This is a genomic window from Myroides sp. LJL119, assembly GCF_054871605.1.
In genome coordinates this window covers 173015-230685 of the sequence record NZ_JBTXLO010000001.1, presented here as the reverse complement: position 1 = coordinate 230685, position 57671 = coordinate 173015, and the positions used below count along the sequence as shown (strand labels likewise).

At 32.0% G+C, this 57671-nt stretch carries 46 protein-coding genes and 2 tRNA genes (2 of these 48 running past the window's edge); 29 read left to right on the top strand and 19 right to left on the bottom strand.

The genetic code is table 11. The annotated features are described in order from the left end of the window. Positions 1-1255, bottom strand: partial view of a benzoylformate decarboxylase gene (gene mdlC / locus ACYSNV_RS01000; protein WP_461760699.1) — the 5' portion only. It extends 350 nt beyond the left edge of the window; only the first 1255 of its 1605 coding nucleotides appear in the window; its start codon is at positions 1253-1255; the stop codon falls past the left edge of the window. A gap of 837 nt (positions 1256-2092) precedes the next feature. Between mdlC and ACYSNV_RS00995 the strand changes: the two genes are divergently transcribed. From ACYSNV_RS00995 to ACYSNV_RS00970, 6 genes are all read left to right on the top strand, one after another. Continuing rightward, positions 2093-3325 (top strand): tyrosine-type recombinase/integrase, encoded by a 1233-nt coding sequence (locus ACYSNV_RS00995; RefSeq protein WP_461760698.1) that lies wholly within the window; start codon positions 2093-2095, stop codon positions 3323-3325. Beyond that, the gene (locus ACYSNV_RS00990) at positions 3310-4581 is read left to right on the top strand and encodes a hypothetical protein (protein ID WP_461760697.1); all 1272 of its coding nucleotides are present in this window, start codon (positions 3310-3312) and stop codon (positions 4579-4581) included. Before ACYSNV_RS00995 ends, ACYSNV_RS00990 begins: the two co-directional genes overlap by 16 nt. A gap of 67 nt (positions 4582-4648) precedes the next feature. Further along, positions 4649-4912, top strand: a complete 264-nt coding sequence (locus tag ACYSNV_RS00985; RefSeq protein ID WP_058699238.1) for a MerR family transcriptional regulator — start codon at positions 4649-4651, stop codon at positions 4910-4912. A gap of 99 nt (positions 4913-5011) precedes the next feature. Beyond that, on the top strand, positions 5012-6250 hold the full coding sequence (locus tag ACYSNV_RS00980) for a primase-helicase family protein (protein ID WP_058699239.1): 1239 nt from the start codon (positions 5012-5014) through the stop codon (positions 6248-6250). Between the two features lie 202 nt (positions 6251-6452). Next, positions 6453-7298, top strand: a complete 846-nt coding sequence (locus ACYSNV_RS00975) for a toprim domain-containing protein (RefSeq protein WP_461760696.1) — start codon at positions 6453-6455, stop codon at positions 7296-7298. A gap of 215 nt (positions 7299-7513) precedes the next feature. Continuing rightward, positions 7514-8131, top strand: a complete 618-nt coding sequence (locus tag ACYSNV_RS00970) for a hypothetical protein (protein WP_461760695.1) — start codon at positions 7514-7516, stop codon at positions 8129-8131. Positions 8132-8139: 8 nt separating this feature from the next. On the opposite strand, the gene ACYSNV_RS00965 is transcribed toward ACYSNV_RS00970, so the two are convergent. Next, entirely contained in the window at positions 8140-8604 is a 465-nt protein-coding gene (locus tag ACYSNV_RS00965) for a hypothetical protein (protein WP_461760694.1), read from the bottom strand. Between the two features lie 422 nt (positions 8605-9026). Here ACYSNV_RS00965 and ACYSNV_RS00960 point away from each other — a divergent pair, with 422 nt between their 5' ends. Genes ACYSNV_RS00960 through ACYSNV_RS00945 form a run of 4 tightly spaced genes read left to right on the top strand, consistent with a single transcriptional unit; the run spans position 9027 to position 16530 of the window. Next, complete coding sequence (locus ACYSNV_RS00960; protein ID WP_461760693.1) at positions 9027-12188, top strand: type ISP restriction/modification enzyme; 3162 nt, start codon at positions 9027-9029, stop codon at positions 12186-12188. Further along, entirely contained in the window at positions 12188-13489 is a 1302-nt protein-coding gene (locus ACYSNV_RS00955; RefSeq protein ID WP_461760692.1) for an ABC-three component system protein, read from the top strand. The genes ACYSNV_RS00960 and ACYSNV_RS00955 overlap by 1 nt, the downstream gene beginning before the upstream one ends. Beyond that, entirely contained in the window at positions 13473-14243 is a 771-nt protein-coding gene (locus ACYSNV_RS00950; RefSeq protein WP_461760691.1) for an ABC-three component system middle component 1, read from the top strand. The genes ACYSNV_RS00955 and ACYSNV_RS00950 overlap by 17 nt, the downstream gene beginning before the upstream one ends. After that, complete coding sequence (locus tag ACYSNV_RS00945; RefSeq protein ID WP_461760690.1) at positions 14218-16530, top strand: AAA family ATPase; 2313 nt, start codon at positions 14218-14220, stop codon at positions 16528-16530. The genes ACYSNV_RS00950 and ACYSNV_RS00945 overlap by 26 nt, the downstream gene beginning before the upstream one ends. Before the next feature lie 193 nt (positions 16531-16723). Here ACYSNV_RS00945 and ACYSNV_RS00940 read toward each other — a convergent pair. From ACYSNV_RS00940 to mce, 3 genes are all read right to left on the bottom strand, one after another. Beyond that, positions 16724-16797 (bottom strand) — tRNA-Ile (locus tag ACYSNV_RS00940). A gap of 30 nt (positions 16798-16827) precedes the next feature. After that, a tRNA-Ile gene (locus tag ACYSNV_RS00935) sits at positions 16828-16901 on the bottom strand. A gap of 70 nt (positions 16902-16971) precedes the next feature. After that, positions 16972-17373 carry a methylmalonyl-CoA epimerase gene (gene mce / locus ACYSNV_RS00930; RefSeq protein WP_461760689.1) on the bottom strand — a complete coding sequence of 134 codons (402 nt, stop codon included), beginning with the start codon at positions 17371-17373 and terminating at the stop codon, positions 16972-16974. Positions 17374-17438: 65 nt separating this feature from the next. Here mce and rbfA point away from each other — a divergent pair, with 65 nt between their 5' ends. The 7 genes from rbfA (at position 17439) to ACYSNV_RS00895 (ending at position 26777) form a co-directional block, all read left to right on the top strand. Next, positions 17439-17831, top strand: a complete 393-nt coding sequence (gene rbfA / locus ACYSNV_RS00925; RefSeq protein WP_461760688.1) for a 30S ribosome-binding factor RbfA — start codon at positions 17439-17441, stop codon at positions 17829-17831. Beyond that, positions 17832-19040: an ABC transporter permease gene (locus ACYSNV_RS00920; protein ID WP_461760687.1), complete on the top strand. Its 1209-nt coding sequence runs from the start codon at positions 17832-17834 to the stop codon at positions 19038-19040. A gap of 158 nt (positions 19041-19198) precedes the next feature. After that, positions 19199-21724, top strand: coding sequence for a tetratricopeptide repeat protein (locus tag ACYSNV_RS00915; protein ID WP_461760686.1), 2526 nt, complete (start codon positions 19199-19201; stop codon positions 21722-21724). Beyond that, positions 21724-23505, top strand: coding sequence for an HSP90 family protein (locus ACYSNV_RS00910; protein WP_461760685.1), 1782 nt, complete (start codon positions 21724-21726; stop codon positions 23503-23505). Before ACYSNV_RS00915 ends, ACYSNV_RS00910 begins: the two co-directional genes overlap by 1 nt. Before the next feature lie 3 nt (positions 23506-23508). Beyond that, positions 23509-24573: a hypothetical protein gene (locus ACYSNV_RS00905; protein WP_461760684.1), complete on the top strand. Its 1065-nt coding sequence runs from the start codon at positions 23509-23511 to the stop codon at positions 24571-24573. Between the two features lie 17 nt (positions 24574-24590). Beyond that, a complete protein-coding gene (locus ACYSNV_RS00900) occupies positions 24591-25652 on the top strand; it encodes a hypothetical protein (protein ID WP_461760683.1) in 1062 nt (353 codons plus the stop codon). Between the two features lie 48 nt (positions 25653-25700). Continuing rightward, a complete protein-coding gene (locus ACYSNV_RS00895) occupies positions 25701-26777 on the top strand; it encodes a hypothetical protein (protein ID WP_461760682.1) in 1077 nt (358 codons plus the stop codon). On the opposite strand, the gene ACYSNV_RS00890 is transcribed toward ACYSNV_RS00895, so the two are convergent. Continuing rightward, positions 26769-28037 carry a hypothetical protein gene (locus tag ACYSNV_RS00890; RefSeq protein WP_461760681.1) on the bottom strand — a complete coding sequence of 423 codons (1269 nt, stop codon included), beginning with the start codon at positions 28035-28037 and terminating at the stop codon, positions 26769-26771. The genes ACYSNV_RS00895 and ACYSNV_RS00890 overlap by 9 nt on opposite strands. A 205-nt stretch (positions 28038-28242) precedes the next feature. After that, positions 28243-30612, bottom strand: a complete 2370-nt coding sequence (locus tag ACYSNV_RS00885) for a TonB-dependent receptor domain-containing protein (protein WP_461760680.1) — start codon at positions 30610-30612, stop codon at positions 28243-28245. 859 nt (positions 30613-31471) lie between these two features. Between ACYSNV_RS00885 and ACYSNV_RS00880 the strand changes: the two genes are divergently transcribed. After that, a complete protein-coding gene (locus ACYSNV_RS00880; protein ID WP_461760679.1) occupies positions 31472-31756 on the top strand; it encodes a helix-turn-helix domain-containing protein in 285 nt (94 codons plus the stop codon). 85 nt (positions 31757-31841) lie between these two features. Here ACYSNV_RS00880 and ACYSNV_RS00875 read toward each other — a convergent pair whose 3' ends face one another. The 3 genes from ACYSNV_RS00875 to ACYSNV_RS00865 all read right to left on the bottom strand — a co-directional run bounded on the left by ACYSNV_RS00875 (position 31842) and on the right by ACYSNV_RS00865 (position 34540). Continuing rightward, positions 31842-32831, bottom strand: a complete 990-nt coding sequence (locus ACYSNV_RS00875; protein WP_461760678.1) for a beta-ketoacyl-ACP synthase III — start codon at positions 32829-32831, stop codon at positions 31842-31844. Between the two features lie 158 nt (positions 32832-32989). Then, on the bottom strand, positions 32990-33889 hold the full coding sequence (locus tag ACYSNV_RS00870) for a helix-turn-helix domain-containing protein (protein WP_461760677.1): 900 nt from the start codon (positions 33887-33889) through the stop codon (positions 32990-32992). A 48-nt stretch (positions 33890-33937) separates the two neighbouring features. Continuing rightward, positions 33938-34540 (bottom strand): TetR/AcrR family transcriptional regulator, encoded by a 603-nt coding sequence (locus ACYSNV_RS00865; protein ID WP_461760676.1) that lies wholly within the window; start codon positions 34538-34540, stop codon positions 33938-33940. 196 nt (positions 34541-34736) lie between these two features. On the opposite strand from ACYSNV_RS00865, the gene ACYSNV_RS00860 reads away from it, so the two are divergent. Continuing rightward, positions 34737-35711: a polyprenyl synthetase family protein gene (locus tag ACYSNV_RS00860; protein WP_461760675.1), complete on the top strand. Its 975-nt coding sequence runs from the start codon at positions 34737-34739 to the stop codon at positions 35709-35711. 16 nt (positions 35712-35727) lie between these two features. Next, the gene (locus ACYSNV_RS00855; RefSeq protein WP_461760674.1) at positions 35728-36078 is read left to right on the top strand and encodes a hypothetical protein; all 351 of its coding nucleotides are present in this window, start codon (positions 35728-35730) and stop codon (positions 36076-36078) included. 143 nt (positions 36079-36221) lie between these two features. Here the strand turns inward: ACYSNV_RS00855 and ACYSNV_RS00850 are convergent, their stop codons facing one another. Then, complete coding sequence (locus tag ACYSNV_RS00850) at positions 36222-36797, bottom strand: hypothetical protein (protein WP_461760673.1); 576 nt, start codon at positions 36795-36797, stop codon at positions 36222-36224. Between the two features lie 114 nt (positions 36798-36911). Here ACYSNV_RS00850 and ACYSNV_RS00845 point away from each other — a divergent pair, with 114 nt between their 5' ends. The 4 genes from ACYSNV_RS00845 to dgt all read left to right on the top strand — a co-directional run bounded on the left by ACYSNV_RS00845 (position 36912) and on the right by dgt (position 43444). After that, positions 36912-39683 carry a 2-oxoglutarate dehydrogenase E1 component gene (locus ACYSNV_RS00845; RefSeq protein ID WP_461760672.1) on the top strand — a complete coding sequence of 924 codons (2772 nt, stop codon included), beginning with the start codon at positions 36912-36914 and terminating at the stop codon, positions 39681-39683. Positions 39684-39731: 48 nt separating this feature from the next. Continuing rightward, positions 39732-40949, top strand: a complete 1218-nt coding sequence (gene odhB / locus ACYSNV_RS00840) for a 2-oxoglutarate dehydrogenase complex dihydrolipoyllysine-residue succinyltransferase (RefSeq protein WP_461760671.1) — start codon at positions 39732-39734, stop codon at positions 40947-40949. A gap of 424 nt (positions 40950-41373) precedes the next feature. Continuing rightward, positions 41374-42093 carry an AAA family ATPase gene (locus ACYSNV_RS00835; protein WP_461760670.1) on the top strand — a complete coding sequence of 240 codons (720 nt, stop codon included), beginning with the start codon at positions 41374-41376 and terminating at the stop codon, positions 42091-42093. A gap of 10 nt (positions 42094-42103) precedes the next feature. Further along, positions 42104-43444, top strand: a complete 1341-nt coding sequence (gene dgt, locus ACYSNV_RS00830; RefSeq protein WP_461760669.1) for a dGTP triphosphohydrolase — start codon at positions 42104-42106, stop codon at positions 43442-43444. 58 nt (positions 43445-43502) lie between these two features. Here the strand turns inward: dgt and ACYSNV_RS00825 are convergent, their stop codons facing one another. From ACYSNV_RS00825 to rplU, 3 genes are all read right to left on the bottom strand, one after another. Beyond that, entirely contained in the window at positions 43503-44819 is a 1317-nt protein-coding gene (locus tag ACYSNV_RS00825) for a hypothetical protein (RefSeq protein WP_461760668.1), read from the bottom strand. Positions 44820-45042: 223 nt separating this feature from the next. Then, positions 45043-45303, bottom strand: coding sequence for a 50S ribosomal protein L27 (gene rpmA / locus ACYSNV_RS00820; protein ID WP_317631911.1), 261 nt, complete (start codon positions 45301-45303; stop codon positions 45043-45045). A 62-nt stretch (positions 45304-45365) separates the two neighbouring features. Then, positions 45366-45677, bottom strand: a complete 312-nt coding sequence (rplU, locus tag ACYSNV_RS00815) for a 50S ribosomal protein L21 (RefSeq protein ID WP_461760667.1) — start codon at positions 45675-45677, stop codon at positions 45366-45368. A 343-nt stretch (positions 45678-46020) separates the two neighbouring features. Between rplU and ACYSNV_RS00810 the strand changes: the two genes are divergently transcribed. From ACYSNV_RS00810 to ACYSNV_RS00800, 3 genes are all read left to right on the top strand, one after another. Further along, a complete protein-coding gene (locus ACYSNV_RS00810) occupies positions 46021-47340 on the top strand; it encodes a M16 family metallopeptidase (RefSeq protein WP_461760666.1) in 1320 nt (439 codons plus the stop codon). A gap of 17 nt (positions 47341-47357) precedes the next feature. Beyond that, entirely contained in the window at positions 47358-49406 is a 2049-nt protein-coding gene (locus tag ACYSNV_RS00805; RefSeq protein WP_461760665.1) for a M16 family metallopeptidase, read from the top strand. A gap of 94 nt (positions 49407-49500) precedes the next feature. Further along, a complete protein-coding gene (locus ACYSNV_RS00800) occupies positions 49501-49884 on the top strand; it encodes a heavy-metal-associated domain-containing protein (protein WP_461760664.1) in 384 nt (127 codons plus the stop codon). A gap of 145 nt (positions 49885-50029) precedes the next feature. Here ACYSNV_RS00800 and gldD read toward each other — a convergent pair whose 3' ends face one another. From gldD to mutY, 3 genes are read right to left on the bottom strand one after another with little or no spacing between them, the layout of a single operon-like run. Continuing rightward, positions 50030-50605 (bottom strand): gliding motility lipoprotein GldD, encoded by a 576-nt coding sequence (gene gldD / locus ACYSNV_RS00795; protein WP_461760663.1) that lies wholly within the window; start codon positions 50603-50605, stop codon positions 50030-50032. 14 nt (positions 50606-50619) lie between these two features. Then, positions 50620-51060 carry a single-stranded DNA-binding protein gene (locus ACYSNV_RS00790; RefSeq protein WP_461760662.1) on the bottom strand — a complete coding sequence of 147 codons (441 nt, stop codon included), beginning with the start codon at positions 51058-51060 and terminating at the stop codon, positions 50620-50622. A gap of 21 nt (positions 51061-51081) precedes the next feature. Then, positions 51082-52110, bottom strand: a complete 1029-nt coding sequence (gene mutY, locus ACYSNV_RS00785) for an A/G-specific adenine glycosylase (protein WP_461760661.1) — start codon at positions 52108-52110, stop codon at positions 51082-51084. Between the two features lie 137 nt (positions 52111-52247). Here mutY and ACYSNV_RS00780 point away from each other — a divergent pair, with 137 nt between their 5' ends. Together ACYSNV_RS00780 and ACYSNV_RS00775 are read left to right on the top strand one after the other, a co-directional pair. Next, entirely contained in the window at positions 52248-52544 is a 297-nt protein-coding gene (locus ACYSNV_RS00780; protein WP_002989807.1) for an HU family DNA-binding protein, read from the top strand. A 286-nt stretch (positions 52545-52830) separates the two neighbouring features. Next, complete coding sequence (locus ACYSNV_RS00775; protein WP_461760660.1) at positions 52831-54387, top strand: Rne/Rng family ribonuclease; 1557 nt, start codon at positions 52831-52833, stop codon at positions 54385-54387. 40 nt (positions 54388-54427) lie between these two features. Here the strand turns inward: ACYSNV_RS00775 and pbpC are convergent, their stop codons facing one another. After that, positions 54428-56782 carry a penicillin-binding protein 1C gene (gene pbpC / locus ACYSNV_RS00770; RefSeq protein WP_461760659.1) on the bottom strand — a complete coding sequence of 785 codons (2355 nt, stop codon included), beginning with the start codon at positions 56780-56782 and terminating at the stop codon, positions 54428-54430. A gap of 50 nt (positions 56783-56832) precedes the next feature. Further along, positions 56833-57671, bottom strand: partial view of an alpha-2-macroglobulin family protein gene (locus ACYSNV_RS00765; RefSeq protein ID WP_461760658.1) — the 3' end only. It continues 4690 nt past the right edge of the window; the window shows 839 of its 5529 coding nt (coding positions 4691-5529); its start codon lies beyond the right edge, outside the window; the stop codon is at positions 56833-56835.

Below are 57671 nucleotides of genomic sequence, written 5' to 3'. Positions count from 1 at the left end.
TTTGTTTCTCGGCTAAAGCTACACCCACCGCTGCTGGTACTCCCCAACCTAAAGAGCCACTAGCCATTGTGTAGTAACCATCGTGAAAGGTTATTGGCCAGGCTGCTTGTAAGAGTCCAATGTTGGAAGGTGATTCTTGTACTAAAATTGTGTTTTCTGGCATAGCTTTTCTAACTGTAGAGAACACTTGGTATGCAGACAAAGCAGAATCACTTGGCTTTGCAGATACTTGGTTTTTAGGTTGGTTGTAAACCTGTGGACTTGTATTGACGCTATTTACAAGAGGTATTAAAGATTCTAAAGCTAATTTAGAGTTGCTAATTAAGCTATCGCCAACAGGTGCTCTACCGGCTTCTTGTGGATCATTGCTTATATGTAACAATTTAAGACCCTTTGGCAGGTAATCTCCTGCAACATATGGGTAGTATCTGAAAACAGGTGCTCCAATGACTATGGCTACATCGTATCCTTGTATAGCCTGGCATAATGGTTTTATAGCAAAGGGTAAAGCCCCAGCATATAAGGGATGGTCTTCTGGAAAAGGTGTTCTTTCCGATGCAGGAGCTGCCATCACCGGTGCGTTAAGTTTACTGGCAAGCTCAATGGCTTGTGACCAAGCAGCATCTCTAGAGATATCTGCTCCGTAAATAAGTAGCGGTTTTTTAGCTTTATTTAAAACATCAGCGAATTCTTTGATTCTATCGGGATCTGGAGCAACTCTTGAGGAGACTGTTCTTACTACAGGATCATCTTGTGCGGGTTGATTCCAGTCATCTAAAGGGATTGATAAGAAAACTGGACCAGCAGGTTCTTGAAGCGCCATGGCGTATGCTCTCATAAATGCAGCTGGTACATCTTCTGCTCTTTTGGGTTCATAGCTCCACTTTACAAAAGGTTTGGTTAGGTCCTCTGGATTCGTGTTGGTTAACCAAGGCTCTAATAGTAACATGTCTCGGGTTTGGTTTCCGGCTGTTATTATCACAGGGGTTTTATTCATTCTAGCGGATAACATTCCACTCATTGCATTACTTACACCAGCTGCGGTATGCACATTTACCAAAGCTACATTTTTAGTTGCCTGTGCAAAAGCATCTGCGGCAGCAACTGCTGATGCCTCTTGTAATACTTGAACGTATGTGAAATCCTCAGGAAGGTTTTGAAGAAATGTCTCCTCGGTAGATCCGGGATTACCAAAAATGTGGGTTATTTTTAATTCTCTTAATAACTCAAAAGTTTTATCTCTTACTGTTTTCATAATTAGTGTTTTATTAATTAGAAGTTGGTATAGATAAATATATTAAATATAATTGTAATAATATATCTTAATTAACATTATGTGGTTAAAAATGGGTGTATTTTATATTTATTAGTGTTGGTTATTTTACTAAAGTGTTAAATGTGGTTTGAATTTGATTAAATGTAGCGCGATGTATACTTATTGTGTGACTAATTTGCTTATTTGATAATTAATATAGGTGAAGTTTTTAGCCTAACGAGGGCTATTAGTATGGTAATTTTTAAAAATAATACAAGAGCTAGTAAGTCTTTGCAATATTGTAATACATTATCTTGTGTGTAAGGTTAAGTTAAATTTAGCAAGGAAAAGTATATTCTAGAAAGTTTTTTATAGTGCAAGGGGATGAGCTAAATAAATGTAACAAGTTAGGCTGTATTATCTTAAACACTTTCTATTCACAATAGGTTAAACAAGCGAGGGAAGAGAATGGTATTATTAATACAGAAAAAAATATAGCCTTGTAAATAAACTGTTTAAAAAAAATAAACCCCTAGACACAGAGTGCAAAGGGGTTTATTTTGTGGTCTAACCTGAACTTGTTTTGTTTTTTAATTCCTTTTTACATAGTTTTACTGATTGATAATCAGTTTATTATGATTTATTTTAATTCGTTTTAACTGGCTTTAATTAATTAGAATAAAAAATTTGACCCCTAATTTGCCCCTGGGGATTTTGAGTCTTTTTTAGATCTTTTTTTTCTCTTTTTTGTTGAAAAGAAAAACAAATTGGATTCGTACTGTTTTTTTGTAAAAATAGTCAGCCCCCTTGGTCAGCCCCCTTTAATAATTGTACAAAATGAAGTATTATTTCGAGCTAAGAAAAGACAAAATAGATAAAGAAGGATTGATTCCTATTAGATTGATTGTTAGTGCTCCTAGAGTTAGAATACGAAAGAATTTAAGTGTCAAAACAAAGCTTGAGCATTGGGATGCAGAAATAAATCAAATTCGAAACATTAAAAGTGATAATAACCCCCTTTATAATGACTATAAGGAGTATAATGCCGTATTAGCAAATACGGTTGATAAAGTGGAACATATTTTCGACTTTTTTAAATTTAATTCGATCCCTTTTACGGAGATGCTTTTTGAAGAAAAGTTCAAATTAGATTCTGTAAGCGTAGCTATTCGTTTTTTTGACGCATTTAATGAGTATATCAAAGTATCCAGTGTTTATAGGGCTAAGAGTACAATTATCAAGTATAACTCTGTAAAGAATTTTTTTATGGAGTTCGCAAAGTCAACAAAGTATGTCTTAAGGTTCGATACTATTGATTACCGCTTTGAAGATGCCTTTATGGAGTATTGCTTTGTAGAGCGTAATACTTTAAATAATTACTACGGGAAGTTAATTTCGACCTTAAAGGCTTTTATGCAATGGGCTTTTAATAGAGGTTATCACAATAGCTTAGAGTTTAAAAAGATTAAAAGGGTCGATAACGAAATAGAGGTGGTTTTCTTAACTATGGAGGAATTAATGAAATTGTATCACTATAATTTTACAAGTAAGTCTATGCAAAGAGCAAGGGACATGTTCTGCTTTTTGTGTTTTACTGGACAAAGGCATTCTGATATCTATTCCTTACGTGATTGTAATGTGGTAGGAGACTATCTAAACTATACGGTTGTAAAAACTAAGACAGTGCATCATCAAGTGTATTTAATGTCTTACGCCAAAGAAATTTTGGATAAGTATAAAGATTCTATTTACAGTCCAATACCTAGGATTACTTCCCAAAAATTGAACGAGCGGTTAAAGGAATGCTGTGAGGAAGTAGGGATTACTGATAAAATTCGTTTAACCAGATATGTTGGATCTAAGAGAATCGACACAGTGGTTCGAAAGTGCGATGTAATTACCTCACATGTAGGCAGGAAAACATTTATAACAAATAGTATTATTTTGGGTATTTCAGAACGTGTTATAAAAAGCACTACCAATCATAAAGACGAGAGGAGTTTTAGAAGGTATGTGCATGTAGGGGAGTCTTTTAAGCAAAAGGAATTAAATAAATGGGAAAGTTTATAAATAAAATTAAGAATTTCTTTTTTGCTAGTGAAAAAAAAAATGAAAGCCAGCTTGTCTTAAAAAGCTATGCTGCCCAAGTAATAGATCATTTGCAAAATAGTAGTAGTGTAGATACAATTGATACACAGGAGCTTTATGATGTTATCCGTAGGAATTTCGATTACTCTTCCATTTGTGAACTTGATAATCTATTGTGTGGTACTTCTGAATCACAATTTGTTTATTCGTTTTTAAAGAAATTTGAGTTTGATTGCGTTATTAAAAATTCACATAGAGAGTTCGAAGAAATTAAGATCAATAGTTCAACAACGGAGTATTTAGCTTTTCTATTGGGTGTTAAGAAAAAGATGATAGGTATATCTCATCTCATTAATATTCAGAAAAGTATTCATGATGTTGATACTAGAATTATTCAACAAGCCGCTCTAATTGAGAAGTATTTAGAGGAACCAGTAAGTGTCAGAGATGCTTTTGGATATTTTTTTATATATGAGAAAGAAGTAGCACAAAATCTATTTGTAAATTACTTATCTAATAGCATTAAAAAGGCAGGGGGATATCCTAATTTGGTTATGTGTTTACATAATACATTAGATGATCTAAGAATTAGATTAGATATGGATTTTATCCCCGTAGTTACTCATTTGAACTTTAGAAGTAAAGAGCTTTTTAAGTTTAATGCTTTGACAAATACTAGTTTTGAAGAGATTTGTAAAATAAGTAAGATCAAAGAATACTTTTTACAGTCAATTCCATTACAGGACTTTAAGGAAGAAGAGTTGATTAATGTAGCAGTAGATTGCTGTGATATAGGTTACATAAAATTTATATTGTATGAGTTTTTTAAGTTCATATGTAAAGATGAATTTTATTTTGAGGATAAAAATGTGTTTGAGATTTTCTGGTCTAATTGTACTGAGAAAATACCAATATTTAGTAAGCTTGAATTGAATTACGCACATTTAACTTTAAATAGATTAGTAGCTGAAGATCGTCAGAACTTATATTATATAATTGCAATATTTCTCTATTTTAAAAATGGAGATTTAATAACCAGGTTGCCAAGTAAATTACCAAAAATATTAACCATGTATTTTGGGGCGAACTCTTTAAAGGAAAGAACTATCTACGAGCTGCTAACTAGAGATACCTTAAATAATAAGAGCTTTAATAAAGACAATAGTTATATTAACGACTGGGCAGTAATTAAACAAAAAGAATATGCTAACCAATTGGTTAATAGTAGTGTGTATTGATGTGTATTGTTTTTTTTAGTTTGTAAATTAATCTTTGCTGTGTTCAAATGTTTTAAAATCGATTCAAATGAGTGCAAATGTTTTAAATGAAAAAGTCCAGAGTATATCAGATCAATCTCAAGAAGTATTGGTAAGTACTTTTTTTCCAACTGGAGATGATCGTATGTCTCAACAAGAAGTAGCAAGTATGTTTGATAGGACAGTTCAAACTATTATTAATTGGAAGAATAAAGGAAAGATCCCTTATTATGAAATTGACGGACGACCTATATTTTCTCGAAAGCAATTAATTCAAATTGCTTTAAAAAATCAACATCTTTTAAATCCATAAAAAAAGCGTTTGCCTTCTTCAAAAACTAAACGCTTAAAATTTTATTTTTTAATAAAATCCTTATAGTGCAAATATAAGGATTATAATCTATTAATTATTATGAACTTAGATTCTGCCGAATTTATTCGTGTGGGTACGGCTTATTATGCCATTATCGAGCGACCTACACTCAGTAAAACAACTGAAAAAGTCATGTTACCTTGGAACAAGGAAACCATTGTAAATGATTTTGGAAAAGATTTTATTTCCAATATTAAAAAGTATTATGGCTTCTGCTGTATTCCTCAGCATATAAACTACAATAGAGAGATTGGCGACTTCTACAACATATACCACCCTATAGACTATCAAGTACAAAGATTCAATGATAATTTAGATTTCTTAGAAAGTAAGTTAGTATATACCTTAGATTTTATACGTCATATTTTTGGAGATCAATACCAGCTAGGACTGGATTATTTCAAAATATTGTTAGAATATCCCACACAGGTACTACCTGTACTTGTATTAGTTTCAAAAGCTAGGGAAACAGGTAAATCTACAATGCTTAAATACTTGCGAAAGATATTTTCATTTAATGCTACTTACATTAATGCGGAATCTTTTGTGAACAATTTTAATTCCGACTTAGATGGTAAGTTATTAGTACTTATTGATGAAGTTGTTACTGATAATCAACAGATAACTGAACGTATTAAATTTCTAAGTACTGCTGATCGCAACAAAATAGAGAGAAAAGGGAGAGATAAAGAAGAAGTAGAGTCTTTTTACAAATTTGTGATGACTAGCAATTTTGAAGATTCATTTATGAAAATAGACAGAGAGGAAATTCGCTTTTGGGTACGTAAAATTCCACAGATAGAAAAGAACCCTGATTTCTTAGACTTACTCTTTAAAGAAATCCCTGATTTTCTTAATTACCTTCATACAATACCCTATTCAACAACTAAGAAAACACGTATGTGGTTTACTCCAGAACAAATTCGTACTGATGCTCTTGTTAAACTAATGAATTCCGATAAAAGTAAACTACAGGATGAAGTACTAGAATTGTTGCGAGAAATTCAGGAGAGATTCGAAGAGAAGAAAATATGTCTTACTCCAATGGAAACCTGTGCTATCATAAAAAAGCTTAATAAAAGGAGTCATATAGAAGCAAACGATGTAAGAACTATCTTTAAAAGTTGGGGATTTGTACCATCTAATAATTCAAATAAGTACTTAGGATATGATTACCAATCCTACGGGGAGTTTACAAGATTAGATCGCAAAGGACGCTATTATGAAATTGAGTTGAGCAAAATTGCTCGTTTTTTTGATGACAGTGATGACAGGTAGTTTAATGTGTTTAATATCAATATCTTATATATCATCAAAATTGTCATCAAACTGTCATCAAAATAAGTTTGATGACAGTTTAAAAGATAAGTTTGATGACTGATGACAATTTGATGACAGTGTATTTTATTGAATGTAATATAGTTATAGCGATCTGTCATCAAATATCAAAAAATCACTAAAATTTAAGTAGCATAAGATTATGACATGTGATGAAGCAAAAAAAATAAGTTTAGGCTCTATTTTAGATAAAATAGGAGGTATAAGAATGAAACAAAATAGTCGAGAACTTTGGTATAAAAGTCCGTTTAGAAAAGAGGTGACAGCTTCATTTAAAATTGATCTCGTTAAGAATGTTTGGTTTGATCACGGCGAAGGAGTTGGAGGAAACGTCCTGGATTTAGTGATGAGATATAACCAATGTAATTTAAAGCAAGCATTGAAGTTTTTAGCCAGTGATTCATTTTCTTTTCACCAGCCAATTTTTCTTGAGCATATATCTGAAGAAGTGAAGAACTACGAAATCAAGGCTATTAAGCCCTTAACAAATATAAAACTGTTTAATTATATACATAGTAGATGTATTGATGTTGGGTTAGCTAAAAAGTACTGTATAGAGGTGCATTATTGTTTGAATGGTAGGCTGTTTTATGCAATAGGTTTTAAAAATGTGTTAGGTGGGTATGAGTTGAGAAGTAAATACTTTAAAGGGTGCTTGGTAGCCAAAAGCTATTCCTGGATTTGTAATTCAAGAAAAAAGGTAGTGGTCTTGGAAGGTTGGACCGACTTTTTAAGTTTGTTAAGTCTATATCCTTCTATTGAGAAAAAATTAGATTTTATTGTGTTAAATAGTGTATCCAATAAAGATAGTATAGTGGGGGAGTTAGATAATTACAATGTAATTTATTTATGCCTAGATAATGATAAGTCTGGTGAGTTAACTACAAAGAGTATTATAGATGTATACCCTAGTAAGTCTAAAGATATTAGGGGAATATTTACAGGATATAAGGATATAAATGAATTTTTAAGCAGTAATAATATTTAATTATTTACTAGAATATATACTCCCGCGTATTGAGCAAGAGGAAACGGAGGTACAGAGTACCGCCGTTTTTTAATGGGCTGAATTTTAGGTAGTTGTGTCTTTAGTGGGTAGAAGGTGTATGTTGATTTTGTGGTATAAGTAATGTATAGAGGTAATTAGTTTATTTAAAGTACTGGTTTATATAGGGTTAAGTGTATGTGAAAAATGTATGTAATATGAAAATATCAACAATTAGGTTAAGTATGTCTGTGATTGGACAAATCAATCAATTAAAAGAGAAATATGAATTGAAGAATCAGGCAGAAGCTGTTGAGCTGGTGTTTAATTTTATCGAAAAATACGGTGTAGATGTTAAACGGGAATTTGTAAATAATACCTTAGATAACCTTTTAATAACTATGGCTAGAGTCGATAAGAAAACTAGTGAGTTACAACAGTTATTAATTAATTTAGAGAAGAGTAGTGATAAATCAAATAAGGCAATCGTAAGTATGTTACGCCACAATGAAAAAAATTATTTAGTCCCTATTTTATTAGAAAGGCAAAGTGCAAGTAATCAAATTGTGGAGAACAATAGCTACATACAAAGAGAGAATAAAGCCCTTTTCGAGGATACTATTAAGAATAAAGAGAAGGAGGTTTTAAAGTTGCAAAACTTAGTAGATCAACTACAATTTGAGATAAAACGAAAACAAGTTTCAATCGATGAAGGTCAAAGAGACTTAGGGGTAATTAAGAGGCATTTAAAAGCTCTAAAGTCTCAATTTAAGCGATCTTCTCTTACGGGGAAATATTCATTATCAATTACAGAAAAAGAGTATCACAAACTATAGTTTATTTTCTATTCCCACATTGTTTTGTGATTTTGTGCTTGCTGTAGGACTATTAAGTACTCTTGAATTGTAAGTGTGTTTTTTTGGTAGTTAAATTGTAGAATAATCATTGAGAAGAAAGTGTAAGCTAGGAAATTGCGATGGGTTTGTAGAGAGTTAATTTGCTCAATTTCTAAGTCATATTTATAAATTTCATTTTGGAATGCTATTTTAGTAAAGAAGCTTTCCAAAACTATATCCACTTTAGTACTTAAAAGGAGGTACATCTCATCGTGGATTTTTTCTTTTTCTAATTGTTTAAATGCTAAGTCTACCTTCTGGAGAATGTACAAGCTTGGTTTGTTTTTTTCTATTTGTGCCAATGCGGAAAAAAAACGGGGCGATAATTCCTGTTTATCTAGACTTTTGTAATTAATATTTAGTTTATCGTAAAAAATATAATTTAAAAAAGGGGCGAAGAATTTAATGTCCATGACCTAAAGGTAAAAAAGGCGTGTAACTAAGATCATGTCCTTATCAGAGGTTTGCGACAACCCAACAGCCAGACAGACTCAGCCCACGCCAATATAAGGCACGGGCGTAAGTCTATCGCTATGTTGGCTGTGATCTGAAGGTCGCAATTTCTGATAAACCAGTAACGATAGATTACGCTTGTTCGTAATGTTTTCAAGTACAAATGTAGTCATTTAGCTACTAATTACATAACAAAAATGAAGGTGTGTCTTTGGTTTATTAAGTATTAAGTTGAATTAGAATTAATTAGTTTTTAGGCTTGTATGTTACTTCAACAAGTAAAAACAACAATTTGATAGAGTTTGCTTTGAGAAGTTTTAATTCTTTTTAACTTGCTTTAAATATGACTATTTTTGAATACTAATGATTTTACACTAATAAAATGAACACTTTACAATACATCACTAATTTAAATAATCGATTTAAACTTGGAAATTCGACAGAGCACACTTTCAGAGGTGATTTACAACATTTAATTGAAAGTTTATTACCTAATATTCAAGCTACCAATGAACCTAAGAGGCAAGCTTGTGGTGCTCCTGATTATGTGTTAACTAAGGTAGGTAGTACTATCCCTATTGGTTATATCGAAGCAAAGGATATAGGAGTTGATTTGAAGTCAAAACAACTTCAAGAGCAGTTTGGTAGATATAAACAGGGCTTGACAAATTTAATAATTACTGATTACTTAAAATTTGATTTTTATAGAGATGGGGAGTTAACCACAACTATAACTATCGGAGAGGTAGTTGATGGGGGGATTCAACCATTATATGAAAATATTCCTAGTTTTGAGAGTCTTATATTAAATTTTAGTACGGTTGTATCTCAAACTATTCGTTCGGCTGAGAGGCTTGCAGAGTTATTAGCAGGTAAAGCACGGTTGATGGCTGATATTATCGAAAAGGCTTTAAATGCAGATGATGAATTACAACAATTATCTTCTTTAAAGCAACAAATGAAATCGTTTAAGGAGATGCTAATCCATGATATTGATAATAAAGCATTTTCTGATATTTATTCACAAACCATTGCCTATGGTATGTTTGCTGCTCGCTATAATGATACTACATTAGATACATTTTCTCGAATGGAGGCTGCCAATCTAATTCCAAAATCAAACCCTTTTCTAAGAAAGCTTTTTCAAGATATTGCTGGTTTTGATTTAGATAGTCGTATTGACTGGGTTGTAGATGAGTTAGTTAATGTGTTTTTAGCAACAGATGTTCACCAAATTATGAAAGGATTTGGTAAGAGTACAAAAATGGAAGACCCAATAATCCATTTCTATGAAACATTTCTTTCTAAGTATGATGCTAAATTGCGTAAATCAAGAGGTGTTTGGTATACACCGCAACCTGTAGTGAATTTCATAGTACGTGCTGTAGATGATATTTTAAAAGATGAATTTGGTTTATCTCAGGGATTAGCTGATATATCAAAAACTAGCATTAAAGTGAATACAGATATGGCAGATGGGCGGTCTTCTACAGGTTATAGACAAGTAGAGAAAGAGGTACATCGTGTTCAAATACTTGATCCAGCTACTGGTACGGGGACTTTCTTAGCAGAAACTATACGTCATATTTATTCGAAATTTAAAGGAATGGAAGGCTTGTGGAATCAATATGTAAAAGCTGATCTAATCCCTCGGCTTAATGGATTTGAGTTATTGATGGCATCTTATGCGATGGCACATTTAAAAATGGATATGTTATTACAAGAAACAGGTTATAAGAGTAATGATGATCAACGTTTTCGAATTTACTTAACTAATTCTTTAGAAGAGGCACATCCTGACACTAATACTCTGTTTAGTTCTTGGTTATCGGATGAGAGTAATCAAGCAAACGCTATTAAGAAAGATACACCAGTAATGGTTATTATGGGGAATCCACCATATAGTGGAGAAAGTACTAACAATAATCAATGGATAAATAAATTGATTGATGAATATAAATTTGATGATGAAGGAATAAAAATTAGAGATACTAAATGGGTAAATAATGACTATGTAAAGTTTATTAGATTTAGTCAATATTTTATTCAAAAAAACAAATCAGGTGTATTAGCTTTTATCACAGATAATAGTTTTATGGAAAGTGAATCTTTTAGAGGTATGCGTTTTAATCTTTTAAATAATTTTTCAAAAATTTATTCAATTGACTTACATGGTAACTCAAAAAAACAAGAAAAAGCACCGGATGGTTCCATAGATCAAAACGTCTTTGATATTATGCAAGGAGTTGCTATTAATATTTTTATAAAGAATAACAAAATTAATAAAGGCTGTGAATTTAAACATATTGATTTGTATGGATCAAGAGCTTCAAAGTATGATTATTTGCTAAATAATAGTGTGAAAAAAATTGCATGGAATGATTTAACTCCAAAATCTCCCTATTATTTTTTTGTGCCTAAAAACTTTAATAATGAAAATAATTACAATAAGTATTTAGGTGTAAATGAGATTTTTAATCTAAATGGTGTAGGAATCTGTAGTAAAAGAGATGATACAGCAATTCAATTTAATACTACAGATTTAAGGATTGTCCTTGATGATTTTATAAACTTAGATGAGGATAGTATTAGAAACAAGTATAAAACAGAAAAGAAAGAAAGTAGAGATAAAAAAATATTGTTTGCAAAAGATAATGTAATCAATTTTGGTATTAAAGGAGAATATTTAAAAGAAATTTACTATAGGCCTTTTGATATAAGATATACTTATCATACTAATAAATCTAAAGGATTTTTAGCCTATCCTGTTTTCAAAATAATGTCTCATTTTCATAAACCTAATTTAGGCTTAATAGTATCCAAAAAATCTAGACAATTAAGTTTAGGATATGTTAGTATAACTAAGAATATAACCGATTTACATATTTTAGATAGTGCTGCTGATTCTACTAATATTTTTCCCTTATATATTTATAATGATTTAATACAAACTAGTGTGAAAGTTAAGTTGGAACGTACGCCAAATTTAAATTTCGAAATTGTTAACGAAATAGCAGATAAATTGGGGTTAACATTTACAAACGAAAAGGAAGCAATAGAAGGTGCTTTTGCACCAATAGATATATTAGACTATATCTATGCCGTATTACATTCGCCGAAATACAGAGAAACATATAAAGAGTTTCTTAAAATCGATTTCCCTCGTGTTCCTTATCCAACAGACCAAAAACAATTTTGGGAGTTAGTAGCTTTAGGTAAACAGATACGTGAATTACATTTATTAGAATCAGACAAAATAAATGATTTTACATCTTCTTATCCTGAGAGTGGAAATAATATAGTAGGTAAACCAATTTTTAAAGAGGGCAAAGTTTTCATTAATGAAACTCAGTTTTTTAATGATATACCTGAGATAGCTTGGAACTTCTATATAGGAGGCTATCAGCCTGCTCAAAAATGGTTAAAGGATCGTAAGGGGATGGAATTGTCTTTTGATGATATTAGGCATTATAATCAAATGATTGTTGCTTTAGTGGAGACTAATAGGTTAATGAAGGATATTGATAATGTTATTGAGATTTAATGATGGAACAACTAATAGATCCAAATGATATACATTCTGCAGCTGCTACTTGGAGTGGTTTCGTGTATCAAGGTAAAGTTGCACTTTATCATGTACTTAATTTAATATATGAAAGGGATGATGTTGATGGTTTTCATTTACAATTAGAATCTCTTGAGGATTTCGCAATAGTTGAATATGACAATAATGGTAATATAGTCCCTATTTCACTTCATCAAGTAAAAGCTATGAAAAGTAATTTGTATAATGATTATAGAGATGATTTTATAAAAATAGAGAATAGAAAGAGAGCTTTCTTTTGTAAGGATAATGCTTATTTTCATTTAGCTACTCAAAATGAAAGATCAAAAATTGACATTGAAACTGCTCATCCTAACTTAAAAATTTATCAGTATAATAATCAGGATTTTTGCAAAGTTGAAGAATTGCAGACATTAATAGTCGACAAAATTAAACATTGCCTAGAAAAATATGACAAAAGTGAATTTATTCAAAACGAAAGTTATGTAATGACTTTATCAGGAGTTTTAGAAGATATTATTACAAGTCAAATATTAGCAGTACATGCATCTAACCATAAAAGGAATGGCCTATCTATTAGAGAAGGTGCATATTATTTTACTGTGCCATTAGAGAATTTCATTCGTAAAATATTATTAGATTATAATGATGCGTTATTCGGTGAAAAATTTTATTATAAAAGAGTTTTACTAGATTTAAATAACTATTATCAACAGTTTTGTATTGCCTTTGACGACCTAATAGATGTTGATGGGCAAAGTAAACTCGCGAATTATCTTTTATACTTAAATAACCTAAGTGATAATGAATTTAAAGAATTCCTACAGAAAATATCTCCTCAAAAAGAAATTAAATATACGAACCTAGAAGAATATAAGAATAATACTCTTGATAATGAAAATTTCAAAGCAGCTTTTTTGTATACACTTTTAGAAATACGCGACAGTGATGGAATAGGTGGGTCTAAATTAGGTTGGAAAGATATTGAAGGGAAGTTTTATTTTCCATCGACAATTAACTCATCTAATAGTAGACCTAATAGGCGTTTATTATGTCAAGGTATTATGGATACTGTACAAAATACATTAATTGATATTCCTTTTAACAGTGATTTTATTATTACAGACAATAGTGACATTGAATCTATTGAACACGAAGCTGGAAAAATATTTGTTATTGGGGAAGATATTAATCACAATAAGAAAATTACAAATTGGAAAAAAGTGTCGTTAATAGACAGAGAACAAGCAAAACAGAAATTAAATGATAACATTAATTAAAGACTTATTTATACAATTAGGACTTGTTGAAGATGTAGCTTTTGAAAGTGAGTATATTAAATACAAAAGTAATGATGACAAGACTGTCGAGAAAGATCTTGAACTATGTTCTGCCTTTTCTTTTAAAGAAAATGATAAAAAATCTTATTGGTTAATTTTAGAAACTTATAAACTTGAAGATATTATTGCTAATCAAGCTATCTATTTTGAAGAAGCAAAAAAAACAATAAATAATGATTGGTTTGATAAAAATGCGAATCTTTTAATTATCTATAAAGTAAAAAGTTTTGAAGGAGTCCAAAAAAAGGTCATGGAGATAGAAGAAAACCCTTACTTATTTAAGAAGCAGGTAATATTGTATAAGGAGAGTGAGTATGAGCATTTGAATAATGCTTTAAAAAATGAAGGTACAAACATTGCTAATTTTATTGAAAGTAAGATTTTAGACGAGTCAATCTTTAAAATTCACAAAGAAAGTCTTAATAACAATTCCTATGAATCACTGCTCTATCGTTTAGCATTTAAAATACCGGTTATAAAATTAATAATCACTCAAGAAGATAATTTAGAAGCACTGAATGAAACGAATAAACAAAAAGTATTTGCTAGTTCATTAGATGATATTAATGATGTTATCGAGCATAATATTTTTAATTTAGGAATTGACGATATTAAACAAAAGGATTCGGATTCTATCTATGAATTGTTATTAAATACACTAAGTACAGATGAAAATAAGAAAGATACAAATTAAGAATTTTAAAGTTTTTCAACATCTAAATATAGATTTTGATGATTCCAATCTAATTGTATTTGATGGGCCAAATGGATTCGGAAAAACTTCAATATATGATGCTATTGAATTATTGTTCACAGGTGCCATAAGAAGATATGTTACTTTGGAACCTCTTGTTGTTGATAGGAGAGAAAACTATATGGAGCATCCATTTTTATGTGATTATGCAGATGGTAATTTATCAATTACAATTGAATTTTCTAAAAATGGAAAGGATTACATTTTATGTAGAGAAGCAGAGAGAGAAAGTTTAACCAATAAAATTAGTTTTGAAATTTATAAATTATATACTAAGGAATATTTTGATGGCGAACAAAAGGTATTAATTGTAGATGAAGAAAATTATTTAAATCAATTATTAGGCTCAAATTATAAACGAAATTTTCATTTTTTAAATTATATAGAGCAAGAAGATAGTCTTTTTTTACTCAAGGAGAAGGATAAAAATAGGAAAGATAATATATCTCATTTGTTTAATGTAGTTGAATTTGATAAAAAACTCGAGAAATTAGAAGTATTAATAAAAAAAGTCAAAGAGTTATCTAACCCTACCAAACGTGCTGAGATTGCTTCACTGAAAGAGTCTATTGAAAATTCAGAAGCTTTCTTGAAAAAGGAATTTAAGAATACTGAATATTTGAGATTATTTCCTGAAAAATTATATACTTGGGATACTGAAGATTTTGATTTTCAACAATATGAATTTGAAAATCTTTTTGGTGAGGATGGTATTATGACTAAACTTAAAAAATTAGTTGAAAAAAAGATAGATTTTAAAAATTATATAAAGAATTTAAGAATAACAAAGTTAATCAGTAATCAAAAAAGTATTAATAATTTCCTAGTATATTTTCATTTCCTAGATAGAAAAAAAGAGCTCTTGGTAAATAAAAAAGAAATTGAAGACTATGAAAATATGGTTAAGACTTTAACTAATCTTTCTATAGATAATATTAAAAATGAGTTGTTTATAATAGAATTGGATGGTTTTAATTTTATTGAAGATAGTTTGAAAGTTAAGTTTAAGATAGACTTTAATAGTATTCAAAGTGATCTAAAAGAATTAAATGATTTAGAAGGTATCTATTTAAAGATTAGGGAATCTAGAGAGAAATTAATTGAAAGTATTAGTAAACTTAAAGATGATCAAAATTCAAAGGATAGTGGGACTTGTTTTCTTTGTGGTTTTGATTGGATTAATATTGATACTTTATTAATCAATATCAATAAACAAACACTTTCTTTAGAAGAATTAACTTCTTTAAAAAATCAAGTACTAAGTGAGAAATTTAAAGAGTTTACACAATGGATTTTACAGACACTAATACCAATATTTAGTCAAAAATTAAAACAAAATAAACTTGATATAAAATTTATAGCAAGATTAGATTTACTTGACGAAGTAAGTATTAATAAAATGAAAAGTGAATTTGAAAAGATTAGCTTTAATTATTCTCAATATTTAAATAGAGATATTAACAGTAGTGTAGTAATTGATTTTGATAATGTTATAAGGCCTCAATTAGAAGCTATTAAATCTGACATTAGTCCTCATGCAATTGAGCCTTATTTCAAGGATATAGTTGCTAATTATTTTGATAATAGCTTCGAATTATTAGATGCATTATCAATGGAAAGTATTCTTAAGAAAGAGGATTTTTTAAAATACAAGTACTCTATTTTACAAAATGAGATTATTAAAGGTAAGAAAATGGATCTCAGTAAGAAAGAAATTAAACTGAATAAAGCTAGAGAGTTTGAAGTTAGGTTACTGAAATTAAAAGACATTTACGCTGAATCATTAAGCACCTATCAAAAGAAAGTAATTAAAGATATAGAAATTATATTTCATATCTATTCAGGTAGAATTATGCAGGATTTTCAAGGAGGTTTAGGACTTTTTATTTTTTCTGATAAAGAGGGTATAAGATTTCAAACCAGTCCAATAAAAACTTTTGACGCAATTTTTTCAATGAGTTCTGGTCAGCTTTCCGCTTTAATTATCTCGTTCACTTTGGCATTACATAAAAAATATAGTCAAAATAAAATTATTTTAATTGATGATCCAGTTCAAACCATGGATGAATTAAATATCGTAGGGTTCATCGAGTTATTACGAAATGAATTTTATTCGAATCAAATAATTGTTTCAACCCACGAAGATATGGCTTCGGCTTTTATGAGATATAAATTTAAAAGTTACGGATTAAGTCAAAAAAGGATTAATCTAAAAGGGATGAGTTAATGTTGTATTTAGTTTGAATCTGAATATCCTTGTAAAAATTTGTGTCAAAGCCTACTATAGTCTCAAATATTATTCGTGTTAGTTAAGAAAAAAAGGGGACAATGTTCTGTGGTTTTATGAAAAATAGACGCCTCCAACGAGCCCCCTTAAAAAAACAAACCCCTTAAACACAGTGTGTTAAGGGGTTTTTCGGTGGTCTAACCTGGGCTCGAACCAGGGACTTGCTGATTATGAGTCAGCTACTCTAACCAACTGAGTTATTAGACCAATGTAAAACGCCTTTTGTCCTTTAGATTGTGGTCTAACCTGGGCTCGAACCAGGGACTTGCTGATTATGAGTCAGCTACTCTAACCAGCTGAGTTATTAGACCAGGTTAAAAGCGTTTTAACGGTTGCAATATTACTACGATTAATCGGTTTGTGCAAGTGTTTTATGTAAAATTATTTAATTTCTTGACATAATTCAATCAGAACCCCGTTTGTAGTTTTGGGGTGTAAAAAAGCAACTAGTTTATTATCAGCGCCTTTTTTTGGTATTTCATTTAGAATAGTAAACCCTTGGTTAGATAATCTTTCTATTTCTTTTTTTATATCTTCAACTTCAAAAGCTATATGGTGAATACCTTCTCCTTTGTTTTGGATGAATTTTGCTATTGGACTATTTTCATGGGTTGCCTGTAGAAGTTCAATTTTATTTGGACCTGTCATAAAAAAAGATGTGCTTACCCCTTCACTTTCCACGGTTTCTTGTTTGTAAGGGGCAGCGCCTAAGAGCTTTTCAAATAAAAGATTTGATTCTTGTAGATTTTTCACTGCAATTCCAATGTGTTCTATTTTTTTCATTGTATTTTTGGTTGTTTAGACAAATATAAAAAAGTTTAGTTGGTAAAAAATCGTATTTTTGCGTTATGGAAACAAATAGACAAAAAAAAATGGGTGCTTTATTGCAAAATGATATCGTAGATATTTTGCAAGGACAAGTACGTGCAAACGGAATTACTAATTTAATTATTTCCGTTTCAAAGGTTAGTGTGACAACGGATTTATCTATCTCAAAAGTATATTTAAGTATTTTTCCGGCAGAAAAAGGACCTGAACTTTTAAAGGCAATTCAATCTAATGCACCATTAATTAAGCATGAATTAGCTCAAAGAGTAAAAAATCAATTAAGAAAAGTGCCAGATTTACAATTCTATATTGATGATAGTCTTGATTACATTGAGAAGATTGATAATGCATTAAAAGGGGACCAGAACCCAATTGCTGATCCTAATTTATTAGACAAAAGAAAAAAGAAGTAGTTGAATTTCCCATTTTACATCGCCAAACGCTATGCTTTTAGTAAAACTAAAAGCAAAGCTATTAATGTTATTGCAGCAATAGCCTCTATGGGTATTATTGTTAGTGCAATGGCGATGTTTATCGTGTTATCTGTTTTTAGTGGCCTTCGCACCTTTAGTCTATCCTTTGTAAATGATTTAGATCCAGACCTGAAATTATACAGCGAAAAAGGAAAAAGTTTCGTTGTAAGTTCCAGTGAACTCGAGAAGTTGGAGGCATCAAAATTATTTTATGGAATCGCAAAGGTAGTTGAGGATAGATTACTTTTTTCATACAAAGAAAAACAAGCCGTTGCTTTAATAAAAGGTGTGGATAATGAGTTTGATAAAGTAAGTGGGTTTGATAAGAAAGTTGAATACGGCTATTGGTTTGATCAAAACAGTCACGATGCTGTGGTTGGCTTTGGTATACCCGTTGTTTTTTCTATGAGTTTGTATGATACACAGAATCCTTTCGAGGCTGTGTCTATTAAACCAGGGAGAGGAGTAATAGATAACCCAGAGAATGCATTTGTTAAAAAGACATTATTTCCAGTTGGAGTGTATGTGACCCAACATGAGGATATTGATAGTAAATATGTTTTTGTTGATATAAATGTGGCAAGAGAACTTTTATCTATTGCACCTGATCAGGTAACAAATCTGGAATTTAAATTGGCTCCTGGGGCCTCTAAGAGTCAAGCAATATCAAGTATATTAAAGGTTTTTCCAACGGATTTCATTGTTAAGGATAAAGCACAGTTGAACGATGGACTTTATCGCATGCTCAATACAGAGAACTTAGTTGTTTATTTAATCTTTGTCTTAGTTGTTATTATGGCTTTGTTTACTTTAGTAGGGGCATTGATTATGATAATATTAGAAAAACAACCCAATATTAAGACACTTTATAATATTGGAGTGAATCCTTTTGATTTAAAAAAAATATTTCTGTACCAAGGAATGATTATTAGCTCGCTGGGTGGTTTAGTGGGAGTTACTCTTGGAATTATTTTTGTTGTCTTACAGCAAAACTTTCATTTTATTATGATAAGACCTGATATGGCCTACCCAATTGAATTTGATTGGTTTAATATTATCTTGGTTTTATCTTCTATATTTTTCTTAGGTTTTATTGCTTCTTTTATTGCTAGTTCTAGAGTAAATAAAGCATACTTAGATCGCGTTTAAAATATCGTTGTTTGCGGGTTGTTTCATACAAGGGGTATCTACTGATGTTTTTTGTAAATACGGCCATATTTTGTTGTATTATTTAATATCTACCAACTAGCGTCTTTGTGTTGGATTTGTTACATTTGCTAGATAACTTTATATTCAAATTAATGCAGATGATAGATTTCGCAAGTATATTTACCAAATTCGAGCAGCAGTTAAAGACAAATACACAAAATCTTATTCAAGTAGCTAAAGAATTAGCGGAATTGGATATTAGTCAAAATAGAGATCTATGGTATAAGGCTTTGGCAGTTTGTAGAGTTGCAAAGCAACAAAATATTCTACAAGAAGATATTTTTTTCAAGTTAGCCTCAAAAATGTTTGAACTACCAGCTATGCAATACAGTTCTATTGTATTAGATGACCAAAATTACGAACACTGGTTCAAGTCTAGTTTAGAGTTATGTGAGTCTTTAGTTGAACATGGGTATTTACAGGCAAATACATTTTTATTTAACTTATATAATAAGACCCGCGATACATTCACTAATGTTCCCTTAGCAAAACAGTATTTGAATCAAGCATATTTAAACAATAGTCCACAAGGCAAAGCATATTATGCTAAGGCCTTATTATATGGTGAACTTGGATTTGATAAAGATACAGAACTTGGGATTAAGTATTTAACAGAGTTGTCGGCTAATAATGATTCTTTGGCTATTTTTTATTTATGTAATTATAGGTTTAATACTTGTGAATCAGCCCAAAGTGCATGGGAGGTTTTACAGGAGTTTGGTATTGAAGTTATAAAAAATACAGAAGCGAACTATAATCTAGCAGATTTTTATTTAAGAGAAGCACAAGATAAGCTTGCTTTAGAAGTTTTAGATCAAGGAATTCAAAAAAACTTAATTTTTAGTAAGTATTTAAAGGGAATGCTTTGTATAAATGGAAGGTTTAATGAATTGGGTTGTTCGCTCGAAGTTGGTTTTGATTTATTAAAACAAGCTTTTGAACAAGGTGTTTTATTATCTGGACATGTATTGGCGATGAATTATTTATATCCTGAGTTACCAGAATATGAAAATAAGCAATTAGGGATGTATTATTTGGATTTATGTGCTAAATATAATGTAAGTGAATCTTTAGTTTCTATAGCCTTAGAATTACTTAAAAATGAGTCTGAAGTAGACACATTACAGGTATTTAGATATTTAGATCAAGCTATAGAAAATGACTCAACAAAGGCTTGCTTAGAAAAAGCTATTATTTTATTAGATGGACAAATAGTAGAAAAAGATAGTCAACAGGCTAAAGTACTTTTAGAGAAAGCTGGTGAATTGGGTAGTATGGAGGCTTTGTTCCATTTAGGATATGCTTACCATACTGGGCAAATCGAACCACAAGCTGATTATCAAAAAGCATTGCATTATTTTGAAATTGCCGCTCAAGGTAACTTATTATATGCAATTGAATATTCAGGACGTTATTATAGTGAGGGTTATGCCACAGAGATTGACCTTGAAAAGGCTATTTCATATTTTCAAAGAGCCGTACAGGACTTTGGTTCTGATTATGCTAGAGTAGAGCTGGCATCTGTTTATTTACGACTTGAGGAAAATCAGCAAAACATTGCTAATGCATTAGAATTATTACAACAAGCTTTAGACAATCAGTATTGGTATGCCGCTTATCGTCTTGGAGTTATATACGAAGATGGACTTTTAGGTGAACCAGATATGCAGAAAGCTTTTTCTTATTATGAATTGGCCGGTAGTAAAGATATCCCTGAAGCAGTTTACCAAACAGCTAGATTTAATAGATATGGTATCGCAGCTCAAGCAGACGAGGTTTTAGCTTTAAATCAATTTCACAAGGCATTAGAGTTAGGTTATGTAGATGCTAATGTAGATATTGCCTTAGCCTATGAAGAAGGAACTTGTGGTCTAGAGATAAGTATTCCCACAGCTTTAAATTATATGTTACAAGCCGCTGAAGTAGGCATTGCTTACGCTCAGTACAAAGTAGGGTATTATTATTTGTATGGTGATAAAGAGTTGGCTTCCGATGTAGATAAGGGTATATATTGGTTAGAATTGGCCATTGAGCAAGGTAGTGCTTTAGCGATGCTTACCTTGGGTGACTTCTATCTTTACGGTTATGGCTCAGAGCAAAACTATGATAAAGCTTTCGCCTATTATAAAAAGGCAGAGGAGTTAAATTGGATATCTGAAGGTATTGGTGTTTGTTATCAATTTGGAATTGGGACTGTGGTAGATGAAAAAGCCGCATTTGATTATTATAAGCAAGCCTCAGAAAGACAATATACAGCTGCAACTTCACGTTTAGCACAAGCCTATTTTTTTGGAATAGGTTGTGAACAGGATAAAACACAAGCATTTAAATATTTTAAACAAATTGCTGACCAAGGTATGGTTGAGGCAATGGATTATCTAGGACCTATGTTACTTAAAGGAGAAGGTTGCCAAAAAGATCCACAACAAGCTATAACTTATTTAAGACAAGCTGCTCAGGCTGGATATAATGTTTCCCAGTATGTTCTTGGTAACTGTTATTTACAAGGCTTAGGAGTTGAGCAAAGTGATGAATTGGCCTTACAATGGTACCAATCAGCAGCTGAGAATGGCAATGAGGAAGCTCAAAAAATTATTGGAGGACCACGTAAAAGAAGACGATAATGAGTCAGAATAAGAATGAATATCAATTTCAGGTGAACATGAAAGGGATGATAGAACTTTTAAGTGAACATATTTATAGTTCACCTACAGTTTTTATCCGTGAACTTTTACAAAATGCGATGGATGCCGTTACAATGCGAAAGTCGTTAGACCCTGAATTTAAAGGTTGCGTAAATATTACTTTTTCAAAAGATCAATTAATTTTTCAAGATAATGGTGTTGGACTAACCACCCAAGACGTGCATGAATTTTTATCGGTAATCGGGCAAAGTTCAAAAAGAGGAGATTTTGCTGAAAAAGATTTAATAGGTAAATTTGGAATAGGTCTTTTATCTTGTCTTGTTGTAAGTGAAACTATTGTTGTAGAGACACGTTCTTTGTATAAAAATGAATCTGTCAGATGGACAGGTAGAGCAGATGGAACCTATAAGGTAGAAGTTATAGAGTTGTTACCTGAGGTAGGAACACGTATTATTTTAACTGCTAAAAGTAATTGGAAGAGCCTTTTTTCTTTAGAGGAAGTAAAGCAAAATGTCATTTTCTATGGAAGTGCTTTACCCATAGAGGTTAACTTGATTCAAAATAACCAAACTCAAACATGTTTGACTGGTAATCCAGTATGGTTAAATCCAAATAGCTCCAAAAAAGAATTATTAGAATATGGTAGGGAGTTGTTTAAGACGGATTTTTTAGACGTATTTAGACTTGAATCTGATGCTGGCCAATTACAGGGGGTTGCTTATATTTTACCTAATAAAGTAAATAGTACTGCTACAAAGGAACATAAGATTTTTGTAAAAAGGATGTATTTATGTGATCAAGCTCCTAATTTGCTTCCAGAATGGACTTCGTTTGTACGTTGTGTAATTAATGCCAATGCTTTGCAGCCTACTGCCTCTAGAGAGTCTTTAATGAATAATAATGCTTTACAGGATACAAAGAAGCAATTAAGTGAATGCTTTAAAGATTACTTAAAGACATTGGCTTTGACTGATGTATTTACCTTAAGACAGATAACATCTATTCACAATACCTACATAAAAAACTTAGCATCCTCTGATAAACAGATAATGTTATTGTTTGAGGACTATTTATCTTTTGAGACCAATAAAGGAACAATGCTATTTGGTGATATAAAATCAGCATATAGTAAAATTTATTATACACCATCTTTAGATGATTTTAGACAAATTCGTCGCATAGCTGGTAGTCAAAGTAAATTAGTGATTAATGCAGCTTATAGCTACGAATCCGATCTTATTGAAAAATTAAAAGAAAGTAATTCACAAATAGAAATAAATTATATTGACCCCACAGATATTTTGCTGGAGTTTTCCCCCGCAGTAAGCCAAGATTCAACTATTGCAGAGTTCATTGGTAGGTGTAATAAAATTTTAGATAATCATTTTTGTCAAGCGGAGGTAAAGATATTTGAGCCAAATGATACTACTGCAATTTATATTGCAACCGAGGAGTCGTTAGCCAGTAAGAATATTCAGAACTTATCGAAAAGTAATAATCCCTTTGCAAGTAGTCTAGGTCATATTAATAGACATGAGACAGTTAAGCCTACTCTTTGTTTTAATCAGAATAATGATTTAGTGCAAAAGCTGATGGTCATTGATGATCCCGAGCTTTTTCAAGCCTTAATAAATGTATTGTATGTTCAGTCATTAATGCTAGGTGGTTACACTATTGATAAAAGAGAAATGGATACTTTTAATGATGCCTTGTATCAGTTTATGATTTTAGGAATGTCTAATTTTTTACCTAAATTTTAACTAATGCACTACGGCTTAGAAATTCAAAAGCTTTTAATGCAAGTGGCCGATAATATAAACGATGATAATTTTGTTATATCGTGCTTGAAAAGGGCTATTGATATTGCGGATAAACATGGAGATATTCATTGGGGATTGGAGATGAGGTACTCTATAATTTTACTTGAAAGATCAAGTAGTAAAGCAACTCATAGTATGCAGGCATTTGCTTGGATACTGAAAGTGACCGATGAGGATCCAGAGTATTATGAGCAGGAACAATACCTTTTGGCATATCTATGGATGTTTTGTAGTGCGTATAGCAATAAGAATGTTCCCTTAGTTAATATACTCTCTATTGCTGAAGACTTAGAGTCTAGATTAGATAGATATGGTATGAGTAAAAAAGGTTTTTATTTTTCCTTGAGTTTATTTTATCAAGGGATTGGAGATGGTCAAAAAAGTACTAAGTATTTGGAATTAGGTGTTAAAGAGCCCTTTGACCAGGAGTTTGATTTAGTTAGTCAATATGACTACCAAATTGAAAATGCAGCGATAAACACAGATTTCAACAAGGCTATTTATTTAAGTGATCAAATGCAAGCATTAAAGTTACGTAGCTTTTGTTTGCCTTTTGCTTCGTTTTGTACATTAGCCTATTACCTAGCAATTCAAAGAGATCCACGCAGTGAGTATTATTTAGAAAAAGCTAAACAGGAGCTAGTTGGTATTAAAGATATAAACAGCTCAATGCTTTACTCAATGACAAGATATTTATATGCGATGTATTTGCTGGATGATCCAATGTTGTGGTCTACTTATCAGAGCATCTCTAGTTGGGAGATTGATGCGGAGGATGATTTACGTTTATTTTTGTCCATGCATATGGCAAGTATTTGTAAGAAAACGACTTGCATAGAGCTAGATATTTCTAGGCAAATTCCTTTTTACAATAACACTGGTGTATACGATACACAAGTTATGCAAAAATACTTTTATAAGCAGGCTAGAGATTTGGCACTAGAATTTGATAAGCGAAATAAAAATACATTTCGTAGCGATGAGTTAACTAAAGTTTTAAAGAATTAAAAAGATAAGTTTTTACGATGAATTATAATTTAGAGATACAAAAAATTCTATTGAATTTAGAAAATATAGAAGACCATAATGATAAAGTTATTGCTTTAAAGCAAGCTATAAAAATTGCAGATAAACATAATGATATTGATTGGGGGTTTGATTTGCGTTTAAATTTAATTCAAAAAGAAAGAAACACTTCACGTTGTGAGGAGAGTTTTGTTGCTTTTGCATGGATTTTGGACACAAGTGATTCTAATGAAGATTATTTTGATGAATCTGAGTTTTTATGGGAATATAAGTGGATGTTTAATTCAGCCTATAGAAACGCATCAATTCCTATGGAACAGGTGTTAGCTATTGGAGAGGATTTAAAAAAACGTTTATTGAAAAATGGATATAGCTTAAGAGCTTACTATAATGTAATGACTGGCTTGGCCTCTCATTTAAGAGATTATACAAAGGCTCATGAGTATATAGAGTTAAGTGAAAAACATATTGTTGATGATATGACTAATTGTCCTGCTTGTGAATTAGATTCAAAAGTTGAAAATTTACTAGTTCGCGGCTACTTAGAAGAATCTTTAGTAGCAGCCAGTGATTTAGTAAATAAAAAATTGACTTGCTATTCTATGCCATTTAATACATTTTGTAATTATGCTTATCAGTTAGATAAAATTTCTGATCCCCGAGCAGAAGAGTTTTTTGAAAAAGCTTTGGCCGAGTATTACCAAAACAACAAATTAGATAGTTCAGTTGGTTATTCTATGAATCAGCTTGTAAGTTATATGGCTAAACATAACCATAAAGATTTGTGGAATTTCTTTGAACGAATCAGTGAATGGGAATTAGGAGCAGAAGACCTTCATATTTTAAATTTCGCAAAGTACATGGCTCCTATTATGAAGCAGGGAGGTGAGCAAGTTTTAAATTTATCACCTAAATTACCATACTATAAGAGTGATGGGGTTTATGATTTATCTGAACTGTACGTTTATTTTAAAGATAGAGCATACCACTATGCTAAACTTTTTGACCAAAGAAATGGTAATAATAACTTTGTTTTAGAAGTAGATAAGATGTTAGCATAAAAAGTAGGTGATTTATTCACCTACTTTTTAATTAAGGCCAATTTGTTTATGATGCACCATAATTTAGAGATACAGAAATTACTTTTAAAAGTGGAAAGTAGTGTTGATTCCCCTTATCAACTACAGTTGTTGCAAAGCGCGATACAAATAGCAGATCGCCATAGAGATATTCTCTGGGGATTTGAGCTTCGCCTTAGGTTAATTAATATAGAGGCATTAACGCCAAGTTGTAAATTAAGTTTTCCGGCTTTTAGTTGGATATTGGATATGCAAGCCCAGAACTCAGAAATTTTAATAGAATCTGATTTGCTGTTTGAGTATAAGTGGATGTTTGCTTGTAGCTTTGGCAATACCTGTATTTCAAAAGAAAGTATTCACCAAATTGCCGAAGATTTCTTACAACGTCTAGTAAGAAATGGCTACAGTGCAAGGGGGTATTATCAAATTATGGGAATTTGGTATCAACACTTAAGGCAATTCGATAAAGCCCAACAAGTGATAGATAAACTAGATGAACTTATGATAGATCCCTTGGGAGATCACCCTGCTTTTGAATTAACACTTCGAGCTTATAATTTATTGAAATTAGGTCAAATAGATAAAGCAATTTTAATTGCAAATAAATTATTTATTAATGCTTTTCAAGACATTCATACTAGTTTTGACAGCTACAGTGTTTTTGCTTTCGAGTTATATATACTTAAAGATTCCAGAGCTAGAGACTTTTATGAATTAGCTTTTGAAAACCAACAAAATTATAACGAAAATGATTCCATAACTGACGTGAGGTCTCGGATTCTATTTATGTTTTTGCAATATGCCTATGGGGATGAAAGTTGTTGGAGTTGTTTTGAGAAAATGTGTATATATGAACATAATGCAGAGGATTTTTACAGTTACTTCTTTTTAAAACATGCAGTTTGTATGTTAAAAAATGAAACAGGAGTTAAGCAATTTAATTTTCCTAGTCATCTTTTATATTATAAAGAATCTGGTAAATATAGTCTTAGAGAATTGTATGAAATTTTTTCAAAAAGAGCTTATGCCTACGCACAACAATTCGATTTACGTAACGGTAATTCCTTTATGGTTGAAGAGTTAGATTTTTTATTAGCTTTAGAATAAACTTATTTGGCCATTATCTATATCCTTGGATTTATTCTTTTTTTCTTTCGATTTACTACCTATTACTTCTTTTTTAGTTTTTAAATTTTTCTTTTGTGTTTCTGAGTCTAATAATTGGTCTAAACTTTGAGTTAAGCCTTGTTTTTGTACGGCAAAATATTCTCCAAAGTCTAAAGAAGGCATTGATTTTTCTTTTTCTTGATCCAAGGTAGTTAAAAAAGGGTTTTCACCGCTTCTTAAATCTCGATGTTCATCTTCATTTTCAGTGTTTAAAACAGCAAGCTGATCACTTTGAGTAGTTAGATCAACAATATCCTTATTTTCATTTTCACTATTTAAAACAGCAAGCTGATCACTTGGAGTAGTTAGATCAACAATATCCTTATTTTCATTTTCAGTGTTTAAAACAGCAAGCTGATCACTTTGAGTAGTTAGATCAACAATATCCTTATTTTCAGTTTCACTATTTAAAACAGCAAGCTGATCACTTTGAGTAGTTAGATCAACAATATCCTTATTTTCATTTTCAGTGTTTAAAACAGCAAGCTGATCACTTTGAGTAGTTAGATCAACAATATCCTTATTTTCATTTTCAGTGTTTAAAAAAGTAAGCTGATCACTTGGAGTAGTTAGATCAACAATATCCTTATTTTCAGTTTCACTATTTAAAACAGCAAGCTGATCACTTTGAGTAGTTAGATCAACAATACCCTTATTTTCAGTTCCACTATTTAAAACAGCAAGCTGATCACTTTGAGTAGTTAGATCAACAATATCCTTATTTTCAGTTTCACTGTTTAAAACAGCAAGCTGATCTCCTTTAGTAGTTAGGTTTTTTTGCTCTTCTACTACTTGGTTGAAAGTATTCTCAGATAAGTCAACAAAATTAAAATTATCTGCCTGGTCAGTAGTATATATATTAACCTTTGCTTGTAAATCCTCGATGATTTTAGAAATCTTTTTTTGATTTCTATTGTCTAAGTTGTGATTCTTCTGATTGGAAAAATCTAATAGTTTAAATAAAGTATAACCTTGATGAAACTTCAGGCTTAACGAGTGCTTTTTATTATGATCAAGAATTGAAACTTGCTTTTGAATACTTTTAGCTCTGTCGTTTAATATAAAAATGAGTTCTTCTTTACAACTTAAAACTAGTGCGTCTGTTACACTATTGATAATGTAGTCGCTTGTTTGTTCAAGCATTTGTATAATAATAATAAGAACATCATTATTTAATTTAAGTTGAATTTTTGAGGTCATTTTTGAAATACTAAAAAGAGCTTTATAAAGATAATTATTTGCTGTTACAAAATAAGGAAAAATTATCCGTATACTACAGACTTTATACAAAAAAATTATTTGAATTTATTTAACAACGCTCTTGTTTAGAGCAACTTGTTAAAGTTAATTATTTACTAGAGTTTGAGGGTTAATTAACAGAAACCTGTTTGTTGATAGTCTGTTATTAATTTATTCTTTGTTTCTCTTCAAAATCCGCTTGTTTAATTGCTTTTTTGTTTTTACTATTTCCAAATCTGTAATTAGCGGATATCGTTAATCTTCTGAAATAATGATAATTATAGGAATTATGTACGTGGTCTTTGAAATACATAGTAAACTGGTTTTTACTTTGATTGAATACATCTCTTAATGTACACATAAGAGTTAATTTACTATCAAGTAAGCTTGCCTTTAGGGCTATATTTGTATAAGTTTGAGAGCTATATTTAGTGTTGTCTTCTTTGCTTCTAGGCATATAAAAATAATTAACAAGTAAATATAGATTCTTTTTTGAATTTAGATTAAATGTGTTTTGGGAATTAAACATTACAGTTCCTCCATTTAAAGCAACTTGCGTGGCCGGGCTTTTGAAATAAGTATTTATATAATAGTAATAGATACTTGTATTTGTTTCCCACCATTGCAGGGTTTTACCATTGTAGGAAACCTCTATATCATAAGTTTCACTATTTAGTATGTTTTTGTATTTTTCTATAATAGTAGAGCCATTTATTTCTGATAGATAATCAGATCCATCTGTTACTTTATTATAATTAAAAGTTAAGGAAAGTAGGTTGTTGAATAAGTAATTAATTTCTATGTTATTGCTATAAGATGGACTTAAGTAAGGATTACCTTCTGTATAGGTATTCTCATCGGAGTATATTTTGAAAGGGTTTAGCATTGAAGGAGAAGGTCGGTCTATTCTTACGCTATAATTTGCTGAGAAGTCGTGTTTTTCCCATGGTGAATAACTTAAAAAGAAACTCGGAAAGAACTTCCCGTAGGTATTGCTAAATTTAGAATTGTCTTGTATCAAATGTCCTTTTAAGTGAGTGTTTTCATATCTTAGGCCTACTTGAATTTCTAGATCTTCTGTGAGTTCTTTGCTTATAGAGAAGTACCCAGCATAATTGTACTCTTTGTAATTAAAATGGTTCGTTTTTGTAGTATCTGTTTGATGTACATTGTCTTGATTTAAAAAAAAACGATTATTAGTTTTGTTATTGTAATGTGTGTACTTTGCACCAAACTCTATTTTTGCCCATGATCTATGCAGCTCAACGTCTGCCTTTATATTTGCTACTTGGTAGTCTAAATTGAACTTATTCAAATTAGTAAATACTGGAGATATTTGGGTAGTTATTGGAAAAAAATAAGTTTTATTAGTAGGTAAATTAGAAAAGTAATTAACCCCCAGATGTAATTTACTTCCCAAGGTGTCTATTTGGTGATTCAAAAATACATTTAGGGTGTGATTTGTGCTATTATTATTGTCTTTTGTCTGTAACTTACTAATTGTACTTTGCGAGCTTACTTGTGTATTTAAAAAGTTTGATTGTCTGTAGTTAATAATATCACTTTTATTTCCACCTAAATTATAACTTAGTCCTATGTTTGTTTTAGGGGTGAAATCGTAATTTACAGTTAGAAATGCCGTAGATGAATTAGAATTTGTACTAGAATTATTTTTTTGTAGTATTTGTGAATTTTCAGAGTAGAAGTTATTCATATAATTGGAATTACTACGAAATTCATTACCACTAGCTATTAAAGATATATTCCATTTTTTATTCTGGTAGTTTATACTTGTATTAGCCATATAACTTGGGCGATTATAATAGGCGTATGAACCACCAAGGGAACCAAATACCCCTTGTTTATTTGACTTCTTCAAAACAATGTTAATAAGACCACTTCTTCCAGCTGCATCATATTTGGCCGGTGGTGTTGTGATTACTTCTATTTTTTCAATGTCATCAGAGCTAAGAGACTTAAGGTAGTTGGTTAAAGAGGATCCAGTTAAATAAGTTATTCTGTCATTAATCATAATTTGCACCGTACTTTTTCCCACCAGAGATACCTGATCATTGTCTACTTTGACCATAGGTATGTTTTCTAGAGTTTCTAAGGCGCTCATACCTGTTGAACTAATACTTGCACTAGTGTTATATACGAGTCTGTCAATTTTTCTTTCTATTAATTTTTTTTCAGAGGTAATCACCATTTCCTGTAATATGTTGTGATCATCTATGATAATATATGGAATACTAACGTCCTTATTCATATTGATGTCTTTTTGATATAGGGCATTGTTAAAGTAAAACAACTCTAACTTATAATTAGCATTGGCTAAGTCTTTAATAAAGATCTCGCCTTGTTGATTACTATATGTCTGTGAGGTTTGTTTGGTGTTTGTATTTGTGAGTCTTACATCCACAAAATCAAGTGGGATGCTATCTTTATTGATAACAATTGTTTTAAAACTATTTTGAGCGAAAGGTTTTTGCGAAATTAAAATAAACGCTATTAACCAAAATGTAAAGTACTTCATGAAGCTTCCATATATTAAGTATAAATATAGTTTTTTTTAACAATATTTTTAATAAATAAAATGTTTTCGCTAATCCATATCGACCTAGTTTAAAAAATTATTTTGTTGATAAGGTTATTAACAATTTAAAAAAAAAGTTTATAAGTTGATTAGAAATCTTATATATCGTAATATATAAGTTATTATTTCGAACTAGATTATTGTAAGTAAGCTATTTATGTATTTTTAGTTTTGTTAATAACTATTTTTAATTTTTTAGATTATTTCTGGTTATAGTATTTTTAATTTTTAGTTATACACAAGGTTATCAACAATTGTTGATATCTATAACAAATGTCTGTATATAAGGGCTTTTTAAAATTTTATCTCAACGATATATCTTTAAGTTATCAACAATGTTGATAACTTGTTTAAAAGTTATTATTTGAATGTTTAAAAAAGGCATTTGATTTGTTTATTTTTATTTAGAATATCTATAATATGCTGATTTATAGTTGTATGTATATTGTATTTATGTTAGTAACTTTATTTTAAATTTTGATAAAACTCGAATATTATTTAATTAATATATGGGTTGTACACATAGTTATTAACAATTTTCTTGAAATTTAAATTAGTTAAGCTTAGGATTAATAGTAGTAAAAAGTATTAAAATATGGGAAATGTTTTAAAAACTGATTTTTGTTAGGTTTTATGAATATATATACCCTTAATTTTGCTCTAACAAACCAGTACAAGCTTTAAAATTGATCTGGATAAGTAATAAGTAGTGATTAGTTTACAAGTAGGGATAGACCTTGCTTTAAGACTAACAAAGAAAGAATGTACTAGTTAGCCTAAGTCAGAAAAAAAGAAGATTATGGAAGTAAAAAAAATTAAACGTAGAAGAAAGGAATTGGGATTAACCCAAGAAAATATTGCAACTGGTCTTGGTATTTCTCAAAAAGCTTATTGTGATATAGAAAATGGAAAAACTAAATTAAAAACCGATACTTTAGATGAGGTTTGTAAAATACTTCGTATTTCTCCATTTTCTGTTTGTCCCATTGCCTGTGAATGTGCTTCTGAGATGGAATTAAAGCATATGAAGTTGATTAATTATTTAAATGATAATAAGATTGATTTTCCTATAGAGCTTCTATAGGTATGTTTACAAACTAAAAAAAAAGGTCTCCATCCATGGAGACCTTTTTTATTTAGTTTGTGAAATCTTTTTTAATGGACTGTATTTACAAGTTCCACGTCAATAGGCTTGCTCCCCAAGAGAAACCTGCTCCAAAGGCTGTAAGTAATAAAGTATCTCCTTTTTTAAGCTGGTTTTTATGCTCCCAAAGGCAAAGGGGTATTGTAGCTGCAATTGTGTTTCCAAGATGAGAAATATTGGTTAAAGCCTTGTTTGGTTCAATTCCAATTTGATTTCCTACCGCATCTATAATTCGTTTGTTTGCTTGATGTGGAACCAAATAATCAACCTGATCAATGGAAATGTTGTTTTTCTGTAAAATTGTATTACAAGCATGGGCCATATTGGTTACTGCTTGTTTAAATACTACTTTTCCATCTTGTTGAATAAAAGGATTCATTTGGTGTTCTTGAATTTCACTACTAGGATATAAAGATCCTCCGGCCTGAATATTTAAGAATTCTTGACCAAGGCCATTACTAATTAACAAAGCATCAATAATACCAGAATCCTGGTTGGGTTCTAACCACACCGCTCCGGCACCATCACCAAATAGAATATTGGTAGAACGATCATGTAAATCTACATAAGAGCTAATCTTATCAGCGCCAACCACAACAATATTCTTATAGCGTTTAGACTCAATTAACGAGGCTGCGAGATCCAGGGCATATAAAAAGCCTGAACAAGCTGCATTTATATCAAATGCCCAAGGTCCTTGTAAATCTAATTTTTGACAAACTATATTCGCTGTACTAGGCATTGGCATATCGGGTGTAGAGGTAGCTATAATTAAAGCATCTATACTTTTCAGGTCTTTATTATATGCTTGAACCATATTGTTGATAGCTTCTACCGCCATGTCCGAGGTAGCTAGTTTTTTGTCTAATATACGACGCTCTTTAATACCAGTTCTTTTTTGTATCCACTGATCTGTAGTGTCTGTGATTTTCTCTAAATCACTATTAGTTCGTTTATTACTTGGTACATAACCCCCAATTGCAGTGATATTGGCAAATGTATTTTTGTTACTCATTTAATTAACTTTTTTAGACTCATAAAGGCAGTTAATTACCTTGCATTTGTCAAGAAACTATGCTTAAGGTAATACTTTACAAAATTGCGCTTTATTGGCGAAATTATGGTAGTTAAATAAACGGTTATAGTTGTCAAAAAGACGCATATTTTAACAGATTAGTTTTCATTTTTATACTCTCTGGGAGAACGTCCAGTGTGGAGTTTAAAGAATTTACTAAAGACCGAATTGTCTGTGAAATTTAGCTCTGAAACAACATCATTGATGGAGTTGTTAGGGTTTTTTAATAAAATTTTTGCTTCTAAAATCAAGGTTTCTATAAGTATTTGTTTTGGGGTCTTTTTGAAAACTTCTGTAATTATTTTCGTAAGGTGTTTTCTACTGATATACAGGTGGTCTGCATAAAAATCGACTCTTTTTTGAGTTTTAAAATGCTTTGCTACTAGCAACAAAAAGTCTTTACTTAGAGATTCTTTTCTAATTAATTTTGTATTATCACTTTGTTTTACTTGCTTGTTGTAAAAATCTGCTATTTCATAAATTAATGTAGAGAAATAAGTTAGTATTAACTCTTTAGCAAAAATGTTTTTATTGAAAAAGGAGAGGTGAGCGATACGTTTTAGGTTGTATTTTAAAATGAAAGCAATTTGTCTATCCAAGGAGATTACTTTAGCATGTGAGGATGAGAAAAACCCCATTAGATTAGTTGATTTTAGATGAAATCCAGCCTCAAGAAAAAGAGCGGAATCAACAAAAAGAGTTTTCACTGTAAAGTCTTGAGTAAAGTTTTTAATTTCAAAAAATTGATTAGACAACACAACAAGTAGATCATCCTTTTTTACAATTGTTGGTTCTAAATTAATAGTAATCTCACATTTACCAGAGGTAATTAAAATTAATCCGAAATTTGCAAACTGATAAGGGCGATTTCTTACAAAGTATTTTTGGTGTTTAGTAGTTATATTTAAAACAGCAATACGTCTATCTGTCATCGTATTTGCATAGCGATGAGTAATTTGATCTAAATTATAGTTTTGTATATAGGTGTTTTGTAGCAATTTGTATGGATGTTGTCTTAATAGGTTGTTGCTTAGTTTAAAGTAAAGTTAATCAATTAAATTAACTAGCTCTTTAAATTGCTGTAATCCTTCATCGGTGCAAATGCTTCTCATGTAAAACTCAAGATGTTGTTGACGTAGATAATCTATATCAAAGTCTTTGGGCGGGAAGAAATCCTGGTCGTGTCTCGCTGCATGGGACGCTAAGTGAAATCTAGCAATATAATCCACATCAAGGTCTTTTCGATAAACTCCTTCTTTAATCCCCCTTTTTAAATTATCAATTATAATCTTTAAGAACTTCTTTTTGTAAACACTTTTTTGTTTTAATGCAATCTTTGGGTAATATTTATGAAGTTGGTACATTGCCACCGAACTATCTATTTCGAAAGTATCTTTAATACTGCTGTTGGCAAAGAGTATTTCAGCAATTGCTCCAGATTTTTTCGAATTGGCCAAAACTAATTGCTCTAGATATTGTCCATTTATATGTTGAAGGGCTTTTTCTATTAATTGAGGTTTAGAGCTATAATAAACATAGATGGTTTTCTTTGAGATATTTAACTCATTGGCTATATCGTCCATGGTAACCGATTTGTATCCGTGTTCTAAAAACAATTTCGTAGCCTTTGCTAAAATTTCATTTTCCATTGTATTAATAGATATGTTAGTTAGGTAAATATAACAACCTTGAATCTAAATATAAAAAAAGGTGCTTTTTTTGGGGCAAATTTAACGTATAGTAATTTACCCGACAACAAGACGTATAAAGGCAAAATCAAAGTTCTTTAGATTTGGGGGGTACAATGTTAAAAAAACACGTATTTTTACCTCAAAATATTTTTAAATGCAATCGATAGTAAAATATAAAGATCAAATTTCAGAACACATTAATTCTATTTCTTTTAATAGTTCGCCTGTTGAGTTGTACAGACCAATTACTTATATTTTATCTTTAGGAGGTAAACAAATTAGACCGGTTCTAACCTTAATGGCAGCCGATGTTTTTGGATGTGATCCCCAAAAAGCCATTCATGCGGCCACTGCAATTGAAATGTTTCATAACTTTTCTTTGATGCATGATGATATTATGGATGATGCTTCTTTGCGTAGAGGACACCAAACAGTTCATGAGAAATGGAGTGTAAATACGGCTATTCTATCTGGTGACGCTATGTTGATTTTGGCCTATCAGTATTTTGAAAACTACGAACCTTTGATATTTAGGGATTTAGCAAAGTTGTTTAGCAAAACTGCAATTGAGGTTTGTGAAGGACAACAATTGGATATTGATTTTGAGAGAAGAGATAATGTTCAAATCTCAGAATACATCCAAATGATCAAATTTAAAACTGCAGTTTTAGTGGCCGCAGCTTTAAAAATGGGAGCTATTGTTGCAGGAACGTCTTTAAAAAACTCACAAGATATTTATGATTTCGGTTTAAATTTAGGCTTAGCTTTTCAATTACAAGATGATTATTTAGATGCCTTTGGCGATGAGTCTACTTTTGGTAAGAAAATTGGTGGTGACATATTAGAGAATAAGAAAACTTATTTGGTTTTAAAAGCTTTGGAAAATGCAAACGCCCAAGATAAACAAGAATTATTAGATTTATTTCAAGATAAGACTCTACTAGGACAAAACAAGATTGATCGAGTTAAAGAGTTGTTTGAAAAAACAGGTTCAAGCCAAGACTCTGTTACTTTAATCGAACAATATACCAATAAGGCTTTAGAGATTTTGCAGGCTATGGATCTGCCTTTAGATAAAAAACAGCAATTGCGAACCTTTAGCCAAGAGCTAATGGATCGACAGGTTTAAAAACACCAAGTACTTTATGCTTGAGATACAAACATATTTGGAACAAAAAGTAAACAAGCAAGTCTTACTTGAGGATTTAATCCGGCAAGTTGAGAAGGACCTGCAAACTACAATTGATAGTACTATTATCCTTGGATCAAGTACGCCAAAACAGTTAGTGGAGGAACTTTTTGACCTACTATCAAAGGTTTTGAATTCTAGTAATGTTTCTCGATTTTCAACACTGCTTTACCGGGTGGATGTGGATGAAAATCATATTAAAAATATTCAAGCAACAGATATTACGGAGTATTTAAAGCAGGTTATTTTTCTTATTTTAAAGCGAGAAATTCAAAAAATATACATTAAAAAAAACTATAGATTATAAAATAATTATGCCCCAAGAAGTTGATCACTTAAATGGGGCATGATTATTTAAAAGTGTATCATTAAGCCAAAGCAATACAATTTTTTTGTAGTATTTATAAGCAAGTACTTATGTGAAGATAAAGCTTTGGTTTAATTCATATTTTAAAAATATAATCTAACAAAAGGCATGTAAGCACTTCCGTATACCATATCTTTTTCTTTAAATAAAACATTATATCTAACACCCACTGTTACCGGACCACTATTGTACCCAACACCTAAAAATAATGCAGTGTTCCAAAAATTATCTGTCAATTTTTCTGAATCCTTATAAGTGTAAGTGTTGTTTGCTCGTAATTGCTCTAACTCTATAGATACTTGGATTTGAGGAATTGGGTTGGATATTGCCAGTAAGCTAGCACCATATAACCAAGACTTATATTCCTTTACAGAATCGTAATAATAATGACGATTCTTACTTTGGATATAGTTACCTTGCAAGGAGAAGCCTAGAGAGAAATAGGGACTGAATTCATATAAAGCACTAGGTGCAACCATAATATCTGTATATCCACTTCCAAAGCCTAAACCTAAACCACCTCCAAATTTCCATTTTTTATTATATTCGTAATTTTCGGGATGATTAAAGGCTTGTTGTGCATTTATTAAAAATGTAGACGAGAAAAAAAATGATAAAATCAAAAAAAACATCATTTTATTAACAGAAGGGTGTTTCATTTTATAGAACTTAAATTTTATATGCGATAAAAATAAGTAAAAGTATATAGGAATCTCATAAAGAGTTGTATTTTTGTGAAATAATATTTAAACAAAAGGTCTTTAGACGAAATTATGGATAGATATTCCTTTTTAAATGCGGCACACACTGCATTTTTTGCAGAATTATACGACCAGTATCTTGTAAACCCTGATAGCATCGAGCCTAGTTGGAGAGCTTTCTTTCAGGGATTTGATTTTGCGAACGAATTCAGTGATGGGCCAGTTGAGCAATTATCACAAGCATATTCATCAAGTAATAGTGCAAGTGGAATTAATGCAAATCAATTGGAAAAAGTTCAAAAAGAATTTGGAGTTTTACGCTTGATTGACGCATATAGAACTTATGGACATTTGTTAACTAAAACAAATCCATTAAGAGATCGAAAAGTTGAACATCCGGATTTAAGTTTAGAGAAGTTTGGTCTTTCTCAAGCTGATTTGAATGTTAGCTTTGAGGCCGCAAAAACAATACAACTACCAACATCAACTCTCGCACAAATCTTAGCACAATTAGACAAAGTTTACTGTTCTACATTAGGTATTGAGTATAAGTATATCGCTGATGAAAAAGCGGTAGCTTGGATTCAAGAGCACTATGAAGCACCAGAGGCTAAGTTTGATAGTGAGGAGAAAAAAGAAATATTACACAAGTTGATCGAGGCTGTGTCTTTTGAAAACTTCTTAAACACTAAGTACGTTGGTCAAAAACGTTTCTCATTAGAAGGTTTAGAGGCAGCAATACCAGCTATGGATTTCTTGATTGATTCGGCTGCTTCAAAGGGTGTAGAGGATATTGTTGTGGGAATGGCACACAGAGGACGTTTAAATGTTCTTGCTAACGTGTTTAAAAAGCCAGCACAAGAAATTTTCGCCGAATTTGATGGTAAGGATTATGATGAGGTTGAAGGCTTTGATGGTGATGTAAAATATCACTTAGGATTAAGTTGTGATCGTCAAACTCGTAGTGGAAAGCAAATCCATGTGAATTTAACGCCAAATCCATCTCACTTAGAAACAGTAGGAGCTGTTATTGAAGGAATAGCACGTGCAAAACAGGATACTAAATTTGCCGACGATCCTTCAAAAGTACTTCCAATTGCTTTACATGGAGATGCTGCAATTTCTGGTCAAGGAATTGTATATGAAATTATTCAAATGGCTCAGTTAAGAGGTTATAATACAAAAGGAACAATTCATATTGTATTAAATAACCAAGTTGGGTTTACCACAAACTACTCCGATGGACGCTCGTCAACTTATTCAACAGATATTGCCAAAGTAACTGCTTGTCCTGTATTACATGTTAACGCAGATGATACCGAGGCTGCTGTTAGAGCATTTCTATTTGCATTAGATTATCGTATGACTTTTGGTCGTGATGTATTTATTGATCTAGTGGGTTATAGAAAATATGGTCACAATGAAGGGGATGAACCAAAGTTCACGCAACCAATTTTGTACAAATTAATCTCCAAGCATGCTAATTCTCGAAATATTTATACCAACCGATTGCTAAATGACAAGGTCATTACAGATGAATTTGTTACACAGCTAGAAAAGCAATACAAGGACGCTTTAGAGATAGATTTGGAGACATCGCGTAAACAAGAGTTTGCTGATATTCGTACCTTTATGGAAGAAAATTGGCAAGGCTTTGAACGTGTAGAACGTGAATCTATGTTAGCGGATTATGATACGAAGGTATCTTTAGATACTTTGAGCTCAATTGCTGAGGTTATAACAGAATTGCCAGAGGATAAAAAATATATAAATAAGGTTAAGCGTTTAATCGGAGATCGTAAAAAAATGTTCTTCGAAACAGATCGATTAGACTGGGCAATGGGTGAACTTTTGGCCTATGGATCTTTATTAACACAAGGTTTTGATGTTCGAATGAGTGGACAAGATGTAGAAAGAGGGACTTTTTCTCATCGTCACGCTGTAGTAAAAGAAGAAAATACAGAAGAACCTTTAATCTTGTTAAATCAGTTGCCAGAGCAAAAAGGGCAATTTAGAATATTTAACTCACTACTTTCAGAATACGCAGTACTTGGTTTTGAATATGGTTACGCTTTAACTAATCCAAATACATTGACAATTTGGGAGGCTCAATTTGGAGATTTCTCTAATGGTGCTCAAATTGTTTTAGACCAATATATTTCTGCGGCTGAAGATAAGTGGACCACGCAAAATGGTATTGTAATGTTATTACCGCACGGGTATGAAAATCAGGGTGCTGAACACTCTTCAGCTAGATTAGAGCGTTATTTACAATTGTGTGCTGAGGATAATATGTTTGTTGCAAACTGTACTACTCCAGCTAACTTCTTCCACATGATGCGTCGTCAAATGGTAACTAACTTTAGAAAGCCTTTAATAGTAATGTCTCCTAAGAGTTTATTGAGAAATCCACAGGCAGTTTCTTCCGTTAGTGAATTAACAGATGGAAAATTCCAATATGTAATAGATGACTCAGGGGTTGATGCTTCAAAGGTTAAGTCTTTGGTATTTGTAAGTGGTAAATTCTATTACGACTTGCTGGCTAAACGTGAAGAGTTAGCAAGACAGGACGTTGCATTAGTTCGTATCGAGCAATTATTCCCGTTACCTGTTGAACACATGAAACAAGTTATTGCAAAATATCCAAACGTAGAGGATTATGTTTGGGCTCAGGAAGAACCTAGAAATATGGGTGCTTACACATTTGTTGCAACTAACTTCTTTGAAGTACCACTTCGTTATGCTGGTACTAAGGCATATAGTGCGCCTGCCTCTGGTAGCTCTGTACGTTCAAAGAAACGTTTCGCTTATGCTGTTGAAAAAGTTTTCAACAAAGACTTATAAGAAAAAATCGTATTTTTACATAAACATATCTAATTAAAGAATATAAAGATGAGCATCTTAGAAATGAAAGTTCCTTCGCCAGGTGAATCGATTACAGAAGTTGAAATCGCTACTTGGTTAGTTAAAGATGGAGATTACGTTGAAAAAGACCAAGCGATAGCTGAGGTAGATTCAGATAAGGCTACTTTAGAGTTACCTGCTGAGGTAAGTGGAATCATCACTTTAAAAGCTGAAGAAGGTGACGCAGTTGCTGTTGGTCAAGTAGTGTGTCTAATTGACACTAGTGCAGCTAAACCAGAAGGTGGAGCAACAACTCAGGCTCAACCTGCACAAGAAGCTCCAAAGGCTGAAGCTCCAAAGGCTGAGCCTGTTGCAGCTGCTGCAACTTATGCAACAGGTAGTGCATCTCCTGCTGCTAAGAAAATCCTAGAAGAGAAAAATATCAATCCTGCTGCAGTTAGTGGAACAGGAAAAGATGGAAGAATAACAAAAGAAGACGCTTTAAACGCTAAAGCTTCTATGGGAACTCCAACAGGTGGTCCAAGAAATGAAGAGCGTAAAAAGATGTCAATGTTACGTCGTAAAGTTGCTGAACGTTTAGTAGAGGCAAAGAATACGACAGCTATGTTAACTACATTTAATGAGGTTAACCTATCAAATGTAAATAAATTAAGAAGTGAGTATAAAGACGCGTTCAAAGCTAAACATGGCGTTGGATTAGGTTTTATGTCTTTCTTTACTAAGGCCGTAACGCGTGCTTTGGAATTATATCCAGATGTTAACTCAATGATTGACGGACAAGATCAAATCAAATTTGATTTTGCTGATATTTCAATTGCAGTTTCAGGACCTAAAGGATTAATGGTACCAGTTGTTAGAAATGCTGAATTGCTGTCTTTCCGTGGTATTGAAAGCGAAATTAAGCGTCTGGCTATCAGAGCCCGTGATGGACAAATTACGGTAGATGAGATGACAGGAGGTACTTTTACAATCACAAATGGTGGTGTCTTTGGATCTATGTTATCTACTCCAATTATTAATCCTCCACAATCAGCAATTTTAGGAATGCATAATATTATTGAGCGTCCAATTGCAATTGATGGAAATGTAGTAATTGCTCCAATGATGTATTTAGCTTTATCATATGACCACAGAATTATTGATGGTCGTGAGTCAGTTGGTTTCTTAGTAGCTATAAAAGAAGCTTTAGAGAATCCTGCTGAATTATTATGTGATAACAACCCTAAGAAAGCTTTCGAGTTATAGTATAAACTATTATATAGAATTAATTCTTATCAAAAAAATCGGTACTACCCCTGTAGTACCGTTTTTTTTTTATTGTATTAACCCAAATTTTTTCGTGTGGATTTTTACCAATAATTTTAATAACAACAAAGCTAAAGGCATGTTAATCCATGTTTTTCTATGTTTTAAAAAAAGTGGTTTTACTTCACTTTAAATAAAAAATTTGTAGTTATCAATTTTTTAAAATACTCAAAATTTAATCTAACTCTTAAGTAGGGTAGGCTTGTTACTTATTTAGGTCTGAGGTTTAATAAAAGACAAGTATCTGCAAACAAAATGTTGACAATGCTGTTAATAGGTCTGTTTTTTAAGGTAATATCAAGAGTTATTTCTTAATTTTAGAAGTATATTTGTTTGCAAGAAATTTTAAGCACCTTAAAAAAATATGAGTTCTTTATATTATATTGATCGTACAGATATTAAGCTTACAGATGTCATGTTAAATGATAACATTAAAGTACAGTTAGAGCAGTTTTTAAAAGAATACAAGTATAAAGAAGTACTTTTGAATTACAATCTACCTGTGAGTAATAAGCTACTTTTATATGGACAAACGGGTTGTGGAAAAACGATGACTGCCAAGGCTATAGCTACTACATTGAATAAAAAACTTATAATAGTTAATTTATCAAGTATTGTTTCTTCTCGATTAGGTGAAACATCCAAAAATATAGAAAGTTTATTTAAGGAGATTCAATATGAAAGTGCTATCTTATTTTTTGACGAATTTGATTCTTTAGGACAAATAAGGGATTACGATAATAAGGATAATAGTGAGATGAAACGTGTTGTTAATGCTATTTTGCAATTAATTGATAATCTTCCAACTAAAAGTATTTTAATGGCTGCAACCAATCAAATTCACATGATTGATCCTGCTTTGGTACGACGATTTGAATTGCTTTTAGAATATACAGTACCGGGAAAACAAGCCTTAGATCAATATTATGATAGCATGCTTGGTAGATTTCCTAAGGAGTTTACAAATATAGAACGTATATATGATATTTCGTATGCACAAGCCAAGACTCATATAGAGAGGAAATTGAAAAATAATATTATTGCCAATCAGATTGCCATGGAAAAGCAATCTACTAATAGTTAAGTAAAATAGTATGATGAAGTGGGAAAAATTACTGTCATTAAAAAAATACGGTGATACTTTTTTTAGAAATAGATTAGACGAGAGTCAGACAAGAATTGGATTTGAGGTAGATTATGATCGAATTATTTTTTCTTCGGCATTTCGTAGTCTACAGGATAAAACCCAAGTAATTCCCTTGAGTAAAACCGACTTTGTACATACGCGTTTAACTCATAGCTTAGAGGTTTCTGTGGTAGGAAGATCTCTAGGGCGTAATGTAGGGGAGAAAATAATCAATAAATACCCAAATTTAGCTCAAGAGTATGGTTATACCCTTAATGATTTTGGAGCTATAGTAGCTGCGGCTTCTTTGGCACATGATATTGGTAACCCACCATTTGGACATTCGGGAGAAAAAGCTATTGGTGATTTCTTTTTAACTGGTAAAGGGAAAAAATACCAGAGTTTAGTTAATGAAAAACAATGGGAAGATCTTGTGAATTTTGAGGGTAATGCTAATGGATTTGCTGTTTTGACTAAAAGTAGACCTGGTGTAGAAGGAGGTCTTCGTATTTCTTATGCAACTCTGGGAGCTTTTATGAAATATCCAAAAGAATGTTTGCCTATTAAGTTTACTTCTGGTATTTCGGACAAGAAGTTTGGATTTTTTCAAGCAGATAAGGATGCCTTTATAGATGTAGTAACAGAGTTGGGAATGTTAATGAAAAACGATAGGACCGATATTGCTTTTTATAGACATCCACTATCTTATTTAGTGGAGGCTGCCGATGATATTTGTTACACAATTATAGATTTTGAAGATGGCATTAACTTGGGTTGGATTCCAGAGGAGCATGCTTTGGAATTTTTAATTAAGATTGTTCAAAACAATATTAATTCTCAAACTTACTCAAAACTAACCAGTAAAGAGGATAGAGTTAGTTATCTACGTGCTTTGGCTATTGGGAGCTTAATTCAAGATGTAACTCGTGTTTTTATAGAGAATGAACAAAGTATTTTAAAAGGTGAATTTGATTTTGCTTTAACCGATAAATGCGCCTATATAGCCCAAATGAAGGATATCTTAGCCGTTAGTATAGCTAATGTTTACCAAAGCAAGGATGTGATTGAAAAGGAAATAGTTGGTTACCGTGTTATTCACACTTTATTGGAGGCTTTTTTAAATGCGACTCATAATAAATTTTATCAGGAGGAAACACACTATGATAGGTTAGTTTTACAGTTATTACCCGAGCGTTATACGGTGGTGAATTGTGAGACACCCTATGAGATGATTATGAATATATGTTATTTTGTATCTATGTTAACCGATGGAAAAGCCTTAGAGCTTTATCATGCTTTAAAGAAATAAAAAAAAAGGTATTAGCAAGCACTAATACCTTTTTTGTCTTCGCGATTCTTGGAAATTATTATTTAGCCTTTTCAGCTGAGATCCATCTATGAGCGTATGCATTCATATCTGTTTCCCATACTAAGTTTGCCTGTGGAGCTTTTATGGCTTTTGCTTGTTCTAAAGTAGTTCCAATTACATCTCCTTTGCTAGCTGAAATTGATGTGCTTGCATCTTTAGTGGCTATAGCTATGTCTGCTGTTGAGAAATCATCTGCTATATTTTTCACATAAATTGTTAAGTACTGGTTCTCACGACCTTGGTAGTAACCTGTTGCTTTTGTAATTAGGTATATTATTTGGCCAGTAGCTTTGTCTTGTTCTACTAATTCTAAAGAAAGTACAGCTGCAGGGCTTAAAGCACCTTCTCCTTTCATGTCAGCTGCGAATATAAAAGCTTGGTTATTACTTGTAAAATCAAATTGATATTGTGCTATTCCGTTAACCACTTGACTTACGTATAGTCCTGTTAATTGTTCTGTTTCACCTTGTTTTTTCTGATCATAAGTTGTGAATTTAGCATCGATAGTTTCTTTGCTTGCAAATTCGGATTCAGCTTGCTCTTTAGCTTGTGCTTCTGTGAATGTTTTTCTTGCGATATCCACACTTTGATCGGTAATGTTTTGTAGTTGAATTACATAATAAGAATTTGCAACCTGTGCATCTATACCTTTTAAAAGTATTTTATTGGTATTGGTGTTATAGGCCAATACTTCCATGGAATAACTATCGTTGAAATTTACTGATGTATTTGTGAAATTATAAAAATAAGTGTGCCCTTGAGCTGAAAACTCATATTTACCATTTACAGGAAGTGTAATCTGTGAAGGACCATCATGTTTACTAAGCATAATCCATCCAAATATTTCTTTAGCATGATCCACTGCAATGGAGCTTCCAGGTTCAGGATATTTTGTTTGGATTGCTTGGGCTAAATTATCAAAATTATAAGTGGAATCCATGTTGAAATTAAAAGACTCCGATGTTTGTTCACTGATAAAAAATGCTTTATATAGGTTTTCGTCCTTTTGTTTGGTAACTATCTTTTTTACTTTGTTAGTCGTGTTTTGATATACCCCAATGATTTCATATACCTGATTGTCTTGTCCACTTCCAGCCATATCTGACATGTTTACTGTAATTGTTGTGGGGGCAAAGTCAAAAGGAATTCCATTACCTGCGTGGAAGAAATCATAGGTTCCCTGAAAATCTAGTTTTTCTCCAAGTTCAATCTGATCATCCTGATCTACTCGGATAACAGAATTATCATCACTAGAACAAGCTACCTGAAATAGAACAACAAGCATAAGGCTTGCTAATGTTTTTAATTTTTTCATTATACTTAAATTTGATTATGTTTATTTAGACCAAAAATAAATAAAGATTAATTCATAACAAAACTTATTGTTAAATTTTTTTTCAACGCTGTAGGGTTTTTTATAAAGTAGGTAGCTAAGGGGAAATAGATACATGAAAAATAGCAATAAAAAAAGGCATTTATTATTCAATAAATGCCTTTTCTTATTTTGTCATTTGTCTGTAAAGACAAATAGGGAATTCTTAAGCTTCGAATGGTAAAATAGAAACGTAAGACTTGTTGTCTTTTTTCTTTTGGAATTTAACAACTCCGTCAACTTTTGCATGTAAAGTATGATCTTTTCCCATGTAAACGTTTTCACCAGGATTGTGCTTAGAACCTCTTTGTCTTACGATGATGTTACCAGCGATAGCTGCTTGTCCACCGTAAATCTTAACGCCTAAACGTTTCGATTCTGATTCTCTACCGTTCTTAGAACTACCTACACCTTTTTTGTGTGCCATGACGTTTTAAATTTAGATTGTTAATACTCAGCTTTCGCTGTTTTTGTTATTTTTTAACTCTATTATTTATTGATTCCTTCAATAATAATTTGAGTTAAGGCTTGTCTGTGACCGTTTTTCTTTTTGTAACCTTTTCTTCTTTTCTTTTTGAAAACAATTACTTTGTCACCTTTAAGGTGTTGTAAAACTTTAGCTTCTACAGAAGCACCTTCTATAGCTGGGGCGCCTAAAGTAACGTTATCATTTTCTTCAATTAAAAGAACTTTGTCAAAAGTAACTTTTGTTCCTTCTTCAGAAGCTAAACGATGAACATAAACCTTTTGGTCTTTGCTAACTTTGAATTGTTGCCCTGCTATCTCTACGATTGCGTACATAACAATATAATTAAATGTTTAATAAGGGTGCAAATATAAACTTATTTTTTTATATACAAAAGAATATTAGTGTGTAAAAAAAGAAATAGTTGCTACTAATGTTTTGTTAATGAGTAGGTTGAAAAATTATGTTGTCTTTTGTTGATTTAAGGATTGGTAATTTTTCTCTTATTGATTAGTAGTGTATTTATTGGAAATAGTTTTTAGCTAAACTCTTATTGCTTGTTTTATTATATAAATTAGGTGAATATTTCAGAAAAACATGTAAAAAAAATTAATTATATGTAACATAAGCTTATAATTAGCGTCTAATATTTATTAACTAAGTAAAATCTATTATTGAATGAAAAAAATGTATTTTGTTGTAAGCAGCCTCTTATTGACTATAAGTGGTTTTGCACAAAAGGTGGAGTTCCAGCAATACACCTTAGATAACGGTTTACATGTAATTTTACATGAAGATAAAACAGCTCCAGTTGTTGTGACCTCGGTAATGTATCATGTGGGTGCTAAAGACGAAAACCCGGAAAGAACTGGTTTTGCACACTTTTTTGAACATTTATTATTTGAAGGAACTAAGAATATTCCTAGAGGTGATTGGTTTAAGATAGTAACTTCTAATGGGGGGCATAACAATGCTAATACCTCCGATGATAGAACATATTATTATGAGGTATTTCCTTCTAATAATCTTGAATTGGCTCTATGGATGGAGAGTGAGCGTTTAATGCATCCGATTATAAATCAAATTGGGGTAGATACTCAAAATGAGGTTGTAAAAGAAGAAAAGCGTTTGCGTATGGATAATCAACCCTATGGGCAAATTTTCACTGAGGTAAAAAAGAACTTGTTTACTAATCACCCTTATCGTTGGGCTCCAATTGGTTCCATGGAGCATTTAGATGCTGCGACATTAGAAGAATTTCTAGCTTTTAATGAAAAATTCTATTCTCCGAATAATGCTGTGCTTGTAGTGGCAGGAGACTTTGATCCATCTCAGGCGAAAAAGTGGATTAATCAATATTTTGGAAGTATCCCTAAAGGGGAGCAAATCAGCAGAGAGGTAATTGTTGAACAACCTATTGTACAACAAATAAATGCAGAGTATCAAGATCCCAATATTCAACTTCCTATGGTTGTGGAGGCTTATCGTACGCCTTCTATGAAGCAAAGAGATGCTAGAGTATTGGATATGATTTCTGTGATTTTATCGCAAGGAAAAAGTTCCAGACTCTATAAAAAACTGGTAGATAATAAGAAAATGGCCTTGGAGGTTGCTTCCTTTAACTTAAGTCAAGAAGATTATGGAATGTATTTTATCTATGGTATTCCTATGCAGGGCTTCACAGCCGAGCAATTGGTTGCTGAGATTGATAGCGAGATAGAAGATCTACAAACCAATTTGATTTCTGAACGTGATTTTCAAAAATTACAAAATGTGATTGAAAATAGGTACGTTAATCAAAATGCTACTTTAGAAGGATTGGCAGAGAATTTAGCATCTTTTTATCTTCTATATGGAGATGTGGATTTAATTAATTCCGAAATTGATATTTTTAGAAGCATTACACCTGAGGAAATTCGTGAGGTAGCTAAGAAGTATTTAAATAAAAACCAACGTTTAATCCTAGATTACGTTCCGGCAAAACAAGCGAATAACTAATTTTTGAAAATTTACAGATGAAGAAAATATATATTTATGTGGTTGCTGCTTTTCTAGCAGTAGCACAAGGCAATATGATGGGGCAAGATCGCAAGCAACCAGTAGCAGGACCTGCTCCAGAGGTACATATTACTAAACCTACCACATTTAAGTTGAAAAATGGTCTTAAAGTAATGTTAGTGCCTAATGCAAAACTACCAAGGGTATCCTATAGTTTAACTATCGATAATCCTGTTGTTTTAGAAGCAGATAAAACTGGTGTATCTAGTATTTTATCTGGAATGTTGGGAGGGAACACTGTAAAGCTAGACAAAGAGCAATTTAATGAGCAAATTGACTTTTTAGGAGTTCGTATGTCTTTTAGTTCTTCAGGCGCTTCAGCCTCGGGTCTTTCAAAGTACAACAAGGAGATTGTTAATTTGTTAAAGCAAGGAGCTTTAGATCCGGTGTTTACACAAGAAGAATTTGATAAAGCAAAAGCACAAGATATCGAGGGTATTAAGACTATGGATAAAAGTGTAACTGCTATTGAAAGAAGAGTAGAAAATGCTCTTTTATATGGTAAAAACACTCCTGTTGGTGAGTTTTCTACACAAGAAACTCTTGCAAATGTTGAATTAAATGATGTGAAAGATTTTTATAAGAAATATTTTATCCCACAAAATGCATATTTAGTAGTTGTTGGTGATATTGATCTTAAAGCCACAGAGAAATTAATTCGTGAGAATTTTGAATCATGGGGAAAACAAGATACAAAATTTTCTGAGTACAATTTTGCAAATAATGTTGCAAAAACACAAATTGACTTTGTTGATATGTCCAATGCCGTACAAAGTGAGATAGCTTTGGTGAATCAGGTGGAATTAAAAATGAAAGATAAAGACTACTTTGCCGCTTTGTTAGCCAATCAAGTATTAGGTGGTGGTGGAGAAGGCCGATTATTTTTAAATCTTAGAGAAGCTCATGGATGGACTTATGGTGCGTATTCTTCAATATCTACGGCTCGTAACTATCCTGGTAAGTTCAGAGCTGCTGCTTCGGTAAGGAATGTGGTTACCGATAGTGCTATTACCGAGTTTATCAAGGAAATTGATTTAATGAGAAACACTTTGGTAAGCAAGGAAGAGTTGGATATGGCTAAGGCTAAATTTATAGGTAATTTTGTTATGGAAATTCAAAAGCCTGCTACAATTGCTAGATACGCTTTGTTTAGTGCTTTATATGATCTTCCTGCAGATTTTTATGAGAATTATATCAAAAACATTCAGAGCGTAACAGCTCAAGATATCCAAAAAGCAGCTCAAAAGTATTTTCTTAGTGAAAATTTACGAATTGTTGTTGTTGGAAAAGCTAGTGATGTTCTACAGGGGTTAGAAACATTGGGTTTACCTATTAATTATTATAATACCCAAGCAGATCCAACTTCAAAGCCTGATACGGATTTATCTGCACCAAGTGGAGTGAGTCTTGAAGGGGTTTTAAATAATTATTTGAAAGCCATAGGTGGAAAACAAAACCTAGAGAATGTGAAAAGCATTTATACTCAAGCGGTTGCTTCGGTGCAAGGTATGGATATAGAGTTTACCTCTAAGATAATGCCTGGTTATAGCCTATTGACCCAAAGTTTAGGTGGAAATGTACTCTCTAAAATTGTAGTTACTCCTGATAAAGGGTATATGGTTAATCAAGGAGCACAGGTTCCCCTAGATGCTGATCAATTAGCACAAGCACAAAAAGATGCCTATCCTTTTATAGAGCTTAAGTGGTTAACAAATCCGCAAGTAACTCTTGGTCAGGTAAAACAAATACAAGGTAAAAACTGTGTGGGGATAATCGATGGAAAAACTACCCATTATTATGATCTAGAAACAGGGTTAAAATTAAGTATCGAGACTTTAAATGATATAAACCCTGGTTTAAATACTGTGGTACAATTAAGCAACTATAAGTCAGTGGATGGTATATTAGTACCTTTTACTCAAATAATGTCTATGGGAATTGATATTGAGATAGAAACACAAAATGTTCAGATTAATGAAAATGTTTCAGAACAAGACTTTAATTAATTGAACAACAATCTGTTAAAATTACAAAAAAGCAGCTAATTTTCTTTAGTTGCTTTTTTTATTTAGTATCTTTATACCCTAAAGTTTACACGATATGAGAATTTATAAATCTGTAGCTCTTGCTCTATTAGCGGTGGCTACATTTGCAAGTTGCAAGCAAGATAAAGAGCAAATTACAAACCAAAATCAGGTAGAAAATACTTCTGAACAACAATCCAATGAGGTAGCTGATTTACAAAAGGCAACTTTTCAGGTACAAGGAATGACATGTGCTATGGGATGTGCTAAGTTTATAGAAAATAAATTAACGGACTTACCTGGAGTGCAAAATGCAGTAGTTGATTTTGATACAAAAACGGCCACTGTGGTATTTGATCAGGGTCAGCAAAATTCAGAATCAATTACCAATACAGTTCAAAAGATTGCTAATGGTATTTATACAGTAGAGCAGATGCAAGTAGAGCAAACATCGCTTTAAAAATAAATTAATAAAAAGACAAAGGCTAGTAGAATCACTACTAGCCTTTGTCTTTTTATTACTGAACTGTTTTGGATTCAAATAACCTATCTATATATTAAAAAAGAATCTATAATAGCTGAGTTAAAGTATCTTTTTACAGTACTTATTCTTGTTCCCATTGTAGGGTTTCTAAGATTTGTTTCATATCATTTTCTAAATATTCTTTAGCCGGTAGTATGGAATCGAAGTTTGGTGTTGTGTAGAAGTAAAGCGAGGCCACTAGGAAGTTTTTTCTCTGGTCTGTGGCATAAAACTGAACGTTTGTAGCAGCATCTCCTTTTACATTATACAACATAGCGGTAACTTTATTTGTTGGATTCACAAACGGCTGTTCAATTATTTCATCTGCCTTTATAAAATGTTCATACGTTAGTTTTTGTGCATCGCTTAACAATAAGTTTAAATTATTTTCGATCGGCTTGTAGTTCAAGAAAATTGTGGCTTTCATTTGTGGGTAATGAATTTCTATTGAATTATTTGCCGTTGTTTTTATGTTTGACAACGTGTTTTTATTAAAACTGTATTTTGCGTTTGTATCTGTGTATGTCTGATATTGCGCATCTGGATATTCAAGAGCTAAATAAGCTTGAGGCTTTGGTAAGGTATCCTTTTTACATCCCACGACAAGTAGGATCATCGCTATACAGGTAAAATAACTAGTCAGAGTGTTTTTGTACATGAATCTATTTATGTTTAAAAAGGAAGTGTATCATTATTGTCTATAGAAGGAACTTGAAAGTTGTCTATTTCTTGTTGTTTTTCTTGTTGCGAAATTTCTTGAGCGCTGGGCTTTTGTTTGTTAACTTGTAGAAATTTGCAGTCAGTAGCTATCACCTCATAGATCATTTGTTGTGTTCCATCTGCACTTATCCATTGTGTGGTCTTGACTTTACCTTCAATATAAACTTTGTCTCCAGTGGATAAATACTTCTCACAGGCTTGAGCTTGTTTATTTTTGATTATTATATTGTGCCATTGGGTGGTTGTTACCCTTTGATTTGTTTTTTTATCTATATACGATTCATTTGTTGCTAATGGAAATCTAGCAATGCAATTCCCATCTTCAAAGTAGTGTATCTTTACTTGATCACCCAAATGACCAATGAGCATTATTTTATTGAGATTACCATTCATGGTTAAGTAATTTAAATAGGGTTATAATTTGCTAATAAAGTTATGAATAACTATAGGAAATCCAAAATTAGGTAAATCTTCCCATCTAACGGCATTATTTAATAATTCGTTGGTATACACGCGCCAAAAATTAATATATAATCGTTGATGCGATAGAATATGACGTATAGCCTGGGGAGTTAGTAACTCAATTTTTGTTGTTGTAATATAAGGGAAATCTTGTTTTAGGAAATCTTGTATGTCTATTTTTGTTTTATTATCGTGTTCAATAACAGGGAATTGATACAGTTTTTTCCAAATATCTTTGTTTATTCTCTGTTCTATATGTGTTTGATTTTCGGGATCTATAAAAATTATGAAATCTAAATAGCGATTTGTTACTTTAGTTTTCGATAGCTTAACCGGTAGATTATTGACTTGGTTTGTTTGTAAAGCTATACATTTCTCAAAAAAACAACACTGTGTACATAAGGGTTGTTTTGGGGTACAATGAATAGCTCCGAAATCCATAATAGCTTGATTAAAAGTAGCCGGATGATTTGCCGGTATAAGACTTTGAGCAAGTTCTTGAAACTCTTTTTTTCCTTGACTACTTGATATATCTGTAGTTATACCGTAAATTCGCGATAAGACTCGAAATACATTACCATCTAAAACGGCCACTTGTTCATTAAAGGCAATCGAGGCAATAGCTGCTGCGGTGTAGGGACCAATTCCCGGAAGTGTTAAGAGTTCTTTGTAGGTATTGGGAAATTCTCCTTTATATTTATTAGCTATTATTTTTGCAGTAGCGTGTAGATTTCTAGCTCGACTGTAGTAACCAAGTCCTTGCCAAAGTCGCATTACTTGGTCCTCGGATGCGTCTGCTAGTTGAAAAACACTTGGGAACGTGTTCAAAAAAGCCAAATAATAGGGGGTTCCTTGTACAACTTTAGTCTGTTGTAGAATTATTTCTGAGAGCCAAATAGCATATGGATCCCTAGTTTTTCGCCATGGTAAAGGGCGTTTATTTTGTAAATACCAAGTAATGAGTTTATTAGAAAAAGACATATAAAAAAGTATAGATTGCAAACATAAAACTTTATATAATTAAATTTTAATCGATTAAGGTTGAATTATTGGATTATAAATTAATATATTTGCACACTCTAAAAATTCGACAACAACAAAATAATTTATATCTAAAAATGACGAAAGCAGACATTGTAGCAAAAATTTCGGAGAAATTAGGGCTTGAGAAAGGTGACGTACAGGCAACAGTTGAATCTTTTATGGATGAAGTAAAAGCCTCATTAGAGACTGGAGAAAATGTTTATTTAAGAGGTTTTGGAAGTTTTATCATCAAGACTAGAGCTGAAAAAACAGGAAGAAATATTTCTAAGAATACGACAATTAGAATTCCAGCTCATAATATCCCAGCTTTCAAACCTGCTAAGGTGTTTGTAGAAGGCGTTAAGTCAAACACAGAAGTAAAAGTAAAATAATTTATTAATCTCTAAATTACACACATTATGCCAAGTGGTAAAAAAAGAAAAAGACATAAGGTAGCGACTCACAAACGTAAAAAAAGAGCGAGAGCTAACCGTCACAAAAAGAAAAAGTAGTTTAAAACTACTTTTTTCTTTTAGAAGGAAACAAAAAGACTTATCTTACGGGATAGGTCTTTCAGGTTATATACCTATTTTAATGAATGTTTAATCCATCTATACAAACTCGTTTTTCATTTAGTAATATATTGATAATGAATGAGTATGGATAAAAATGTACAGTGTGAATAAAGAGCTAATTATTAGGTCGAATTCTGAAACAGTAGATTTTGCCTTATTAAAAGATGGAAAACTAATTGAGCTTCATAAGGAGCGTGAGGAAGGGGAGGATACTGGCTTTCAGGTAGGCGATATTTTTATTGCTAAAGTACGTAAACCAGTAGCCGGTTTAAATGCAGCTTTTGTGCATGTAGGATTTGAGAAAGATGCATTTTTGCATTATCATGATCTGGGTCCTAACCTTAAAACCTTATTGAAATTCAGTAAACTTGTAAGCGGAGGTAAATTAAAAGATTTTTCCTTAAAAAATTTCGCTTTTGAAGAAGAAATAGATAAAGATGGAGTGGTAACTGATGTTTTAAGTGCTAATCAATCTTTATTGGTTCAAATAGTAAAAGAACCTATTTCTACAAAAGGTCCTAGAATTAGTTCAGAACTTTCCATTGCGGGGAGATACGTAGTTTTAGTACCATTCTCAAATAGAGTATCTATTTCGCAAAAAATAGAGTCAAAAGAGGAAAAGGAACGTCTTAAAAAGTTAGTGCAATCTATCAAGCCAAAAGGCTTTGGTGTAATTGTACGTACCGTTGCAGAAGGGATGAAAGTTAGCGATATCGAAAGAGATTTAGATAACTTAATGTCCAAATGGAACGCAATGTGTAAGAAATTAGCAACAGCTCATCATCCTTCTAAAGTTTTGGGAGAGGTAAATAAAGCTTCCTCAATTCTAAGGGATGTTTTTAACGATACGTTCACTGGTATTGTTACTGATGATGAAGATTTGTTCTATCAAACGAAGGACTATTTGCAAGAGATTGCTCCTTCAAAGGTTTCCATAGTTAAACACTATCAATCCAAGGAAGTACCTATTTTCGAAAAGTATAATATAGAGCGTCAAATAAAGACCTCTTTCGGAAAGACGGTTTCTATGAGCAAAGGAGCTTATTTAATTATAGAGCATACCGAGGCACTTCATGTAATAGATGTTAACAGTGGAAACAGATCCAACAAAGCTCAATCCCAAGAAGATACTGCCTTGGAAGTGAATTTAATTGCTGCAGCTGAAATAGCAAGGCAACTTCGTTTACGTGACATGGGGGGTATTATAGTAGTGGATTTTATTGATATGGGTAATCCAGAGAATAGAAAAGCATTATATGATTTCTTGAAAGAAGAAATGAGCGATGATAAAGCAAAACACAAAATCTTGCCACCTAGTAAATTTGGATTAATCCAAATTACAAGGCAAAGGGTTCGTCCTGAGGTTAACATTGAAACAAGAGAAGAAGATCCGAACGAACACGGAGAAATTGAAGCTCCTATTCTTGTGGTTGACAAAATAAAGGCTGACCTTGAAAGTATTATTACAAAAGATAAAACCGTTAGGATTATCTTAAATACGCATCCGTTCGTAGCTGCGTATTTAAAACAAGGAATTCCCTCGATTCGTCATAAATGGTTGATGGAATTTCGAAAGTGGATAAAAATTGTACCTCGTGACGCTTACACGTACCTAGAATACCATTTCTTGGATGAGAAAGGAAATGAAATTTCAGATTAAAAAAAGAACCGCTAATCAATGATTAGTGGTTTTTTTTTAATTAATCGATACTTACTTGAATTGTTTTGCTTTGTCCGTTTTGATTAACTACCCTTAACCAGTATTCTCCAGTGGTGGCTAAGATGCTTTTGTCATGTTTAAAGATGGTTTTTCCTAGATATTGTTGATCTAAATACCAATAGAGTGTATCTTTTGAATTGGTGGTGGCTACTTTTGCTACAAAGGGTTGTGTTTTGGAATTAAAACCTTTAGCTAAGTGAATTTTGTCTTGATGCTTTGGGTAGATAAAAGATAATGTGTTTTGGGTATTTGTTGCAATACAATCACTTCGAAATTCAGGTAAGATTTTATACTGACTATTTTGTTGCTGGTAATAATACGCCATAGTAGGAGGTAAAACAAACCAACTGGTGGTATGAATTTGATCTGTGTCCACACAACTTGAATTGACTTGATATTTACCTTGCCAATCTAAGTGTACTAGGTGATGAAAGGAACATATAGGTGCCTTCTTTTTTCTGTTAGCAATTAATTGAGTAGTTGTCGGACAGAGCTCTGTGGCTATGTAGCCACTGATTTGGCAAACCTTTTCGCTGTACATATCCTGCAATGGCGCTTCAAACCAGTTTGTCTTTGGTAAAAGTTTAAAAATATCAAATAGAATTGGTCCTGCCATTCTCACCCCACTAATACTTGGACGTCCTTCTCCAGAGGAATTTCCTACCCATACCCCAACAACATAATCTGGATTTAAGCCTACAGCCCATGCATCTCTTGCCCCGAAGCTTGTTCCTGTTTTCCAGGCAATTTTAACAGAAGAGTCATAATATTGCCAGGCCTGATCATCTTCGGGTCTTGTTACTTGGGTTAAAGCCATAAAGGTATTGTAAATAGCCGCAGCTCCCATAAAGTTAGGTTCTTTTTGAGATTTTGGTTCCACAATGGTATCTGTTGCTTGTAGATTTAAATCTCTTTTAATAAAATCGGGATAAAGACCATTGTTTTGATTATAGTAATTTAATGTATAGGCAAGATTGCTATAGGCTCTTGTTATTTCCCATAGACTTGATTCTGCACCACCTAAAATTAAAGATAATCCATAATGATTAGGATGCTTATTAATAGATTGAAAATCAAGTTTTTTAAGTTGATCATAAAATCGGTTTATGCCATAGTCTTGTAACATTAAAACAAAGGGAATATTCAAAGATCGGGATAGAGCTTGATCTAGGCTAACAGCTCCATTGTATATATGGGAATGGTTCTGTGGTTTGTATCCAGAGATTACAACTGGGATGTCTTTAACAAGGCTCTTGGGTAATAACTGAGAATCATCTAACATGCTTGCTGCCAAAAAAGGTTTTAATATACTACCAGTGCTTCTTTTGGATAAGATATTGTCGACATCTTTTTGGAATTCTTGTGTTGTTGGAGTATTTCCAATATAACTTATAACTTGGTTTGTTTTTACATTAATAACTATGGCAGAAATATTATGGATATTACTTTGCATGTAATTCTTATAATAACTTTCAATGATTTGATTTATTCTTTTTTGTAATGAATAATCAATGGTGGTAGTAATGGTTGCTTGTGGATTTTTCTTAGCTAAATGCTCTAATAAATGAGGTGCTATTTGAGGAATATTATGAGCCTTGTCCACTAAAGGCTCTTTCAATGCTAATTGATAAGTAAGGGAATCTATTACCCTTTTTTTATATAGTTTTAATAGTAATTTGTTTCTTTTTACAAGTAAAATATCTTGATTCTTCCCTGGATAGATTAAACTAGGGGCATTGGGTAATACGGCTAAAGTTGCAGCTTGTGACCAAGATAAATCCTCTGGATCTAAGCCATAATATCTCCATGCTGCCATAGGTAATCCAACTACATTACCTCCAAAGGGTGCATGGGAGGCATATAATGCTAAAATTTCATTTTTGCTATATGTTAATTCAAGGCGCATGGCTTGAAGTGTTTCTAGTATTTTTTGGGAATAAGTCCTTTTACTATTCCCCCAATGTAAACGTATAGTTTGTTGTGTAATGGTGCTGGCGCCAGCCACTACTTTTTTAGCTTTTAGATTTGCTTTTATGGCCTTTAATATAGAAATTGGATTGATTCCCCAATGGATATAAAAATATTGATCTTCATAGGCTAAAATAGCCTTGGAGAATTTTGAAGGTACCTCATGCATCGGGGTGAATCTCCACTGTCCATCTTGTGCTATTTTGGCTCCTAAAAGCTGTTGGTTTTCACTTAATATTACACTTGAATAAGGAGAATCAAATAATTTATTGGGTAGAGATAAAGCAAATAAAATAATTACGACTGCCAAAAGTAATAGCAAGAGATTCCTTAAATTAAGATATTTTAGATAGAGTGACGTTTTCATAGTTTATAAACCCAGAACTTATAGAAATTCTGGGTTTGCTTTATAGATTTTTACTCTTGTTTTACTACATTAACCCATTGACCATTTGTACGGGCACGGAAATTTCCATCATACATGGCATTGGAATAGATACCAGGTAGGTAGTAATGCCCCAGATAAGATGCACTTAATTCCACGGTAAATACCTTGGTACTCTTAGCACCTAAATTAAAGTAGAACTGGGTTCTATCATCTTTGATATCCGTGTAATTAACCAAATTGTCTTGTGGTGTTTGATCTTGGGTAAAACGTAAATTGACAATTTCCCAACCCGAGGGGATTACCTGGGTTAATGCAAGATTTTCCACTGGAATTAGCGAGGTGTTTGTAATGGAAATATATGCTGTAAATTGAGTGGTTTGTGCAATGTTTGTTGGGTCAATAATTTGTCCCGCTTGGTTTTTAAACACACAGTTTATTTGTAAGTTTTCACTATAGGAAAGTTCCTTACCCACAGGTAAAATACCTGATTTAGCTAAATTGATATACACAACACCCTGGGAGTTGTTTTTTATGCTTAAAGTATTTTCCTGTTGTAAAGAAACAAGGTCTATATCTTCTATTTTTTGGTTTGATTTTAGCTTTTTGTTTTGTCCGTTTAAGTTATAATCTATCGAAATTTCCTTGTTGTTAGGTTGTTGTTTTAAAAAGTGACTTATACTAGCAAGTCCCTGAGCTGTTGTTTGTGTGCTCATCCAAGTATTACTAGCTAATTGATGAGCTAGTTCTTTGGCTAATTGTGCTGTTTGTAGGCTATTTGGTTGAATTAATAAGTAAGAATCTAGTGCCATGGCAAGATTTCTAGTTGCAGAACCATACGTATAGTTGTTGGAAACATCGTCTTTTTCTA

Bases quoted from the DNA above. Each gene is read 5' to 3' on its own strand.
- ACYSNV_RS00975 (WP_461760696.1), top strand. From the start codon at position 6,453: ATGACATGTGATGAAGCAAAAAAAATAAGTTTAGGCTCTATTTTAGAT.
- ACYSNV_RS00990 (WP_461760697.1), top strand. From the start codon at position 3,310: ATGGGAAAGTTTATAAATAAAATTAAGAATTTCTTTTTTGCTAGTGAA.
- ACYSNV_RS00880 (WP_461760679.1), top strand. From the start codon at position 31,472: ATGGAAGTAAAAAAAATTAAACGTAGAAGAAAGGAATTGGGATTAACC.
- ACYSNV_RS00805 (WP_461760665.1), top strand. From the start codon at position 47,358: ATGAAGAAAATATATATTTATGTGGTTGCTGCTTTTCTAGCAGTAGCA.
- ACYSNV_RS00850 (WP_461760673.1), bottom strand. From the start codon at position 36,797: ATGAAACACCCTTCTGTTAATAAAATGATGTTTTTTTTGATTTTATCA.
- ACYSNV_RS00945 (WP_461760690.1), top strand. From the start codon at position 14,218: ATGAAAATAAGAAAGATACAAATTAAGAATTTTAAAGTTTTTCAACAT.
- ACYSNV_RS00855 (WP_461760674.1), top strand. From the start codon at position 35,728: ATGCTTGAGATACAAACATATTTGGAACAAAAAGTAAACAAGCAAGTC.
- odhB (WP_461760671.1), top strand. From the start codon at position 39,732: ATGAGCATCTTAGAAATGAAAGTTCCTTCGCCAGGTGAATCGATTACA.
- ACYSNV_RS00890 (WP_461760681.1), bottom strand. From the start codon at position 28,037: ATGACCTCAAAAATTCAACTTAAATTAAATAATGATGTTCTTATTATT.
- ACYSNV_RS00835 (WP_461760670.1), top strand. From the start codon at position 41,374: ATGAGTTCTTTATATTATATTGATCGTACAGATATTAAGCTTACAGAT.
- rpmA (WP_317631911.1), bottom strand. From the start codon at position 45,303: ATGGCACACAAAAAAGGTGTAGGTAGTTCTAAGAACGGTAGAGAATCA.
- ACYSNV_RS00915 (WP_461760686.1), top strand. From the start codon at position 19,199: ATGATAGATTTCGCAAGTATATTTACCAAATTCGAGCAGCAGTTAAAG.
- ACYSNV_RS00905 (WP_461760684.1), top strand. From the start codon at position 23,509: ATGCACTACGGCTTAGAAATTCAAAAGCTTTTAATGCAAGTGGCCGAT.
- ACYSNV_RS00910 (WP_461760685.1), top strand. From the start codon at position 21,724: ATGAGTCAGAATAAGAATGAATATCAATTTCAGGTGAACATGAAAGGG.
- ACYSNV_RS00845 (WP_461760672.1), top strand. From the start codon at position 36,912: ATGGATAGATATTCCTTTTTAAATGCGGCACACACTGCATTTTTTGCA.
- ACYSNV_RS00780 (WP_002989807.1), top strand. From the start codon at position 52,248: ATGACGAAAGCAGACATTGTAGCAAAAATTTCGGAGAAATTAGGGCTT.
- ACYSNV_RS00995 (WP_461760698.1), top strand. From the start codon at position 2,093: ATGAAGTATTATTTCGAGCTAAGAAAAGACAAAATAGATAAAGAAGGA.
- pbpC (WP_461760659.1), bottom strand. From the start codon at position 56,782: ATGAAAACGTCACTCTATCTAAAATATCTTAATTTAAGGAATCTCTTG.
- ACYSNV_RS00800 (WP_461760664.1), top strand. From the start codon at position 49,501: ATGAGAATTTATAAATCTGTAGCTCTTGCTCTATTAGCGGTGGCTACA.
- dgt (WP_461760669.1), top strand. From the start codon at position 42,104: ATGATGAAGTGGGAAAAATTACTGTCATTAAAAAAATACGGTGATACT.
- ACYSNV_RS00865 (WP_461760676.1), bottom strand. From the start codon at position 34,540: ATGGAAAATGAAATTTTAGCAAAGGCTACGAAATTGTTTTTAGAACAC.
- ACYSNV_RS00985 (WP_058699238.1), top strand. From the start codon at position 4,649: ATGAGTGCAAATGTTTTAAATGAAAAAGTCCAGAGTATATCAGATCAA.
- mutY (WP_461760661.1), bottom strand. From the start codon at position 52,110: ATGTCTTTTTCTAATAAACTCATTACTTGGTATTTACAAAATAAACGC.
- ACYSNV_RS00965 (WP_461760694.1), bottom strand. From the start codon at position 8,604: ATGGACATTAAATTCTTCGCCCCTTTTTTAAATTATATTTTTTACGAT.
- ACYSNV_RS00790 (WP_461760662.1), bottom strand. From the start codon at position 51,060: ATGAATGGTAATCTCAATAAAATAATGCTCATTGGTCATTTGGGTGAT.
- mce (WP_461760689.1), bottom strand. From the start codon at position 17,373: ATGAAAAAAATAGAACACATTGGAATTGCAGTGAAAAATCTACAAGAA.
- ACYSNV_RS00980 (WP_058699239.1), top strand. From the start codon at position 5,012: ATGAACTTAGATTCTGCCGAATTTATTCGTGTGGGTACGGCTTATTAT.
- ACYSNV_RS00810 (WP_461760666.1), top strand. From the start codon at position 46,021: ATGAAAAAAATGTATTTTGTTGTAAGCAGCCTCTTATTGACTATAAGT.
- ACYSNV_RS00960 (WP_461760693.1), top strand. From the start codon at position 9,027: ATGAACACTTTACAATACATCACTAATTTAAATAATCGATTTAAACTT.
- rplU (WP_461760667.1), bottom strand. From the start codon at position 45,677: ATGTACGCAATCGTAGAGATAGCAGGGCAACAATTCAAAGTTAGCAAA.
- ACYSNV_RS00875 (WP_461760678.1), bottom strand. From the start codon at position 32,831: ATGAGTAACAAAAATACATTTGCCAATATCACTGCAATTGGGGGTTAT.
- ACYSNV_RS00955 (WP_461760692.1), top strand. From the start codon at position 12,188: ATGATGGAACAACTAATAGATCCAAATGATATACATTCTGCAGCTGCT.
- ACYSNV_RS00970 (WP_461760695.1), top strand. From the start codon at position 7,514: ATGAAAATATCAACAATTAGGTTAAGTATGTCTGTGATTGGACAAATC.
- ACYSNV_RS00885 (WP_461760680.1), bottom strand. From the start codon at position 30,612: ATGAAGTACTTTACATTTTGGTTAATAGCGTTTATTTTAATTTCGCAA.
- ACYSNV_RS00895 (WP_461760682.1), top strand. From the start codon at position 25,701: ATGATGCACCATAATTTAGAGATACAGAAATTACTTTTAAAAGTGGAA.
- ACYSNV_RS00950 (WP_461760691.1), top strand. From the start codon at position 13,473: ATGATAACATTAATTAAAGACTTATTTATACAATTAGGACTTGTTGAA.
- ACYSNV_RS00900 (WP_461760683.1), top strand. From the start codon at position 24,591: ATGAATTATAATTTAGAGATACAAAAAATTCTATTGAATTTAGAAAAT.
- rbfA (WP_461760688.1), top strand. From the start codon at position 17,439: ATGGAAACAAATAGACAAAAAAAAATGGGTGCTTTATTGCAAAATGAT.
- ACYSNV_RS00825 (WP_461760668.1), bottom strand. From the start codon at position 44,819: ATGAAAAAATTAAAAACATTAGCAAGCCTTATGCTTGTTGTTCTATTT.
- gldD (WP_461760663.1), bottom strand. From the start codon at position 50,605: ATGTACAAAAACACTCTGACTAGTTATTTTACCTGTATAGCGATGATC.
- ACYSNV_RS00860 (WP_461760675.1), top strand. From the start codon at position 34,737: ATGCAATCGATAGTAAAATATAAAGATCAAATTTCAGAACACATTAAT.